The organism is Nocardioides sp. QY071 (assembly GCF_029961765.1).
Classification (GTDB): domain Bacteria; phylum Actinomycetota; class Actinomycetes; order Propionibacteriales; family Nocardioidaceae; genus Nocardioides.
The window spans coordinates 1306249-1361142 of the sequence record NZ_CP124681.1; the positions used below are offsets into that span (position 1 = coordinate 1306249).

General features: G+C 71.9%; 56 protein-coding genes and 1 pseudogene (2 of these 57 cut by a window edge). 29 read left to right on the forward strand and 28 right to left on the reverse strand.

Annotated features, from left to right (window positions below; translation table 11 throughout):
• The 6 genes from QI633_RS06175 to QI633_RS06200 form a co-directional block, all read left to right on the forward strand.
• Positions 1–776 carry the 3' portion of an XdhC/CoxI family protein gene (locus tag QI633_RS06175; RefSeq protein WP_282428432.1) on the forward strand. 343 nt of this gene lie to the left of the window's left edge, so 776 of the gene's 1119 nt are visible here — the last part of the coding sequence; its start codon lies off the left edge, out of view; the stop codon is at positions 774–776.
• A 113-nt stretch (positions 777–889) separates the two neighbouring features.
• The gene (locus QI633_RS06180) at positions 890–1363 is read left to right on the forward strand and encodes a hypothetical protein (protein WP_141799948.1); all 474 of its coding nucleotides are present in this window, start codon (positions 890–892) and stop codon (positions 1361–1363) included.
• 60 nt (positions 1364–1423) lie between these two features.
• A complete protein-coding gene (locus QI633_RS06185; RefSeq protein WP_160158321.1) occupies positions 1424–2101 on the forward strand; it encodes an ATP-binding cassette domain-containing protein in 678 nt (225 codons plus the stop codon).
• Positions 2098–3369, forward strand: a complete 1272-nt coding sequence (locus QI633_RS06190) for a hypothetical protein (protein ID WP_141799946.1) — start codon at positions 2098–2100, stop codon at positions 3367–3369. Before QI633_RS06185 ends, QI633_RS06190 begins: the two co-directional genes overlap by 4 nt.
• Before the next feature lie 42 nt (positions 3370–3411).
• Entirely contained in the window at positions 3412–3891 is a 480-nt protein-coding gene (locus tag QI633_RS06195) for a hypothetical protein (RefSeq protein ID WP_141799945.1), read from the forward strand.
• A 32-nt stretch (positions 3892–3923) separates the two neighbouring features.
• Entirely contained in the window at positions 3924–5159 is a 1236-nt protein-coding gene (locus QI633_RS06200; protein ID WP_282428433.1) for a transcriptional regulator, read from the forward strand.
• A gap of 280 nt (positions 5160–5439) precedes the next feature.
• On the opposite strand, the gene QI633_RS06205 is transcribed toward QI633_RS06200, so the two are convergent.
• Entirely contained in the window at positions 5440–6606 is a 1167-nt protein-coding gene (locus tag QI633_RS06205; protein ID WP_141799943.1) for a CoA transferase, read from the reverse strand.
• A 65-nt stretch (positions 6607–6671) separates the two neighbouring features.
• Complete coding sequence (locus QI633_RS06210; protein WP_141799942.1) at positions 6672–7124, reverse strand: MaoC family dehydratase; 453 nt, start codon at positions 7122–7124, stop codon at positions 6672–6674.
• Between the two features lie 45 nt (positions 7125–7169).
• Between QI633_RS06210 and QI633_RS06215 the strand changes: the two genes are divergently transcribed.
• Positions 7170–8270 carry an adenosine deaminase gene (locus QI633_RS06215; protein ID WP_141799941.1) on the forward strand — a complete coding sequence of 367 codons (1101 nt, stop codon included), beginning with the start codon at positions 7170–7172 and terminating at the stop codon, positions 8268–8270.
• Here the strand turns inward: QI633_RS06215 and QI633_RS06220 are convergent.
• Both QI633_RS06220 and QI633_RS06225 read right to left on the reverse strand, forming a co-directional pair.
• Positions 8249–8767 (reverse strand): hypothetical protein, encoded by a 519-nt coding sequence (locus QI633_RS06220; RefSeq protein WP_282428434.1) that lies wholly within the window; start codon positions 8765–8767, stop codon positions 8249–8251. The two genes, QI633_RS06215 and QI633_RS06220, sit on opposite strands and share 22 nt — an antisense overlap.
• Positions 8751–9401 carry an ATP-binding protein gene (locus tag QI633_RS06225; RefSeq protein WP_282428435.1) on the reverse strand — a complete coding sequence of 217 codons (651 nt, stop codon included), beginning with the start codon at positions 9399–9401 and terminating at the stop codon, positions 8751–8753. Before QI633_RS06225 ends, QI633_RS06220 begins: the two co-directional genes overlap by 17 nt.
• 61 nt (positions 9402–9462) lie before the next feature.
• Between QI633_RS06225 and QI633_RS06230 the strand changes: the two genes are divergently transcribed.
• Positions 9463–10656 (forward strand): dipeptidase, encoded by a 1194-nt coding sequence (locus QI633_RS06230; protein WP_282428436.1) that lies wholly within the window; start codon positions 9463–9465, stop codon positions 10654–10656.
• On the opposite strand, the gene QI633_RS06235 is transcribed toward QI633_RS06230, so the two are convergent.
• The 4 genes from QI633_RS06235 to deoC form a co-directional block, all read right to left on the reverse strand.
• Positions 10610–11947, reverse strand: a complete 1338-nt coding sequence (locus QI633_RS06235; protein WP_282428437.1) for an HNH endonuclease signature motif containing protein — start codon at positions 11945–11947, stop codon at positions 10610–10612. The two genes, QI633_RS06230 and QI633_RS06235, sit on opposite strands and share 47 nt — an antisense overlap.
• Before the next feature lie 241 nt (positions 11948–12188).
• Positions 12189–13067, reverse strand: a complete 879-nt coding sequence (locus QI633_RS06240; protein ID WP_282428438.1) for an aldehyde dehydrogenase family protein — start codon at positions 13065–13067, stop codon at positions 12189–12191.
• Positions 13067–14503 carry an aldehyde dehydrogenase family protein gene (locus QI633_RS06245; protein WP_282428439.1) on the reverse strand — a complete coding sequence of 479 codons (1437 nt, stop codon included), beginning with the start codon at positions 14501–14503 and terminating at the stop codon, positions 13067–13069. The genes QI633_RS06240 and QI633_RS06245 overlap by 1 nt, the downstream gene beginning before the upstream one ends.
• 15 nt (positions 14504–14518) lie before the next feature.
• The gene (gene deoC, locus QI633_RS06250; protein WP_141799927.1) at positions 14519–15481 is read right to left on the reverse strand and encodes a deoxyribose-phosphate aldolase; all 963 of its coding nucleotides are present in this window, start codon (positions 15479–15481) and stop codon (positions 14519–14521) included.
• A gap of 23 nt (positions 15482–15504) precedes the next feature.
• On the opposite strand from deoC, the gene QI633_RS06255 reads away from it, so the two are divergent.
• Together QI633_RS06255 and QI633_RS06260 are read left to right on the forward strand one after the other, a co-directional pair.
• The gene (locus QI633_RS06255; RefSeq protein ID WP_282428440.1) at positions 15505–16077 is read left to right on the forward strand and encodes a hypothetical protein; all 573 of its coding nucleotides are present in this window, start codon (positions 15505–15507) and stop codon (positions 16075–16077) included.
• 30 nt (positions 16078–16107) lie between these two features.
• Entirely contained in the window at positions 16108–16665 is a 558-nt protein-coding gene (locus tag QI633_RS06260; RefSeq protein WP_141799925.1) for an FKBP-type peptidyl-prolyl cis-trans isomerase, read from the forward strand.
• Positions 16666–16677: 12 nt separating this feature from the next.
• Here the strand turns inward: QI633_RS06260 and QI633_RS06265 are convergent, their stop codons facing one another.
• Entirely contained in the window at positions 16678–18348 is a 1671-nt protein-coding gene (locus QI633_RS06265; RefSeq protein ID WP_260806117.1) for a phospho-sugar mutase, read from the reverse strand.
• A gap of 51 nt (positions 18349–18399) precedes the next feature.
• Between QI633_RS06265 and QI633_RS06270 the strand changes: the two genes are divergently transcribed.
• Positions 18400–20664, forward strand: coding sequence for an FdhF/YdeP family oxidoreductase (locus QI633_RS06270; protein WP_282428441.1), 2265 nt, complete (start codon positions 18400–18402; stop codon positions 20662–20664).
• A gap of 16 nt (positions 20665–20680) precedes the next feature.
• Here the strand turns inward: QI633_RS06270 and QI633_RS06275 are convergent, their stop codons facing one another.
• Together QI633_RS06275 and QI633_RS06280 are read right to left on the reverse strand one after the other, a co-directional pair.
• Entirely contained in the window at positions 20681–21670 is a 990-nt protein-coding gene (locus QI633_RS06275) for an aldo/keto reductase (protein WP_282428442.1), read from the reverse strand.
• A 34-nt stretch (positions 21671–21704) separates the two neighbouring features.
• Positions 21705–22094, reverse strand: coding sequence for a MerR family transcriptional regulator (locus tag QI633_RS06280; RefSeq protein ID WP_282428443.1), 390 nt, complete (start codon positions 22092–22094; stop codon positions 21705–21707).
• Between the two features lie 50 nt (positions 22095–22144).
• Between QI633_RS06280 and QI633_RS06285 the strand changes: the two are divergent.
• Positions 22145–22516: pseudogene (locus tag QI633_RS06285) on the forward strand (SRPBCC family protein); the annotation flags it as partial.
• 42 nt (positions 22517–22558) lie between these two features.
• Here QI633_RS06285 and QI633_RS06290 read toward each other — a convergent pair.
• Genes QI633_RS06290 through QI633_RS06300 form a run of 3 tightly spaced genes read right to left on the reverse strand, consistent with a single transcriptional unit; the run spans position 22559 to position 24722 of the window.
• Positions 22559–23140 carry a VanZ family protein gene (locus QI633_RS06290; RefSeq protein WP_282428444.1) on the reverse strand — a complete coding sequence of 194 codons (582 nt, stop codon included), beginning with the start codon at positions 23138–23140 and terminating at the stop codon, positions 22559–22561.
• 53 nt (positions 23141–23193) lie between these two features.
• Complete coding sequence (locus QI633_RS06295; RefSeq protein WP_282428445.1) at positions 23194–23997, reverse strand: SDR family oxidoreductase; 804 nt, start codon at positions 23995–23997, stop codon at positions 23194–23196.
• Complete coding sequence (locus QI633_RS06300) at positions 23994–24722, reverse strand: SDR family oxidoreductase (RefSeq protein ID WP_282428446.1); 729 nt, start codon at positions 24720–24722, stop codon at positions 23994–23996. Before QI633_RS06300 ends, QI633_RS06295 begins: the two co-directional genes overlap by 4 nt.
• A gap of 98 nt (positions 24723–24820) precedes the next feature.
• Here QI633_RS06300 and QI633_RS06305 point away from each other — a divergent pair, with 98 nt between their 5' ends.
• From QI633_RS06305 to QI633_RS06315, 3 genes are read left to right on the forward strand one after another with little or no spacing between them, the layout of a single operon-like run.
• The gene (locus QI633_RS06305) at positions 24821–26146 is read left to right on the forward strand and encodes an NAD(P)-binding domain-containing protein (RefSeq protein ID WP_282428447.1); all 1326 of its coding nucleotides are present in this window, start codon (positions 24821–24823) and stop codon (positions 26144–26146) included.
• Positions 26143–26772 (forward strand): TetR/AcrR family transcriptional regulator, encoded by a 630-nt coding sequence (locus tag QI633_RS06310; RefSeq protein ID WP_141799916.1) that lies wholly within the window; start codon positions 26143–26145, stop codon positions 26770–26772. The genes QI633_RS06305 and QI633_RS06310 overlap by 4 nt, the downstream gene beginning before the upstream one ends.
• The gene (locus QI633_RS06315; protein WP_282428448.1) at positions 26769–27701 is read left to right on the forward strand and encodes an alpha/beta fold hydrolase; all 933 of its coding nucleotides are present in this window, start codon (positions 26769–26771) and stop codon (positions 27699–27701) included. Before QI633_RS06310 ends, QI633_RS06315 begins: the two co-directional genes overlap by 4 nt.
• Here the strand turns inward: QI633_RS06315 and QI633_RS06320 are convergent.
• Positions 27686–28351 carry a biliverdin-producing heme oxygenase gene (locus tag QI633_RS06320; protein ID WP_282428449.1) on the reverse strand — a complete coding sequence of 222 codons (666 nt, stop codon included), beginning with the start codon at positions 28349–28351 and terminating at the stop codon, positions 27686–27688. The genes QI633_RS06315 and QI633_RS06320 overlap by 16 nt on opposite strands.
• A 145-nt stretch (positions 28352–28496) precedes the next feature.
• Here QI633_RS06320 and QI633_RS06325 point away from each other — a divergent pair, with 145 nt between their 5' ends.
• From QI633_RS06325 to QI633_RS06350, 6 genes are read left to right on the forward strand one after another with little or no spacing between them, the layout of a single operon-like run.
• Positions 28497–29609, forward strand: a complete 1113-nt coding sequence (locus QI633_RS06325; RefSeq protein WP_282428450.1) for an ABC transporter substrate-binding protein — start codon at positions 28497–28499, stop codon at positions 29607–29609.
• Positions 29606–30631, forward strand: coding sequence for an iron ABC transporter permease (locus QI633_RS06330; protein ID WP_260806116.1), 1026 nt, complete (start codon positions 29606–29608; stop codon positions 30629–30631). Before QI633_RS06325 ends, QI633_RS06330 begins: the two co-directional genes overlap by 4 nt.
• Positions 30628–31404 carry a heme ABC transporter ATP-binding protein gene (locus tag QI633_RS06335; protein WP_282428451.1) on the forward strand — a complete coding sequence of 259 codons (777 nt, stop codon included), beginning with the start codon at positions 30628–30630 and terminating at the stop codon, positions 31402–31404. Before QI633_RS06330 ends, QI633_RS06335 begins: the two co-directional genes overlap by 4 nt.
• Positions 31398–32489 (forward strand): hypothetical protein, encoded by a 1092-nt coding sequence (locus tag QI633_RS06340; protein ID WP_282428452.1) that lies wholly within the window; start codon positions 31398–31400, stop codon positions 32487–32489. Before QI633_RS06335 ends, QI633_RS06340 begins: the two co-directional genes overlap by 7 nt.
• A complete protein-coding gene (locus QI633_RS06345) occupies positions 32482–33711 on the forward strand; it encodes a hypothetical protein (RefSeq protein ID WP_282428453.1) in 1230 nt (409 codons plus the stop codon). The genes QI633_RS06340 and QI633_RS06345 overlap by 8 nt, the downstream gene beginning before the upstream one ends.
• A 47-nt stretch (positions 33712–33758) precedes the next feature.
• Positions 33759–35159, forward strand: a complete 1401-nt coding sequence (locus tag QI633_RS06350; protein WP_282428454.1) for an HtaA domain-containing protein — start codon at positions 33759–33761, stop codon at positions 35157–35159.
• A 32-nt stretch (positions 35160–35191) separates the two neighbouring features.
• Here the strand turns inward: QI633_RS06350 and QI633_RS06355 are convergent, their stop codons facing one another.
• The 3 genes from QI633_RS06355 to QI633_RS06365 form a co-directional block, all read right to left on the reverse strand.
• Positions 35192–36628, reverse strand: a complete 1437-nt coding sequence (locus QI633_RS06355; protein WP_282428455.1) for a hypothetical protein — start codon at positions 36626–36628, stop codon at positions 35192–35194.
• A gap of 119 nt (positions 36629–36747) precedes the next feature.
• A complete protein-coding gene (locus QI633_RS06360; RefSeq protein ID WP_282428456.1) occupies positions 36748–37314 on the reverse strand; it encodes a TetR/AcrR family transcriptional regulator in 567 nt (188 codons plus the stop codon).
• A 10-nt stretch (positions 37315–37324) separates the two neighbouring features.
• Entirely contained in the window at positions 37325–38266 is a 942-nt protein-coding gene (locus tag QI633_RS06365; RefSeq protein ID WP_222117895.1) for a YafY family protein, read from the reverse strand.
• A 62-nt stretch (positions 38267–38328) separates the two neighbouring features.
• Here QI633_RS06365 and QI633_RS06370 point away from each other — a divergent pair, with 62 nt between their 5' ends.
• Positions 38329–39348: an ATP-binding cassette domain-containing protein gene (locus QI633_RS06370; RefSeq protein WP_282428457.1), complete on the forward strand. Its 1020-nt coding sequence runs from the start codon at positions 38329–38331 to the stop codon at positions 39346–39348.
• A complete protein-coding gene (locus tag QI633_RS06375; protein ID WP_282428458.1) occupies positions 39345–40160 on the forward strand; it encodes an ABC transporter permease in 816 nt (271 codons plus the stop codon). Before QI633_RS06370 ends, QI633_RS06375 begins: the two co-directional genes overlap by 4 nt.
• Here the strand turns inward: QI633_RS06375 and QI633_RS06380 are convergent, their stop codons facing one another.
• The 5 genes from QI633_RS06380 to QI633_RS06400 form a co-directional block, all read right to left on the reverse strand.
• Complete coding sequence (locus tag QI633_RS06380; protein WP_141799905.1) at positions 40161–40736, reverse strand: Uma2 family endonuclease; 576 nt, start codon at positions 40734–40736, stop codon at positions 40161–40163.
• Between the two features lie 80 nt (positions 40737–40816).
• Positions 40817–41791, reverse strand: coding sequence for a DUF2332 domain-containing protein (locus tag QI633_RS06385; protein WP_282428459.1), 975 nt, complete (start codon positions 41789–41791; stop codon positions 40817–40819).
• Positions 41792–41802: 11 nt separating this feature from the next.
• Positions 41803–42624 (reverse strand): purine-nucleoside phosphorylase, encoded by an 822-nt coding sequence (locus QI633_RS06390; RefSeq protein WP_141799903.1) that lies wholly within the window; start codon positions 42622–42624, stop codon positions 41803–41805.
• A 16-nt stretch (positions 42625–42640) separates the two neighbouring features.
• On the reverse strand, positions 42641–44071 hold the full coding sequence (locus QI633_RS06395) for a serine/threonine protein kinase (RefSeq protein WP_282428460.1): 1431 nt from the start codon (positions 44069–44071) through the stop codon (positions 42641–42643).
• Between the two features lie 19 nt (positions 44072–44090).
• The gene (locus QI633_RS06400) at positions 44091–45107 is read right to left on the reverse strand and encodes a hypothetical protein (RefSeq protein WP_282428461.1); all 1017 of its coding nucleotides are present in this window, start codon (positions 45105–45107) and stop codon (positions 44091–44093) included.
• Between the two features lie 187 nt (positions 45108–45294).
• Here QI633_RS06400 and QI633_RS06405 point away from each other — a divergent pair, with 187 nt between their 5' ends.
• Complete coding sequence (locus QI633_RS06405) at positions 45295–45462, forward strand: hypothetical protein (RefSeq protein WP_282428462.1); 168 nt, start codon at positions 45295–45297, stop codon at positions 45460–45462.
• A 24-nt stretch (positions 45463–45486) separates the two neighbouring features.
• Here QI633_RS06405 and QI633_RS06410 read toward each other — a convergent pair whose 3' ends face one another.
• Together QI633_RS06410 and QI633_RS06415 are read right to left on the reverse strand one after the other, a co-directional pair.
• Positions 45487–45939 (reverse strand): gamma-glutamylcyclotransferase, encoded by a 453-nt coding sequence (locus QI633_RS06410; RefSeq protein WP_141799902.1) that lies wholly within the window; start codon positions 45937–45939, stop codon positions 45487–45489.
• A gap of 36 nt (positions 45940–45975) precedes the next feature.
• Positions 45976–47154: a S8 family peptidase gene (locus tag QI633_RS06415; RefSeq protein WP_282428463.1), complete on the reverse strand. Its 1179-nt coding sequence runs from the start codon at positions 47152–47154 to the stop codon at positions 45976–45978.
• Positions 47155–47271: 117 nt separating this feature from the next.
• On the opposite strand from QI633_RS06415, the gene lpdA reads away from it, so the two are divergent.
• Positions 47272–48672, forward strand: a complete 1401-nt coding sequence (lpdA, locus tag QI633_RS06420; RefSeq protein ID WP_282428464.1) for a dihydrolipoyl dehydrogenase — start codon at positions 47272–47274, stop codon at positions 48670–48672.
• Positions 48673–48737: 65 nt separating this feature from the next.
• Here the strand turns inward: lpdA and QI633_RS06425 are convergent, their stop codons facing one another.
• Genes QI633_RS06425 through QI633_RS06435 form a run of 3 tightly spaced genes read right to left on the reverse strand, consistent with a single transcriptional unit; the run spans position 48738 to position 51234 of the window.
• Entirely contained in the window at positions 48738–49496 is a 759-nt protein-coding gene (locus QI633_RS06425) for an amino acid ABC transporter ATP-binding protein (RefSeq protein ID WP_174245234.1), read from the reverse strand.
• On the reverse strand, positions 49496–50356 hold the full coding sequence (locus QI633_RS06430; RefSeq protein WP_282428465.1) for an amino acid ABC transporter permease: 861 nt from the start codon (positions 50354–50356) through the stop codon (positions 49496–49498). The genes QI633_RS06425 and QI633_RS06430 overlap by 1 nt, the downstream gene beginning before the upstream one ends.
• Entirely contained in the window at positions 50353–51234 is an 882-nt protein-coding gene (locus QI633_RS06435; protein ID WP_282428466.1) for an ABC transporter substrate-binding protein, read from the reverse strand. Before QI633_RS06435 ends, QI633_RS06430 begins: the two co-directional genes overlap by 4 nt.
• A gap of 44 nt (positions 51235–51278) precedes the next feature.
• On the opposite strand from QI633_RS06435, the gene QI633_RS06440 reads away from it, so the two are divergent.
• The 4 genes in view from QI633_RS06440 to QI633_RS06455 are tightly spaced (at most 20 nt apart) and all read left to right on the forward strand, a layout consistent with a single transcriptional unit that may run on beyond the window.
• Positions 51279–52646: an NAD(P)H-quinone dehydrogenase gene (locus tag QI633_RS06440; RefSeq protein ID WP_141799897.1), complete on the forward strand. Its 1368-nt coding sequence runs from the start codon at positions 51279–51281 to the stop codon at positions 52644–52646.
• Positions 52647–52666: 20 nt separating this feature from the next.
• Complete coding sequence (locus QI633_RS06445) at positions 52667–53170, forward strand: ribose-5-phosphate isomerase (RefSeq protein WP_141799896.1); 504 nt, start codon at positions 52667–52669, stop codon at positions 53168–53170.
• Complete coding sequence (locus QI633_RS06450; protein WP_282428467.1) at positions 53170–54006, forward strand: DNA-formamidopyrimidine glycosylase family protein; 837 nt, start codon at positions 53170–53172, stop codon at positions 54004–54006. Before QI633_RS06445 ends, QI633_RS06450 begins: the two co-directional genes overlap by 1 nt.
• A protein-coding gene (locus QI633_RS06455; RefSeq protein WP_141799894.1) for a PP2C family protein-serine/threonine phosphatase crosses the window boundary here: on the forward strand, positions 53961–54894 show its 5' portion. Its footprint extends 155 nt past the window's final position; 934 of the gene's 1089 nt are visible here — the first part of the coding sequence; it begins with the start codon at positions 53961–53963; its stop codon lies off the right edge, out of view. Before QI633_RS06450 ends, QI633_RS06455 begins: the two co-directional genes overlap by 46 nt.

The window sequence follows — 54894 nt, forward strand, 5'->3', positions numbered from 1 at the left end:
CCGACATCGAGGCCGGCCGCCCGGTCGCGGTGGCCACCGTCGTCGACCACCCCGACCCGGCGTACCTCGGCCGGCGGGTGGTCATCCGTCCCGACGAGCCGGCCACCGGCTCCCTGGGCAGTCCGCGCATCGACGACGCCGTGCGCGACGACGCCCTCGGCCTGCTCGCCGCCGGCCACAACGGCACCCTGTCCTACGGCCCCGACGGCGAGCGGCGCGGCGAGGGGATGAGGGTGTTCGTGTGGGCCTTCGCCCCGGCGCCGCGGATGCTGGTCTTCGGCGCCATCGACTTCGCCGCCGCGGTCGCCCGGGTCGGCGGCTTCCTCGGCTACCACGTGACGGTGTGCGACGCGCGGCCCGTGTTCGCGACGACCAGCCGGTTCCCCGGCGCCGACGAGGTGGTCGTCGAGTGGCCGCACCGCTACCTCGCCGCCGAGCAGGAGGCCGGACGGGTCGATGCCCGCACGGTCATCGCGGTCCTGACGCACGACCCGAAGTTCGACGTACCGCTCCTCGAGGTCGCACTGCGCCTGCCGGAGGTCGGGTACGTCGGTGCGATGGGCTCACGCCGTACCCACGACGACCGGATGGACCGGCTGCGCGAGGCAGGCCTGGGCGACGACGAGCTCGGCCGGCTGCGCAGCCCGATCGGCCTCGACCTCGGCGCCCGCACGCCCGAGGAGACCGCGATCAGCATCGCCGCCGAGATCGTCGCCGGTCGCTGGGGCGGCTCGGGGGAGCCGCTGGGTGTGCTCAGCGGCCGCATCCACGCCTGAGCAGCGCTTCTCCACAGGTCCGCCGGACTTCCTTGACTTCCGCGGGGACGTGGTGTCAGATGTGTCTGCCCATACGAAGATGGGCAGACACAGATGATCTCGGGAGTCCAGTCATGCACATTCATTCCTCGGCACTGACCCGCTGGATCGGCGCTCCGGCGGTGACGGCGGCACTGGTGGTCGTCGGCACGGCAGTGCCGGCGCTCGCGTCCACCTACTACTCGGCGGCCAACCCGCTCCAGGCGATCCAGGACGGGAAGTCGCAGGCCGAGTCGTTCGGCGCCTTCTCGATCAAGAACCTGTCCTACGCCCACAACGGCTACAGCTACCGCGACCCGCGCGCGGGAGGCGACGCGGTCTACGTCGAGACGTTCTACGACTGGTACCAAGGCTCGACGCTCAAGTCGCAGGTCGGGACCGACACCAGCCCGAAATACGCCCAGTCGGCCTGGACCGCCAGTGCCGATCAGCAGGTCCTCTACATCGGGGGCAACGGGGTGCGCATCTCCACGAACGTGTGCGAGGACCACGGCGCACTGGTCAAGGACCCGTGCAGCATCAAGCCGACCAAGTTCTTCAACTACTGAGGCCGGGTCGGGTTGTCGCTCTCGGTGGCCTGCAGTCATCACTACGGCCTGGGAGAGCCCGTGCTCGTCGACGTCGACCTCGTGTCGCGTCCTGGGGTCACCGGGCTGCTCGGCGTCAACGGGGCGGGGAAGACCACCCTTCTTCGCGTGATGGCGGGGAGCCTGCGGCCGAGCTCGGGGGACGCGCTGGTCGACGGGACGTCGCTCTACGGGCGTCGCCGCCGGCAGGCATTGTCCCGCGTCGGCTACATGCCCCAGCACTTCGACGCACCCCCACGCGCGAGCGTCAGCGACGTGCTGCGCTACCTCGGCTGGATGAGAGGGCTCGATGCGCGGCAGGCCCGGACCGCCGCGGCCCGGCTGCTCGAGGTGGTCGGCCTGGCCGACCGGGCCGGCGCGCCGATGGGCTCGTTGTCGGGCGGCATGAAGCGGCGCGTCGGATTCGCGCAGAGCCTGATGGCCGATCCCGACGTGCTGCTGCTCGACGAGCCCACCACGGGCCTCGACCCCGAGCAGCGGGTGGCGATGCGCGAGGTCATCGCAGCGCAGGAGCGCCAGGGAGTGACCGTGGTCAGCAGTCACCTGATCGAGGACATCTCGACCCTCGCCGACCATCTGGTGGTCCTGGAGCAGGGGCAGGTGCTGTTCGACGACAGCATGGCCGCGTTCCGGGCGACGTCCGAGGGCACCGACGAGGAGCGCTTCCTGCGGCTCATCACCACCGGGCGGCGCGGATGAGGCGCGGTTGGCTGTGGTGGTCCCGCCGCGACGGCGTGGTCCTCGCCGGCCTCTGCCTGGCAGCGGGTGTCGGCTTCATGATGCTGTCCGGTGCGCCATGGCTGGGATCGTGGAAGATGGCGCTCGACTGGGCGAGCGGGACCGCCATCCTCATCGGTCCGGTGGCCGCCGGGCTGACCGCGTGGCGCTACTCCCGGGTCGCCGGGCTCGGCCTCGCCGGGCTCGCCGCCCAGACTTCGCGGGGGAGTCGTGGGTGGCTGGAGCCGGCGCTGGCCACCTGGCTGGTCGCCTGCGCGGTGATGCTGGTCATCGCCGTGGCGGCCACGACACTGGCCCTGTTCCACGGGTCGGTGGCTGCTCCATCCCAGGGGGTCATCCTCCTCCTGGGATGGAGCACGCTCGCCGCTCAGGTGCTCGTCGGGGCCTACGTCGGCGCCCGGTTCCCCGGCCCGTGGGCGCCACCGGTGTCGGCCGTGCTGGTGTTCTGTCTCAGCACCTTCTCCTCCAGCGCGTTGATCCCCGAGACGTTCCGCACCGGCGGGATCACGGGGCCGATGATCGGGGAGCTCTACGTGGTGCCAGTGGTCCTCGCGCAGGCGGCGATCGGCCTCGGGCTGGCCATGCTCCTGCTCCTCGGCGTCCGGTCCAGGGCGGCGCCGGTCGGGAGCCGTGTGCTCGCGGTGCTGGTCGTGCTGGCCGTCGGGGTGGGCGCGTGGTGCTGGATCGGCGGTACGGCGGACGCGAGCCGGCTGCGCGCCGTACCGGTGCCGTTGGTCTGCGACGACGACGGCGTGCCCGAGGTGTGCGTGGCGCGGGAGACGAGCCGCCCGCTGCACGCCGTGGCCGATGCCCTGCGCGCGGCGGCGGAGCCGTTGCGGGCGGCCGGGGTCACGCTGCCGGCGCGCTGGGAGCCGGAGGTCGGTCCTCGGCCCCACCCCGCTCACACCGGTGTCCTCACCTTCGTCGACGTGGGCGAGACGAGTGCCGGTGCGAACCGTCAGGCCGTCTTGTTCTCCTTGGCGTCGCCGGCGCCCTGCGCGTCCTTCCGCAGCAACCATGCCGACCAGACGGCGCTCCAGGCGCAGTCGGTCCTGATCCGGTGGCTCGACCTCGCGACCCGGCCGAGCCGCTCCGACGGAGGCACGCTCGACACCTGGTTGCTCACCGACGAGGCCACGACCTGGGCCGCCCAGACCTATCCCGCCCTGGCGTCGTGCACCCTGGCGGACATCGTCCTCCCCGCCGCCGCTCCCCAGTGGGGGGAGTGAGCGATCGCCGTCTTCCTGCGCGCCAACGGCTTCCACGTCACGATGCCGCTCGCACTGGTGCTCGGGTTCTGCCTCAACCTCGTGCCGACCGTCCGGGTGTCCTTCCCGGCCCTGCCCAGCGCGGTCCTCGTGGGCCTGCTGGTCCCCGGCACGGTCACCCTGCTCCTCGGCTGGACCCTGGTCGACCGGTGGCCGACGACCGAGCTAGCGCTCTCCCGTCAGGGGCCCGGGATCGTCGCGGTGCGGGTGGGGGCGACGATCGTGGCGTGCCTGGTCGCCGCCGCGGTCGCCAGCCTGGCCGAGGACCACCACGCGGTCGCCGGCACCTGCTGGCTGCTGACACTCGCCCTGGGCGTCGAGCTGGTGCTTCCCGGCTACTGGTGGACCGCGGTGCTCGTCGGTCAGGGCGCGCTGCTCCACGCCGACTACCACCACGTCGTCTGGGCCGGTGTTCTCACCTCGACGTTCCCGGCAGGCATCGCCCTCGTCGTGGCGGCGGGTGCCGCGGTGGCGAGGGGGTGATCGCGGTCACAGCCACGGAGTAGGGTTCGATCATGGACGAGCTCGACCAGCGTCGGCGGCGCGCGCTCGCCGCCTGGACCACGTGGGTCGAGGAGGGCGGCGCCCTGAACCAGGTGCGTCCCGAGATCCTCGACAGCTGGACCCGCTCGGGAGCCTCGGTCGCGCGCGACGTGATCCAGGCGCCGCTCGCCGACGAGTCGGAGACCCGCTCGTTCTGGCAGGGATCGCCGCTGCAGATCGCCGTCGAGCGGGTCGAGGACGAGCTGCGTCGCACCGCCGAGGACGGCGACCTCGTGCTCGCGGTCACCGACCCCGACACCCGGGTGCTCTGGACGTACGGCGGCCGCGTGATGCGGCGCAAGGCCGAGACCGTGAACTTCGTGCCGGGCGGGCGCTGGGACGACCGCTCGGTGGGCACCAACGCGCTCGACCTCGCCAACCGGCTGGACCGCCCCTCGATGGTGTTCAGCGCCGAGCACTACGCCCCGATCGTGCACAACTGGGTGTGCTGGGCCGCGCCGCTGCACGACCCGGTCAGCGGCGCCAAGCTCGGCGTCCTCGACATCTCGACCACCTGGGAGCGCACCCACCCGATCGGCCTGGCCACCGCGCGCGTGCTCGCGCGACTGGTCGAGCAGGCGCTGCCACGCACCCACCTCTACGAGGAGGCCGCACCGGCCGAGGAGACCAACGAGCCGGGCCTGGTGCTCAGCCTGCTCGGCACCGCCGAGGCGCGGGTCGACGGGCAGCGGCTGCTGCTCAACCGGCGCCAGACCGAGATCCTCTCGCTGCTCGCGCTGCACCCCGACGGGCTCTCGCTCGACCAGCTCCACGCGATGCTGTACGGCGACCACGCGGTCACCTTCTCCACGCTCAAGGCCGAGGTCTCCCACCTGCGTGCCGCGCTGGCCGGCCAGCTCGCCTCCCGGCCCTACCGGCTGCTGATGCCGATCGCCACCGATGTCGACCACGTGCTCGCGCTGCTGCGGCGCGGCGACGTCGCCGCCGCGGTCGAGGCCTACGGCGGCGACCTGCTGCCCGGCACCGAGAGCCCGGCGCTGGTCGAGATGGGGGAGTACGTCGCCGTCGCGGTCCGCGAGGCCCTGCTTGCCGACCCGCAGCCCGACGCGGTGCTGCACTACAGCGAGCTGGCGCCCTACGACACCGCTGTGCTGGAGGCCTGTCTCGCCGAGCTCGGCCGCGAGGGCCGGCTGCGGCACCCCGCGATCCCGCTGCTCAAGGCGCGGCTGGCGGTCGCCGACGCCTGAGCGGCCCGGAGGTCGAGGAGGTCGCGCAGCGACCGTCACGAGACCCCCGGCCCGCTCTCGCAACTGTCGAGGCACGGTCCCGGCAGACCTCACGGGGTCTCGTGACGGCCGCGGGCGGCCTCCTCGACCTCCGGGGCCACGGCCTTGCTTCGCCAACTGCCTGCGGCCAGTCCCGGCAGCACCTCACCTGGTCTCGTGACGCGCCACGACCTCGCTTGCTTCGCGGCGCGAGCTCGCCGGCGCTCCTCGACCTTCGGCCGCTGACGACGGCTTCGCAAGCTCAGCCGTCGGCGGCCTCCAGCCACTCCCGGATCTCGTCGTTGTGCTGCCCGAGCGTGGGCGGCGCGACGTGCTGCTCGCGACCGCCGGCGTACGCGTTGTCGTCGAAGCGCAGCGCCGGGCCCGGCAGCTGGATGTCGCCGAGGGTGGAGTGCTCGACATCGATGAGCAGGCCCTGGGAACGGGTCTGCTCCCACGCGTAGACGTCGTCGAGGGAGCGCACCTTGCCGGCGGGCACGCCGGCCCTGTCGAGCCGCTCGAGGACCTCGTCGGCAGACACGTCGGCGAGCAGGGCCTCGATCAGGGCGATCACCGCGTCGCGGTTCTCGACCCGCTCGGGGTTGGTCGCCATGCTCTCGCGCTCGGGGTCGATGCCGAGCTCGGCGCACAGCGCCTGCCACAGCTTCTCCGAGCCGCACGCGATCTGCACGGGGGCGGTGGCGGTCGCGAACATGCCGTACGGCGCGATCGAAGGGTGGTGGCCGCCGGCAAGGCCGGGGACCTCCTTGGCGACGGTCCACTTCGTGCCCTGGAAGGCGTGCACCCCGACCATGCCCGCGAGCAGCGAGGTGCGCACGACCCGGCCGCGGCCGGTGCGCTCGCGCTCGTAGAGGGCCGAGACCACGCCGTACGCACCGTTCATGCCGGCCAGCAGGTCGGCGATCGGTACGCCCACCTTGGTCGGCTCGGTGAGGCCGGTCAGCGACATCAGGCCGCCCTCGCCCTGGGCGATCTGGTCGAAGCCGGAGCGCTTCGCCTCCGGCCCGTCGTGGCCGAAGCCGGTGATCTGCAGGACGACCAGGCGCGGGTTGAGCTCGTGGAGGCGGGAGACCGGGAAGCCGAGGCGGTCCAGGACGCCGACCCGGAAGTTCTCCATCAGCACGTCGGCGCGCTCGACCAGCCGGGCCAGGACCTCCTGGTCGGCCGGGTCCTTGAGGTCGAGGGTGATCGACTCCTTGTTGCGGTTCGCCGAGAGGAAGTACGTCGACTCGCGCTCCCCCTCCGCGGGGTCCACGAACGGCGGACCCCATGTGCGGGTGTCGTCACCCGCGGGGCTCTCGACCTTGATCACGCGGGCCCCCAGGTCTCCCAGCATCATCGCCGCATGGGGCCCGGCGAGGGCGCGAGTGAGGTCGAGGACCAGAACGTCGTCGAGAGGCGCGGACATGGCTCGACCCTAGTGACGACGGCAACCGCTGAGCATGGCAGGTGTTGCCAACAGATCCGCGCCGATCAGGGCAGGAGCAGCACCACGGTCTCGGCGACCGCGGCCGGCTTGTCCTCGCCCTCGATGTCGATGACGTGCTTGAGGGTGATCTGGTAGCCGCTGGCGAGCTCGGTGACGTCGGCCAGGGTGATCGTCGACCGGATCCGCTTGCCGACCAGCACCGGGTTCGGGAAACGCACCTTGTTGATCCCGTAGTTGAGCTTCGCCCCGGGCGTGTCCAGCTCGAAGATGCCGTGACCCAGCCACGGGATCAGCGAGAGGGTGAGGTAGCCGTGGGCGATGGTGCCGCCGAACGGTCCCTGCTTGGCCCGCTCCACGTCGACGTGGATCCACTGGTGGTCACCGGTCGCCTCGGCGAACTGGTTCACCCGCTCCTGGGTGATCTCGACCCAGTCACTGGTGCCGAGGACCTCGCCGTTGGCGGCGACCAGCTCGTCGAAGGTGGTGAAGACCCGCATGCTTCTTGCTCCTGGCTCTTGGTGTCTCGTCACTAGGATTCGGTCATGGAACCTACACGCGGCCTTCCCGAGGACCTGCTGCGGGCGGCACCCAAGGTGCTGCTCCACGACCACCTCGACGGGGGACTGCGACCGGCGACGATCATCGAGCTCGCCGCGGGCGTGGGCCACGCCCTCCCGGAGACCGACACCGACGCGCTGGCGCGGTGGTTCGCGGAGGCCGCCGACTCCGGCTCGCTCGAGCGCTACCTCGAGACCTTCGCCCACACCGTCGGGGTGATGCAGACCGCCGACGCGCTGACCCGGGTCGCGCGGGAGTGCGTCGAGGACCTGGCCGCCGACGGTGTCGTGTACGCCGAGATCCGCTACGCCCCCGAGCTCCACGTCGAGTCCGGGCTCGACCTCGAGGAGGTCGTCGCCGCCGTCCAGCAGGGCTTCGAGGAGGGCATGGCCGCGGTGGCCGCCGACGGTGGCCGGATCATCGTGCGGCACCTGCTCACCGCGATGCGCCAGGCCGCCCGCGCCATGGAGATCGCCGAGCTCGCCATCGCCTGGCGCGACCGCGGCGTCGTCGGGTTCGACATCGCCGGCCCCGAGGCGGGCTACCCGCCCACCCGGTTCATCGACGCGTTCGAGTACCTCCAGCGCGAGAACTCCCACTTCACCATCCACGCCGGCGAGGGCTTCGGCCTGCCGTCGATCTGGGAGGCCGTCCAGTGGTGTGGGGCCGACCGGCTCGGCCACGGCGTGCGGATCGTCGACGACATCAGGGTCGACGACGCCGGCGTCGCCCAGCTGGGCCGGCTGGCGTCCTACATCAGGGACAAGCGGATCCCGCTCGAGATGTGTCCGTCCTCGAATGTCCAGACAGGAGCCGCGCCCTCACTCGAGGAGCACCCGCTCCGGCTGCTCGCGTCGCTGCGGTTCCGGGTCACCGTCAACACCGACAACCGGCTGATGAGCCGCACCACGCTGAGCCGGGAGTTCGGGCTGCTCTCCGAGACCTTCGGCTACGGCTGGGCCGAGATGGAGTGGCTGACGGTCAACGCGATGAAGTCCGCGTTCGTCCCGTACGACGAGCGGTACCGCCTGATCACCGAGACCATCAAGCCCTGGTACGCGGCTCAGACGACGAACCAGAAGTAGTCCCAGCCGGCCACGTCGACCCGGTGGGTGGACCAGCGCTCGGCGGGGACCTCGACCAGGCGCCCGCTGGCCGGGTCGAACACCTCGACCCCGCTCCCGGTCGCCCGGACGGCGAGCACGACGTGGCGGGGCAGGCAGCGGCTGCCGAGGTAGACACCGACCGGGCGGCTGTGCACCTGCTCGCGCAGGACGTCGTACCCGATCACGGGGCGGGGGCGCACGAACACCGTCGCGACGTGCTCGCCGGTGAGCGCCCGGAGTGCGCCCGCGACCGCCCAGGGCGGGGTGCCGAGCGCGCGTGGCCACGGCACCTGGAACCGGTCGCGCGGACTGCGCGAGGAGGTCAGCAGCCGGTGCTCCTCGGTGATGTCGCTCGCCGGGTCCTCCGGGCGCCACGAGGTCAGCAGGGCGCGGGCGCCCAGGACACTGGCCGCGCCGCAGGTGCGGGAGTCCGGCTGGCGCAGCGCGCTGGGCGCGAGGTCAGCCGGCCACCGCATGGTCGCCCTCCTGGTCGTGGCGCTCGTGGCTCTGGCGCAGCTCCGCGAAGGCCCGGTCGCCGGTGGCGACCCGACAGCCGACCCCAGTCGCCCGGCGCACGATCTGCCGCTGTGCCCGGGCCAGGGCGAGGCCGCGGCGTACCAGTACCGGCGGGGGCTTGCGGTGCTCGCGCAGGTCGCGGGTGAGCCGGCGCCAGAAGGTCACGACCGGGTGCTGGGTGATGCAGTACGCCGCCGCCAGGATCCCGGCGCGACGGCACTCCTCGACGATCTCGGTCGCGAAGATCCCCTCGGCGCAGAACCGCTGCGCGCCGGCCAGGTCGAGACGCTGGGAGCCGGTGCGGCGGCTCTGCGAGATCGAGTACGTCGGCACCTCGGTCGCGCCCGTCGTGCACAGCTCCTCCAGGGCAGCGAAGGCGTCCTCGTGGCTCCAGGTGCCCGGGTGGTCCCAGTCGACGAGGCCGGCGTTGGCGCCCTCGGTGATCAGGGGGAGGCCCGGCTCGTCGCCGTCGCGGTAGAAGTCGTCGAGGCGCAGGGTCGGCCACCCGTAGGCCTTCGCGAGCCGCCCGGCCAGCCGGGACTTCCCGGACCCCGAGGGGCCGGCGAGCACGATCACGCGGGCAGGGGCGGTCATGGGGGTCGAGTCTGCCGTACTGCCGGTGGGGGAGCGAGCCGGCACAGTAGGTTTTCGCCCCATGGGAGAGGGAGTTCGGCGCAAGCGCCGATGGATCAAGAGGACGCTGCTGGGGTTGCTGGCGCTGGTGGTGCTGGCCGCGATCGGGTTCTTCACGTTCGCGCCCGGCATCGTCGAGAACGGGATGAACAAGGTCGATCCCGCCGACCTGCCGGAGGTCAGCCCGCAGACGCAGAAGCTGCACGACTCGCTGCAGGTCGTCGACATGCACTCCGACACGTTGATGTGGGACCGCGACATCCTGGACCGGTCGGACCGTGGGCACCTGGACCTGCCGCGGCTCGAGGACGGCAATGTCGCGCTGCAGGTGTTCTCGTCGGTGTCGAAGTCCCCGAAGGGCCAGAACTACGACAGCAACTCGGCCGACAGCGACAACATCACGCTGCTCACCTTCGCCCAGCTGCAGCCGCCGCGGACCTGGACCTCGCTGCTGCAGCGCTCGCTCTACCACGCCGAGAAGCTGGAGGAGGCGGCCCGGAAGTCGAACGGGGCGCTGCGCCTGATCCGCTCGCGCCGCGACCTCGACCGGCTGATCGCCGACCGCGAGGACGGCAAGCAGGTCACCGGGGCACTGTTCTCGGTGGAGGGCCTGCAGAACCTCGAGGGCGACTTCGACAACCTCGACAAGCTCTACGACGCCGGCATGCGGATGGCCGGCTTCACTCACTTCTTCGACAACGAGGTCGCGGGCTCGATGCACGGTGAGGAGAAGGGCGGGCTGACCGACCTGGGGCGTCGCGTGTTCGCGGAGATGGAGCGCCGCGGCATCATCGTCGACATCGCCCACGCCAGCCACGACGCCGTCGCCGAGATGTTGGCCCTGGCCACCAAGCCGGTCGTCCTGAGCCACGGTGGCGTCCAGGCCACCTGCGACGTGAACCGCAACCTCACCGACGCCGAGATCCGCGGCGTCGCGGCCACGGGTGGCGTCGTCGGCGTCGGCTACTGGAACGCGGCCGTGTGTGCCCGCACCACCAAGGCCGTCGTCGACGCCATCGACCACGTCGTCCAGGTCGCCGGCGTCGAGACCGCCGCCCTCGGCAGCGACTACGACGGCGCCACCACCGTCGGCTGGGACACCACCCACCTGGCCGCGATCACCCAGGAGCTGGTGAACCGTGGCTACGACCGGACCCAGATCGCCGCAATCATGGGCGGGAACACGCTGCGGGTGATGCGGGCGACGCTGCCGTAGTGCGCCCCGAGCGGTCCGGTGCAGGGAGGGGGTGGGTGCCGCGGTGGTCGACGCGGAACCGGAACCCGTTGGGGCTGGTCCACACATAGGTCGCCGGCATCGGGGTCTCGTAACGCCACCGTGAGTGGGTCTTCGCACGGTGGTGGCGCCGACACAGTGGCACTTCGTTGCACGGACAGGTCGGACCACCCTGGCCGTGGGGCTTGGTGTGGTCGATGTCGCACCTGGTCGCAGGGCGGGTGCAGTGGGGGAAGCGGCAGGTGTGGTCGCGCAGTGCGACCTGGGTCTTGTGGCGGTCCGGGGTCTCGTACGCCGTGACCGGGACGTGGTCGGCGAGGTCGATCACCGGCCGCACGATCACGGTGGTGTGCCGAGCGCGGAGCCATTCCTGGATCTGGGCGGTGGTGATCGGGCAACGTCCCTCGTCCCAGCGGCCGACCGGGTTCTGCCCGGTCAGGGTGGTGTTGGTGACGTGCACGTTGAGCACGACCTTGCGGCCCGGGACGGTCGCGACGACCTCGCCGGTGTCCGGGTCGGGAATGAGCAGGTCGAGGGCCAGGTCCTGGCGGGCGAGCTCGGCAGCCGCCTTGGAACGCCGCACGTCGAGGCACGAGTCGTCACCGAGCCGTCCGAGGACCTCGGCTCGTCGGGCGACCGCTTGGTCGAGGTCGCGCCCGTCGGCGGCGTCCAGCAGTCCGTCGAGGTGGACCAGGCCGTGGTCATCGACCTCGCTGATGTCGAAATGCCGGTGATCGCTCGCCTTCTGACGCTCGGCCTCGGCGCGTTCGGGGTCGAGCCGAAGGACCGCTTCGGTGACGAGGCGTTCGAGCTGGGCCCAGCCGACCCCGGAGGCGTTGAACAGCTGCCGGTCCACGAACCCAGCCGCATCGGCCGAGAGGCCGTGGGTGAGGTCGGCGATCCGTTCGGCCCGCCACGGCGCGAGCTTCCCGGCAACGACAGCGGCGTAGACGTTCGGCAGCCGCCACGCGCACTCGACCACGCGCCCGACATACGCCCTGCCCCCGTCCGGCGTGCGGCCGAGGACCGCTACGAGCTCCATCAACGCGAACTCAGAGACCAACGGGGCACCGGGCCCGGCGATCGGGACACCGGTGTCGAGGTACCCCTCGGTAATCCTCGCCGCACCCTCAGGTGAGGTGACGATGTGGTCGCCGGCCCAGGCGGTGATGTCCTCCCACTCCTCGATGATGAGGGCGTTGCGGGACCGGATCCGGTCGCCGACCCGTGACAGCAGGGCTGCTGTCGTGCGGGGCCGGGTTCCGAGATCCATGACTGGATTCTCCCACCCACCTCCGACACAATCACGCGTCGGAAGCCCGCCTGTGGACAGGGAAAACTCATTCGGCGGGGTGTGGACACTCGACGTCTCGCCAGCGCCTCTCCGAACGCAACCACCACGCAGCCGAAGCCCGCGCAGAGTTCCGGCAGCACGGCCAGGGGTCTCGAGACGGTCGCTGCGCGACCTCCTCGACCACCGGGGGCGCTGCGCGACCTCCTCGACCACCCACGCTTCAGATCCCGATCGGGTGCCACACCGTCTTCTGCTCGACGAACGCCGTCATGGGGCTCAGGCCCGGCTCGGCGGTCCAGTCGGGTTCGGCGTCCGGCGCTCGGCGTACCCGCTTGAGGTTGTCGGCCGCCGCCACCTCCAGCGAGGTCGCCAGCTCGGCGGCGTTGTCGAGGCCCGCGACGCCGCACAGGTCGATCGCGTTGACGTCCATGTGGGCGGCCAGCCAGGGGCCGAGCGCCGAGGCGTCGCCGGTGAGGATGTTGACCACGCCACCGGGGACGTCGGAGGTCGCGAGCACCTCGGAGAAGGTGACGGCCGGCAACGGACGTGAGTACGACGACACGACGACCGCCACGTTGCCGGTCACGATGACGGGCGCGACGACCGACACCAGGCCCAGCAGCGAGGACTCCTGCGGGGCGAGGACGCCGACGACACCGGTCGGCTCGGGGGCGGTGTGGTTGAAGAACGGGCCGGCGACCGGGTTGGCGTTGCCGATCACCTGGGCGAGCTTGTCGGCCCATCCGGCGTACCAGACGAGGCGGTCGACCGCGGCGTCGACCTGGCCCCGCGCGGCGGCGGCGGAGACACCCTCGGACTGGCGGACGGCGTCCTCGAACTGCGGGCGACGGTCCTCCATCACCTCGGCGATCCGGTAGACGATCTGGCCGCGGTTGTAGGCCGTCCGCGACGACCAGGGGCCGAAGGCCTTGCGGGCCGCGACGACCGCGTCGCGCACGTCCTTGCGCGAGGCGAGGGAGGCGTTGGCCACGAACTTCCCCTTGCTGTCGGTGACCTCGTAGGAGTGGCCCGACTCCGAGCGGGGGAACGCGCCGCCGATGTAGAGCTTGTAGGTCTTGCGCACGTCGATGCGAGCCATCAGGCGTCTGCCTCCTTCAGGTAGGCGGCGAGACCCTGGCGCCCGCCCTCGCGGCCGTAGCCGGACTCCTTGTAGCCGCCGAACGGGCTGGCCGGGTCGAACTTGTTGAACGTGTTGGCCCACACCACGCCGGCCCGCAGCTGGGAGGCCATGTGTAGGATCCGCGAGCCCTTCTCGGTCCACACGCCGGCGGAGAGGCCGTACGGCGTGTTGTTGGCCTTCTCGATCGCCTCGGCGGGAGTGCGGAAGGTCAGCACCGACAGCACCGGGCCGAACACCTCGTCGCGGGCGATCCGGTGGGCCTGGGTGACGCCGGTGAAGATCGTCGGCGGGAACCAGAAGCCGGAGGAGGGCAGCTCGCACGCCGGCGCCCAGCGCTCGGCACCCTCCGCCTCGCCGATGTCGGAGAGCTCGCGGATCCGCTCGAGCTGCTCGCGGGAGTTGATCGCACCGATGTCGGTGTTCTTGTCGAGCGGGTCGCCGACACGCAATGTGCCCATCCGGCGCTTCAGCCGGCCGAGCACCTCGTCGGTCACCGACTCCTGGACCAGCAGCCGTGAGCCCGCGCAGCAGACGTGACCCTGGTTGAAGAAGATGCCGCCGACGATGCCCTCGACCGCCTGGTCGATGGGGGCGTCGTCGAACACGATGTTGGCGGCCTTGCCGCCCAGCTCGAGGGTGGCCAACTTGTCGGTGCCGGCGATGGCACGCGCGATGGCCTTGCCGACGGCGGTCGAGCCGGTGAACGCGACCTTGTCGACGTCGGGGTGGGAGACCACGGCCTGGCCGGTCGAGCCGGCGCCGGTGACGATGTTGACGACACCCGGCGGCAGGTCGGCCTGCTGGCAGATCTCCGCGAACAGCAGCGCCGTCAGCGGCGTGGTCTCGGCCGGCTTGAGCACGACCGTGTTGCCGCACGCCAGCGCGGGCGCGACCTTCCACGCCAGCATGAGCAGCGGGAAGTTCCACGGGATGACCTGGCCCGCGACGCCCAGCGGCTGCGGGTTCGGCCCGAGTCCGGCGTGGTCGAGCTTGTCGGCCCAGCCGGCGTAGTAGAAGAAGTGCGCGGCGACGACGGGTACGTCGACGTCGCGGCTCTCCTTGATCGGCTTGCCGTTGTCGATCGACTCCAGCACCGCCAGCTCACGCGCGCGCTCCTGGATGATCCGGGCGATCCGGAACAGGTACTTGGCCCGCTCCTTGCCCGACATCCGTGACCAGCCTCGGAACGCGCGCCGGGCCGCCCGGACGGCCAGGTCGACGTCGGCGTCCGACGCCTCGGCGATCTCCGCGAGAGTCTCCTCGGTGGCCGGGTTGACGGTCTTGAACGACGACCCGCGGCCGTCGACGAACTCGCCGTCGATGAACAGGCCGTAGGAGGGCCTGATGTCGACGATGCTCCGCGACTCCGGAGCCGGTGCGTACTCGAATGCCATGTTCAGATCCCTCGGTCAGTCCAGGGTGAAGTAGTCGGGACCGCTGTAGCGGCCGGTGGTCATCTTCGTGCGCTGCATGAGCAGGTCGTTGAGCAGCGTCGAGGCACCGAAGCGGAACCAGTCCGGGTCGAGCCAGTCGTCGCCGGCGATCTCGTTGACCATCACGAGGTACTTGATCGCGTCCTTGGCGGTGCGGATGCCGCCCGCCGGCTTCACGCCGATCTGGACGCCGGTCGCCTCGCGGAAGTCGCGGACCGCCTCCAGCATCACCAGGGTGACCGGCAGGGTGGCGGCCGGCTGCACCTTGCCGGTGGAGGTCTTGATGAAGTCGGTGCCGGCCAGCATCGCCAGCCACGACGCGCGTCGTACGTTGTCGTAGGTCTGCAGCTCACCGGTCTCGAAGATCACCTTGAGGTGGGCGTGCGAGCCGTCGGGGCGCACGCACGCCTCGCGGGTCGCGACGATCTCCTCGAAGACCTGCAGGTAGCGACCGGCCAGGAACGCCCCACGGTCGATCACCATGTCGATCTCGTCGGCGCCGTTGGCCACTGCGTCGCGGGTGTCGGCGAGCTTGACGTCCATCGACGCCCGGCCGCTGGGGAACGCCGTGGCGACCGCGGCCACGTTGACCTGCGAGCCGACGATCGCCTTCACCTCGCCCACCAGGTCGCCGTAGACGCACACGGCCGCCACGGACGGGCAGGTCGGGTCGGCGGGGTCCGGGCGCAGCGCCTTGTTGGCGAGCGCGCGCACCTTGCCGGGGGTGTCCTGGCCCTCGAGCGTGGTCAGGTCGACCATCCGGATCGCCAGGTCGAGGGCCCAGGCCTTCGCCGTGGTCTTGATCGAGCGGGTCCCGAGCCCCGCGGCCCTCGCCTCGGCACCGACCTGGTCGACGCCGGGCAGTCCGTGTAGGAACCGGCGCAGCGAGGCGTCGCTCGCCGTCACTTCGGAGTACGCCGCGAGGGCGGAGGTGGGCATGCCGTCAGCATAGGGTTGTAGACGTGCAGAACGAAGGTGTCGAGAAGGTCGAGCGCTACAGCTCCGGCGGCCTGGTCATGGGCGTGACCGGACTTGTCCTGGTGGCCGCCGTGCTGATCTACGGACTGGTCGACGACGAAGCCGGCTTCGCGCCGTGGGCGTTCCCTTTCTGCCTGCTGCTCGGTGCGCTGATCTGGCTGGTCATGGTCCGGCCCGCGGTGCGGCTGCACCACGACGAGCTCGAGCTGCGCAACGTGCTGCACTCGCGCTGGGTGCCCTTCGCCGAGATCACCGGCGTGGAGATCACCCAGGTGACCGTGGTCAGCGTCGGCGAGCAGCGGTACGTCGGCAGCGGGTTCGGCCGCACCCGCGGGACCATCCGCAAGGACCGCCACGCCTCCCACGACACCCCGCTCGAGAAGCGGTCCACCGCCTGGCTGATCCAGGACAAGATCGAGCGCAAGGTCGCCACCGCCCGCGAGCGCCGTACGACGGCCGAGGGTGTCGCGGAGGTGCGCCACGCCTGGGCGTGGCCCGAGATCGTGGTGGTCGGCGTGCTCGCGGTGGCGACCGTCGTCCTGGCCCTCGTCGGCTGACGGTTTCGCACCGTTCGTAGGCTGCACCCCATGCAGACCCGTGTCCGGCTGGCCGCCGCCGCCCTCCTGTCGCTGTCCGTGCTCGCCACCAGTGCCTGTGGCGACGATGGGGAGGAGAAGGCCGCCGACACCTCGTCGTCCGCCCCGACCGGCTCGTCCGCCCCGACCACCCCGACCGCGGAGTGCACGGCCGACGACATCACGGTCGAGGGCGACTTCGGCAGCACGCCGACGATCACCATCCCCGACGACTGCGCGCCCCCGACCACCCTGCTGAGCAAGGACCTGGTCACCGGCAGCGGTCCGGCCGCGAAGACGGGCGACACCGTCGAGACGAACTACCACCTGGTCACGTGGTCGGACAAGCAGGTGCTCGACAGCTCCTTCGAGCGCGGCGAGACCTTCCCGCTGGAGAACCTCGGCAACGCGCCGGTCATCGACGGCTGGAACCAGGGCCTGATCGGCGTCCAGAAGGGCACCCGCCGGCTGCTGGTCGTCCCGCCGGACCTGGGCTACGGCCAGGGCGGCAACGGCGTCGCGCCGAACGAGACCCTCGTCTTCGTCGTCGACGCGGTCTCGATCAGCTGACGCCTCTGACCGTCAGATCCCCGCTGCGGCGGCGATGTCGGCCCGCAACGCGGTGAGCCGCGTCGCCGCCTCGGCCCGGGCCGAGGCGACGTCGCCGTCGACCACGGGGACCACGACCTCGAGGTAGCACTTGAGCTTGGGCTCGGTGCCGCTGGGACGTACGACGACCCGGCTGCCGTCCGCGGTGCGGTAGCGCAGCCCGTCGGTCGGCGGCAGCTGCGCCGACCCGGCGGCGAGGTCGTCGGCGGCGGTGACCGCCGAGCCACCGAGGGTGGCCGGCGGTGCCTCGCGCAGGCGAGCCATGGCGGTCGCGATCTCGCCGAGGTCGGTGACCCGCACCGAGAGCTGGTCGGTCGCGTGCAGGCCGTGGGTGACGGCGATGTCGTCGAGCAGGTCGAGCAGGCTCCGCCCCGCGGCCTTGGCCTCGGCGGCGATCTCGCACAGCAGCAGGGCCGCGGACACGCCGTCCTTGTCGGAGACGTGGGTCGGGTCGACGCAGTAGCCCAGCGCCTCCTCGTAGCCGAACACCAGCTCCGGCAGGCGGCCGATCCACTTGAAGCCGGTGAGCGTCTCGGCGTACCGCTGCCCGTGGGCCTTCGCCATCGTGCCGAGCAGCGACGACGACACGATCGAGGTGGCGTAGACGCCGGTGCGGCCGGCCCGCAGCAGGTGGTCGGCGAGCAGCGCCCCCACCTCGTCGCCGCGCAGCATCCGCCACCCGTCCGGGCCGGGTACGGCGGCCGCGCACCTGTCGGCGTCGGGGTCGTTGGCGATGACGATGTCGGCCCCGGTCTGCTCCGCCAGCGCGACTGCGCGGTCGATGGCGCCGGGCTCCTCCGGGTTGGGGAAGGCGACGGTCGGGAAGTCCGGGTCGGGCGCCTCCTGCTCGGCGACGACCTGCGGCGCCGCGAAGCCCGCGGTCTCCAGCACGCTCGGCAGCGCGCCGCCGCCGACGCCGTGCAGCGGCGTGTAGACGATCGTCAGGTCGCGCGGCCCGTCGGCGGCGATCGCGGCGACCGTGTCGAGGTAGGCGTCGACGATCCCGTCGTCGAGCACCCGGCCGCCGGTCGTGCCCAGCGGCACCCGCGCGACCGACTCCAGGTTGCCGACGGCCGCGATCCGCGCTGCGATCTCGGTGTCGGCCGGCGGCACGATCTGGCTGCCGTCGCCGAGATAGACCTTGTAGCCGTTGTCCTGCGGCGGGTTGTGGCTCGCGGTCACCATCACGCCGGCCGCGCAGCCGAGCTCGCGGATCGCGAAGGCCAGCAAGGGGGTCGGCAGCGGCCGGGGGAGCAGCAGCGGCTTGAGGCCGGCGCCGGCCATCACCTCGGCGGTGTCGTGGGCGAAGACGTCGGAGTTGTGGCGGGCGTCGTACCCGATCACGACGGGGGTGCCCGGGGCGGTGCCGGTGTCGAGGAGGTACGCCGCCAGGCCGGCCGCCGCGCGCAGCACGACGACCCGGTTCATCCGGTTGGGGCCGGCGCCGAGTGCGCCGCGCAGGCCCGCGGTACCGAACTCGAGGGTGCCGCGGAAGCGGTCGGCGAGATCGGCGCGGGCGGCGGCGTCGCCGGCCTCGACGGCCGCGATCACCCGGACCAGCTCGTCGCGGGTCTGGACGTCGGGGTCCTCGGCGAGCCAGGACTGGGCCCGGGTGAGCAGGACGTCGGTGTCAGGCGTGGTCACCGGCCCACCGTAGCCCTGTCGCAGACGGCGGCGCGGGGTTAGGTTCGCTGCATGGCGGATCAAAGCTGGTCGCAGAAGGACTACCACCATCCGGCAGCCGGCTGGGGGGCCGCGATCTCGGTCAACAAGGTGCTCGCGAAGGAGCACGCGTTCGGGCGCGGCCGTGCCGCGATGTTCCGGATGAACCACGAGAACGACGGCTTCGACTGCCCGGGTTGTGCGTGGCCCGACGACCTCAAGGGCCTCAAGCTCGACATCTGCGAGAACGGCATCAAGCACGTCGTGTGGGAGATGACCTCGAAGCGGGTGGACCGCGAGTTCTTCGCCGCCCACACGGTGACCGAGCTGGAGGGCTGGTCGGAGTTCGAGCTCGAGGACCAGGGCCGGCTGACCGAGCCGATGGTGTACGACGCCGCGTCCGACAAGTACGTCCCGATCAGCTGGTCCGACGCGTTCGCGCTCGTCGGCGCCGAGCTGCGCGCGCTCGACGACCCGGACCAGGCCTCCTTCTACACCTCGGGCCGGCTCGGCAACGAGGCCACCTTCCTCTACCAGCTCATGGCACGCGAGTACGGCACCAACAACCTGCCCGACTGCTCGAACATGTGCCACGAGGCGTCCGGGCGGGCGCTGCAGGCCTCGCTCGGCACCGGCAAGGGCACCGCGGACCTCAAGGACTGGGAGACGGCGGACGCGCTGTTCATCATGGGCGTCAACGCGGCGTCCAACGCGCCTCGGATGCTGACCGCGCTGACCGAGGCCTTCGACCGCGGCGCCCAGATAGTGCACGTGAACCCGCTCATCGAGGCCGCGTCGCGCAAGGCGATCATCCCGCACGAGATGGTCGACATGGCGCTGATGAAGGCCACTCGCACTGGCACGCTCAACCTGCAGGTTCGCCCCGGTGGCGACATGGCGCTGATGCGGGGGATGGCGAAGGCGCTGCTCGAGGAGTTCCGCAGCGACCCGAGGGCGCTCGACGTCGAGTTCATCGAGCGCTACACGCACGGCTTCGAGGACTACCGGGACCTGGTCGAGGCGACGCCGTGGTCCACGCTCGTGGAGCAGTCGGGGCTGAAGGAGAAGGAGATCCGCAAGGCCGCCCGGATCTACTCGGAGGCCGACCGGACCCTGATCAGCTGGTGCCTGGGCGTCACCCAGCACGAGCACGGGCCTGACGCGATTCGCGAGATCGTCAACGTGCTGCTGCTGCGCGGCAACCTCGGCCGCGAGGGCGCCGGCCCGTCGCCGGTGCGCGGGCACAGCAACGTCCAGGGCAACCGCACCTGCGGCATCGACCACCGCCCGTCCGCCGACTTCCTCGACCGTCTCGATGCGGCGTGCGGGATCGAGGCGCCGCGCGAGCACGGCCGCGACACGGTCTCGACCATCGCCGGCATGCACGACGGCACCATCAAGGTGTTCGTCGGGATGGGTGGCAACTTCGTGCTGGCGGCCCCGGACACGCCGTACACCGCCGAGGGGCTGCGCAACTGCGAGCTGACGGTGCAGGTCAGCACCAAGCTCAACCGCAGCCATCTGGTTCACGGCCGCAAGGCGCTGATCCTGCCGTGCCTGGGCCGCACCGAGAAGGACGAGCAGAAGCACGGGCTGATGGAGACCTCGGTCGAGGACTCGATGAGCATGGTCCACCTGTCCCGTGGCAAGCGGAGGCCCGCATCGCCGCACCTCCTCTCGGAGCCGGCGATCATCGCCGGGATGGCGCGCGCGACGCTGCCGGACAGTGCGACGCCGTGGGACTGGTACGTCGACGACTACGACCGGATCCGCGACACCATGGCCAAGGCGCTGATCGGGTTCGAGGACTTCAACCGCCGGGTCCGGCTCCCGCTCGGGTTCCGGCTCAAGCAGCCCGCTCGGGAGCTGGTGTTCGGGACCCCGTCGGGGCGGGCGGAGTTCTCCTCCGCGCCGCTGCCCGACGTGATCCCGGCCGACGCCGACGTGCTGGTGCTGCAGACGATGCGCTCCCACGACCAGTGGAACACCACCATCTACTCCGACGACGACCGCTACCGCGGCGTCAAGAACCTGCGGACGCTGGTCTTCCTGCACAAGGACGACATGAGGGCGCGGGGCATCGAGCAGGGCGGCCAGGTCGACATCGTCGCCACCTGCAAGGACGGCACGACCCGCGAGCTGCGCGGCTACACGGCGCTCAGGTACGACCTGCCGCGGGGGAGCGCGGCCGGCTACATGCCGGAGATGAACGTGCTGATCGGTGCCGCCGACTACAGCGAGCAGAGCGACCAGCCGCTGATGAAGAACGTGAAGGTGCGGATCACCCCTGCTCGCTGAGTCGCGGCGGCCGGGCTCAGGCGTCGATGGTGCTCATGTCGCCGTACCTGTCACCGGCGACGGCGTCGCGCGGCACGGCCGCGTCGAGAGCCGCGAGGTCGTCGGCGGTGAGCACGACGTCGAGCGCACCGGCGTTCTCCTCGAGGTAGGCGACCCGCTTGGTGCCCGGGATCGGCACCACGTCCTCGCCCTGGGCCAGCACCCACGCGAGTGCGAGCTGGCCGGGGGTGCAGCCGTGCTCGGTCGCCAGCTCGCGGACCTTGTCGACCAGGACGAGGTTGGTGGCGAGGTTCTCGCCCTGGAAGCGCGGGAAGTACCCCGTCGCGCGGCTGTCGCCGTCGGCCGGGGTGCCGGTGATCGCGCCGGTCAGGATGCCGCGGCCCAGCGGGGAGTAGGGGACCAGGCCGATCCCGAGCTCACGCAGCGTCGGCAGGATCGCGTCCTCGAGGTCGCGCGTGAACAGCGAGTACTCCGTCTGCAGCGCGGTGACCGGGTGCACCGCGTGCGCGCGCCGGATGGTCTCGGGGGAGGCCTCCGACAGTCCGAGGTGGCGGACCTTGCCCGCCTCGACGAGCTCCTTCATCGCCCCGACCGTGTCCTCGATCGGGACCGTCGGGTCGACACGGTGCTGGTAGTAGAGGTCGATGTGGTCGACGCCCAGGCGCTGCAGGCTGGCGTCGCAGGCGGCTCGGACGTAGTCGGGCGTCCCGTTGATCCGGAGCCGGGTGCCGTCGGGCGCCCGCTCGTTGCCGAACTTCGTCGCGAGCTGCACCTCGTCGCGCCGGCCGGCGATCGCCTTGCCCACGAGCTGCTCGTTGGTGAAGGGGCCGTACATGTCGGCGGTGTCGAGGAAGGTGATCCCCAGGTCCAGGGCGCGGTGGATGGTCGCGATGCCGGCCGCCTCGTCGGGGGCTCCGTAGAACTCCGACATGCCCATGCAGCCGAGGCCGAGGGACGAGACGGTCAGCGGGGACGTCGTACCGAGGGTGCGGGTCGAGTTCGTCATGTCGACCATCGAACCCCTTGGAGCGCGCTCCAGGTCAAGCGCTGCGCTCGAGCTGGACGAGCCGCTCCTCGTAGAGCGCGATCTTGAGGTCGATGGCGCCCAGGTGCGCGGTGACCTCGGCGAGCTGGCGGCATACCTCGTCGCGGTGGGCCTGCAGCAGCGCCAGTCGCTCCTCCTCGTTGCCGTCGCCCGCCCGCACGAGGTCGGCGTAGCGCCGCACGTCACGGATCGGCATCCCCGTCGAACGCAGCCTGGTCACCAGCTCGATCCAGCGCAGGTCCGGCTCGTCGTAGCGCCGGTGCCCGCTGTTGTCGCGGGGCACCGGGCGCAGCAGCAGCCCGTCCTTCTCGTAGTAGCGCAGGGTGTCCGCGGTCAGGCCCAGGAGCTCAGCGGCCTCGGCGATGGTGGGTCCGGTGCTCGGCATGGTCCCAGTGTCGCTCAGGTCCGGGCATCCGCGCCCGCCATGATGGACCCGTGCGCCGCTCCTTCACCTTCACCGACACCTGGCTCGTCGCCGCGCCGGTGGACGACGTGGCGGCGGCCCTGGTCGATCTCGAGCACTACCCGCGCTGGTGGCCGCAGGTCCGCGCGGTCGCCAAGCTCGGCCCGGACACCGCGTGGGTGCGCTGCCGCTCCGCCCTGCCCTACACGCTCGACCTGGTCCTCGACGCCGTCTCCCGCACGCCCCCGGTGGTGGAGGTGGCGATCGGGGGCGACCTCGACGGGTTCGCCCGGTTCACGCTCACCGCGGAGGGCGGCCGGACCCGGCTGGACTTCGCCCAGGAGGTCACGGTCGGCGGGCTGCTCGCGCTGGCGTCGTACGGCGGCCGGTGGCTGCTGGAGTGGAACCACCGGCGGATGATGGCGGGGTGCCGAGAGGGACTTCCCTCAGCGATACGCCGAGCGCCGGCGCACCTTCGCCTGCCGGTGCCGCCAGGGTCGCAGCACCACCACGGCCACCAGCCCGATCACCGCGCCGAACACCGCACCGGTGGCGTTGTCGATGATGTCGGTGACGTCGCAGGCCCGGTCGATGCGGGCCAGCTCCAGCTGGGTCTTCTCGATGAGGGCGGAGTACGCGGCCAGGCCGAGGAGCCCGGCGGGGGCGAGCAGCCAGCCGCTGCGCCATCGGGCGACCGCCAGCACGAGCAGGGCGCCGGCGGGCACGAAGAGCACGGTGTTGAGGGTGCGCTGCCCGGACTGGAAGATCCAGAAGCCGTCGGGTGCGGGACCGCCGATGTCCCACGAGCAGGTCGTCATCCGGGTCTCGGCGGGGACGAAGCCGGTGTCGGGGGAGGTGGGGACCAGGGTGACCAGCGCGATCACCGCGACGGACCACAGGAAGCCCGCGATCGCGATCGCGGAGACCCAGCCGAGGGGGCGGGCGAGGGCGAGGCCGAGGAGGGCGCAGAGCACTCCCGCGACGCCGATGCCGAGCAGCATGACACCGGTCCCCCCGAACGTGACCATGGGCCAAGACGTTAGCCGCCCGACCCTGCCGCGCCCCAGCCGGCGGCGCTGGTTCAGGAGGCCTGCGCGCGCTGCTTCGCGATGAACCTCGTCGCCATCCGGTTGACGAACATCGGCGCGAGCCGGCCGACCCGCCACGCGATCCTTGCCTGGCGGGGCTCGATCACGATCGCCTCGTTCGCCGCGACGGCGGCGAGGACCCGGCGGGCCAGCACGTCCGGGTCGACGGGCCGCTTGACACCCTGCCCCTCGAGGTAGAAGTCGCGGCCCCGGAACGGCCCGATCTCGCCCTTGTCGAGGATCGGGGTGTCGACGGCGGCCGGGCACACGACGGTCACGCCGACGTCGTGCGCGGCGCCCTCGGTGCGCAGCGCGAGGGAGAGCCCGACCACGGCGTGCTTGGTGGTGACGTACGACGTCATCAACCCCGCCGCCATCAGTCCGCCCATCGAGGCGGTGTTGACGATGTGACCTCCACCCTGGGCGATCATCCGCGGGTACGCCGCGTGCACGCCGTGCACCACACCGCGGATGTTGACGTCGATGATCGCGTTCCACTGCGCCAGGCTCAGCGACTCGGTCGCGCCGAGCCAGGTGATCCCGGCGTTGTTGAACATCAGGTCGATCCGGCCGTGCTCGGTGACCACGGCCGCCACTGCCTCCTCGACCGCCGCGGACGAGGTGACGTCGACCTGCCGCGCCACCGCGGTCCCGGGCCCCGACGCGGAGGAGGCCACGGCCGAGGCCGCGTCGAGGTCCAGGTCGGCGCACACGACGTACGCACCGTCGGCGACCAGCGCCCGCACCAGCGCGGCGCCGATGCCGGAGCCGCCGCCGGTGACGACAGCCGTCCTCACGCGAACGCCTTCTCGACCAGGGCGACGAGGTCCGGGTAGCGGCGCAGGTGCGCGCCGCCGTTGATGTCGAGGGTCTCGCCGGTGATCCACGTCGACTCGTCGGAGAGCAGGAACCGGATGGCGGCGGCGATCTCCACCGGCTCGCCGGAGCGGCCGAGGGCGGTGTTCTCGAGGTAGTCCTCGCGCACGCCGGGGATGTCCATCGCAGGCGCGGTCAGCGGGGTGACGACCAGGCCGGGCGCGACCGCGTTGACGCGTACGCCGCGCGCGCCGAGCTCGAGCGCGGCCACCTCGGTGAGGGCGACCAGGCCCGCCTTCGCGGCGCAGTACGCCGCCAGGCCGGTCCCGGGCTGGCGTGCGTTGAGCGAGGAGAGCGAGACCAGGGAGCCGCCGTCCGCGACCCGGCGCCCGGCGTGCTTGAGGACCAGGAAGGCGCCGTTGAGGCAGACGTCGACGACCCGGCGCCACTCGGTCGCATCGTGGTCGACGACGCGCGACAGCGTGCTCACGCCGGCGCAGTTGACCACGCCGTGGGGAGCGCCGTGCTCGGCGACGACCAGGTCGAAGAGGGCCTCGACGGAGGTCTCGTCCGTGACGTCGACGAACGCGTCGGCCGCCCTACCGGGCAGGTCCGCGACCACGACCTCGTGTCCGGCCGCGCGCAACACCTGGGCGGTGGCCGCCCCGATCCCGGATGCGCCGCCGATGACGACCGATACCTGCATCTGCGTTCTCCTGACGTTCGTCTGAATCTGTTGACACGTGTCAAATAGCAGGCCTAACGTGACGCCCGTCACGCTGATCTGTCAAGGAGGAAGTCGGAATGTCCCGACCCACCGTCGCTGTCATCGGAGCCGGCATCAGCGGCCTCACGATGAGCAAGATGCTGGCCGACTACGGCCTGGAGTTCACGACCTTCGAGGCCTCGGACCGGGTCGGCGGCAACTGGGCGTTCGGCAACCCCAACGGCCACAGCAGCGCCTACCGGTCACTGCACATCGACACCTCGAAGCACCAGCTGTCCTTCAGGGACTTCCCGATGCCCGACGAGTACCCGGACTTCCCGCACCACACCCAGATCAAGGACTACCTCGACGCGTACGCCGACGCCTTCGACATCCGCCGGCGCATCGAGTTCGAGAACGGCGTGGTCAGCGCCGAGCGCCGAACCGAAGGCGGCTGGGACATCACCGACCAGGCGGGCCGGACCCGCGGCTTCGACGTGCTCGTGGTGGCGAACGGCCACCACTGGGACCCCCGCTTCGCCGAGTTTTCCGGCGAGTTCACCGGCGAGACGATCCACTCACACGCGTACATCGACCCGTGGACGCCGTTGCACCTGATGGACAAGCGGATCCTCGTGGTCGGGATCGGCAACAGCGCGGCGGACATCACCGTGGAGCTGTCGCAGAAGGCGATGCGCAACCAGGTCACCCTGTCGACCCGGAGCAGCGCGTGGATCGTGCCCAAGCTGCTCTACGGCAAGGCCGCCGACATGAACTACCGCACCAACCCGCACCTGCCGTTGAGCTGGCAGCGCAAGGTGGCGCAGTGGGGCCAGCGATTCACCGCTTCCGACCCGACGCTCTACGGCCTGCCCACGCCCAACCACAAGTTCTTCGAGGCCCACCCCACCCAGTCCGGCGAGCTGCCGCTGCGACTGAAGTCCGGCGACGTCACCCCCAAGGGCAACGTCGCCCGGCTCGACGGCCAGACCGTCCACTTCGAGGACGGCACGAGCGCGGACTTCGACGTGATCATCTACGCGACGGGCTACAACATCACCTTCCCGTTCTTCGATCCCGAGCTCATCAGCGCCCCCGACAACGAGATCCGGCTCTACAAGCGGGTCTTCAAGCCCGGCTTCGACGACCTCGCCTTCATCGGCTTCGCCCAGTCGACGCCGACGCTGTTCCCGTTCGTCGAGTGCCAGACCCGGATGGTGGCAGCCTGGCTGGTCGGTCGCTATGCGACGCCGTCGATCGCCGAGATGGAGCGGGTGATCGACGAGGACACGCAGAAGTACACCGGTCACATGGTCCCGAGTGCCCGGCACACCCAGCAGCTCGACTACTTCGTCTACGAGCACGACCTTCGGACGAGGGAGATCCCCGCCGGCCGGGCGCGCGCGGCGGCGGTGGCGCGATGAACGACGAGCGCCTCTGGGCGCGCATGGTCGACCGTCGCAGCGTCAACCGTGGCGACCAGCGCCGCGCCGCGCTGCTGGCCGCGCTCGACGACCTGCTCCGTGAGCAGACGCTCGAGGAGATCAACGTCGCCGAGATCTCGCGGCGCGCGGGCGTCACCCGCTCGGCCTTCTACTTCTACTTCGAGAGCAAGGCGACCGCCGTCCTGGCCCTGATGGCGGAGCTGTACGACGACGCGTCGGACGCCACCGACCTGCTGGTCAAGGCCGAGGGCGACCCGCGGGCCCGGATCCGCACGGTCGTCGCGACCCTCTTCGACTCGGTCGACAAGACGCCGCACACCTACCGGGCGCTCCTCGAGGCCCGCGCCACCAGCCCGGCCGTCCGCGAGCTGTGGGAGGCGGGACGCGCCGAGTTCGCCGAGATGACCGCCGAGATGATCGAGCGAGAGCGGGCTCACGGGCACGCGCCGCAGGGCGTCGACGCCCACGTCCTCGCCGCCGTCCTCCTCGACCTCAACGACCACGCTGTCGAGCGGCACGCGCTGGGTGTCGGTCCTGATCGCGAGGGCCACATCGACGCGATCACCCACATCTGGATCCAGAGCATCTACGGGAGCCCCGCATGACCGGCACGACCTTCGACCTCACCTCCGGCGGCGTGCGCTGCGCCGCCACCCACGTCGCCGGGGAGGACGGCGCCCCGGTCGTCGTCCTCGCGCACGGCCTCGCCGGCACCCAGGACGCCGGCACGTTCCCGTTCGCCGAGGCCTTCGCCGCGGCCGGTCTGCACGCGGTCACCTTCGACTACCGCGGCTTCGGCGCCTCCGACGCCGCCGAGGGCGAGCCGCGCCAGGTCGTCTCGCTCGCCGGGCAGGTCGCCGACCTGCACGCCGCCGTCGACGCCGCGAAGCAGCTCCCCGGTGTCGACGCGACCCGGGTCGTGCTCTGGGGCGTCTCGCTCGGGGGTGGGCACGTCGTGTCCGTCGCCGCCGAGCGCACCGACATCACCGCGGTCGTCTCGGTGGTCCCGATGGTCGACGGCCTCGCCGCCGCGCGGCTGGCCACCCGGCATCACAGCGCCGGACAGCTGCTCGCCTCGACCGGGCGCGGCCTCGCGAGCGCCGTACGACGCAGGGCGGGTCGCGGCCCCGCGATGATCCCGGTCGTGGCGCAGCCCGGCGAGACCGGTGCGCTGACCCTGTCCGGCGCCTACGAGGACTACCTCGCGATCGCCGGCCCCACCTGGCGCAACGAGATCGCAGCCGACGTCGTGATGGAGCTCGGCACCCGCGCGCCGGCGAAGGCCGCGGCGGCGCTCGCCGACATCCCCTGGCTGGTCCAGGTCGCCGACTTCGACCGCAGCGCTCCGCTGCACGCCGCGATGAAGGCAGCCTTCGCGGGCAGGGCCGAGGTCCGCCACTACCCGGGCGACCACTTCGACCTGTTCGCAGGCAAGCCGTTCCACGAGCCCGCCGTCGAGCACGCCCTCCACTTCCTGCGGCGCCACGTCGGGAGCGTCGCCTCGGCCGAGGCGGTCGGTCAGGCCGCCCGGTAGCGCTCGATCTGCCCGCCGAGCTCCTCGAACACCGCCTGGTTGAGGCTGAACACGGCCCGCACCTCGTCGACGACCCGCTCGACCTCGCCGGGGGTGAGGTCGAGCGCGTCGAGCCGAGCGCGGTAGTCGTCCTTGTAGGGCTTCGGCTTCGCGATCTGCGCGAAGTCGTAGAAGCGCACGCCCGCGCCCTCGGGCAGGTCGAAGGTGCGCTGCAGCACGCGGCCGATCACCTGGCCGCCGGAGAGGTCGCCGAGGTAGCGCGTGTAGTGGTGCGCGACGAGGAGGCCGCCCCAGGCGGCGCCGGCGCGGATCCGGTCGACGTACGCCGTCGCGGCGGGGGAGTCGACGCTGGCGGGGTCGATGCCCGGAGCCCAGTGGGCGAGGTCGGCGTCGATCGCGGCGAGCCGCTCGAGCGCGGGGTCGTGGACCGCGGCGACGATCGGGTCTGCCCGGTGCTCGGCGACGACCTCCTCGAGCGCGGCGTAGACACGGCGCAGCCGGAGCAGCAGGTCGGCGTACGCCTGCGCGGTGAGCCGGCCGTCGAGCAGCTCGGCCATGAACGTCGAGCCCTCGGCCGCCTCGTGCTCGGCGCGCGAGCCCTCGCGCATGGCCGTCGACAGCGGGACGAGGCCGGTCTCGGTCGGGGTCATGGGGGGTGCTCCTTGGGGATCGAGTGAAGTTCTCGACAGATTGTCGACAAGATTCTGACAACTTGTCAAGACGTCTCAATCAAGATTAGCCTAGCCTAAATAAGGTTGACCTAACATCTTGATCCGAGAGTGAGCACCCGCCGTGATGTCCCACCCCGTCCGATCGCCGCGGCGCCTGCTGGCCGCCGCGTCCGCCACGCTCCTCCTCGCGGGCTGCGGGCTCTCCTCGCCCGCTGCGTCGGAGCGCAGCGGGGGAGCGGACCGCGGTACGGCGGCCCCGCGGCTCGCGGACGTCACGCCGCTCGCCGACGCGCGGGACTGGACCGGTGCGACCAGCGCGGTCGTCGCAGACGGCACGGTCGACCCGGTCGCGACGCCGGAGCCCGCGCTGCCGGTGACGGTGACCGATGCGCAGGACACGTCGGTGACGGTGAAGGACGCCAGCCGGGTGCTGGCCCTCGACGTCTACGGCACCCTGGCCCGCACGGTCTTCGAGCTGGGGCTCGGCGACCGCGTCGTCGGGCGCGACATCTCCACGCAGTTCGACGAGGCCGCCGGCCTGCCGCTGGTGACGCAGAACGGCCACGACCTGGCGGCCGAGGCCATCCTCGAGCTGGACCCCACGGTCATCCTCACCGACACCTCGCTCGGGCCGTGGAACGTGATCCTGCAGATGCGCGACGCCGGCATCCCCGTCGTCGTGGTCGACAGCCACCGCGGCCTCGACAACGTCGCCGAGCTGACCACGCAGGTCGCCACGGCGCTCGGCGTACCGGAGGCGGGCGCGGCCCTCGTCGAGCGCACCGCCGCCGAGGTCGACGACGTGCGTACGGCGATCGCCGCCGTCGCGCCGAAGGCGGAGACCGACCGGCTGCGCACCCTGTTCCTCTACGTCCGCGGTCAGTCCGGCGTCTACTACCTCTTCGGCGAGGAGTCCGGCGCCGACGGCCTGATCGACGCGCTCGGGCTCTACGACGTCGCCGAGGAGATCGGCTGGGACGGCATGAAGCCGGTCACCGACGAGGCGATCGTCGCCGCCCAGCCCGACCTGGTGCTGATGATGAGCGGCGGCCTCGACTCGGTCGACGGCGTCGCCGGCCTGCTCGAGCGGCTGCCCGCACTGGCGAACACGCCGGCCGGCGAGCACGAGCGGTTCGTCGACATGGAGGACTCGCAGATCCTCGGCTTCGGACCGCAGACCGCTGACGTCCTCAACGCCCTCGCTGTCGCCGTCTACGCCCCCGAGGCCGTCTCGTGAAGGTGGGCCTGCTGGGCGGGCTGACCGGCCTGCTCCTCGTCGCGCTCGTCGTCGGCGCCGGGCAGGGCCAGATGCACGTGCCGCCGCTGGAGGTGCTCGGCTCGGTACTGCACCGGATCGGGCTCGACCTCGGGCCACTGCCGACGCACCCGCGCGCCGAGGACACCCTGTGGGACGTGCGCTTCCCGCGGGTCGTGCTCGCCGCACTGGTGGGCGCCGCGCTCGCGACCGCCGGTGCGGTGATGCAGGGCATCTTCGGCAACCCGCTCGCCGAGCCCGCCGTGGTCGGCGTGTCCTCGGGCGCTGCGGTCGCCGCAGGCTGCGTGATCGTCCTCGACGTCGCGGTGCTCGGCTCGTGGACGATCGCCGCGGCCGCCTTCCTCGGTGGCCTCGCGGCCACCCTGCTCGTCTACCTGCTCTCCCGCGACGGCGGCCGCACCGAGGTCGTCACCCTCGTCCTCACTGGCATCGCGCTCAACGCGATGACCAGCGCTGCCCTGGCGTTCCTGATGTTCCTCGGAGACCAGCAGGCCCGCGAGGAGATCGTGTTCTGGACCCTCGGCAGCCTCAACGGCACCCGCTGGGCCGCGGTCGCCGTGGTCGCCCCGCTCGCCGCCGTCGGCATCGCCGCCGCGCTCGTCCTCGCGCGCCGCCTCGACCTGCTCGCTCTCGGCGACCGGGCCGCGTTCCACGTCGGCGTCGACGTGGAGCGGCTGCGGCTCGCGGCCATCGTGGTCGTCGCGCTGCTCACCGCCGCCGCCGTCTCCTTCTGCGGCATCATCGCGTTCGTCGGACTGGTCGTGCCCCACCTGGTGCGGATGATCGCCGGTCCCGGGCACCTGCTCCTCGTCCCCGCCAGCGCGCTGGGTGGCGCGGTGCTGCTGACCTTCGCCGACCTGTGGGCGCGCACCGCCGTCGACAACGCCGACCTCCCCATCGGCATGCTCACCTCCCTCGTCGGCGGCCCCTTCTTCTTCTGGCTGATCCGCCGGTCCCGTCGCACCGCAGGAGGCTGGGCATGATCGAGGCCCGCGGCATCCACGTCACCCTCGGCGACAAGGCCGTCCTCGACGGCGTCGACCTCACCGTCCGGCCGGGCGAGCTGGTCGCACTCGTCGGCCCCAACGGCGCCGGCAAGTCCACCCTCCTCGGCGTCCTGGCCGGCGACGTCCGGCCCGGAACGGGAGCAGTCCACCTCGCGGGGCGGCCGCTGGCGTCGTACGCCGCCCGCGAGGCCGCGCAGCAGCGCGCGGTCCAGCTCCAGCAGCAGGGCCTGGCCTTCGGCTTCCGGGTCCACGACGTCGTGGCCATGGGCCGCTCGCCGTGGCACCGCACCCCACGGTCGGTGGCCGACGAGGAGGTCGTGGCCGCGGCGATGGTGCGCACCGACGTCGAACGTCTCGCCGAGCGCACCTTCCCGACCCTGTCCGGCGGGGAGCAGGCGCGCACCTCCTTCGCCCGAGCCCTCGCCCAGGAGACGCCGGTGCTGCTGCTCGACGAGCCCACCGCGGCCCTCGACATCCGCCACCAGGAGGCGGTCCTCGGGGTCGCCCGGTCCGTTGCGGCCGAGGGCTGTGCCGTGGTCGTGGTGCTGCACGACCTGTCCCTGGCGGCCGCGTACGCCGACCGGATCTGCATCCTCGCCGAGGGCCGGGTACGGGCGGTCGGCGCGCCGCGCGAGGTGCTCACCGAGGACCTGCTCGGCGAGGTCTACCAGCACCCGGTGCGGGTGCTCGACCACGACGGCACACCGGTCGTCGTACCCGTTCGAGCTGCGCAGGAGGCGCGATGCTGACCCGGACCGTGCTCGTGCTGCTCGGCGTGCTCGCCTCGCTGGTGGCGCCCGTCCCCGCAGCCCACGCGCAGGCCCGGGTCTCGATCAGCAGCGACCGCGGCGGCGCGGTGGTCGACCCGACGTACGCCACCACCCTGGAGGTCGGCGGCACCGGCTTCCAGTCGGTCCGCGGCGGTCACGGCGGCATCTACGTCTTCTTCGGCACCGTGTCCGGGAACTGGCGGCCCAGCAAGGGCGGCGTCACGGGCGAGGACTACTTCTACGTCCCCGACAGCGAGAGCCAGGCCAACGCCGGCCACCAGAAGTACGTCGCCTTCCCCGGCTCCGACACCGCCGCCTCCGCCAACGGCGGCACCGTCTCCGCGGCCGGCCGCTGGTCCACCACGATCACCGTGCCCGGCGCGACCTTCCAGGCCGTCGACCGCGACGGCGGCACCCGCACCGTCGACTGCCGCAAGGTCCGCTGCGGCATCATCACCGTCGGCGCGCACGGCGTCACGAATGCCGCCAACGAGACCTTCACGCCGGTCACGGTCAAGGACCTGTACGGCGGCAAGGCACCTGACCCGGCCGGGTCTCCCGCTGCCGGGGCTCCCGCTGCGGAGGAGGCGGCGGCTCCCGAGGTCGTCGTACCTGACGTTCCGGCTGCTCCTCAGGCAGCCGCCGCACCGGTGCTGAGCGTGGACCGGGCCTCCGCTGTCGCCGGCCGGGCCCTGTCGTTCACCGCCCGCGGCCTGACACCGGGCGCCCAGGTCTCGGCCGTCCTCGACGACGGTGTCGCCGCAGCCGGGCCGTTCCTCGTCGGTGCCCAGGGCCAGGTGACCGGTGTCCTCACTCTCCCCGTCGCCGCGTCCGGAGGCACCCACGAGCTGCGCCTGTACGGGCTCGACGGCGACCAGCCGCCCGTCGTCCGGTTCGCGATCGCGGCCGGCGACGAGCCGGTGGCTGCGACCGTCGCGCCGGCCGACCACGGGCGCGCCACCGACCGCTGGGGGATCGGTTTCTTCGTCGCCGCCGGGGTCGTGCTCGCCGGCGCCCTCGCCCGCCTGGTCCTCGCCCGCCGCAGAGGTGTCTCCGGTGCGTAGGCCGCTCGCCGCCATCCTCGCCGCCGCCGGGCTGGTCGCCTGGCTGGTTGCGCTCGTCACCCTCGCCGTCACGCCCGCCCGGGCGGACGAGCCGACCGACCCGCCGACGACCGAACCGACGACCGAGACCCTCACCGACGCCGTGCTCCGCTGGGGGGTCAACACCGAGTCGAACACGGCGGCGTACAACCCCGGCACCTACAACTTCCTCGTCGCCGGCCGGATACCCGATCCCGGCCGGGGCGGCCAGCAGGTGCCGGAGGCCCAGTGGCAGCAGCGCTCGGGCGACGTCGAGATCGAGAAGTGGGATGCGGCCGCAGGCGCGTGGAAGGACGCCACCTGGGCCGGGCTGCGCACCGACAGCACCGGCGCCGCGCTGCGGATCGGCAGCTCGAGCAACCACCAGCTCGTCTTCGGGAAGGGCACCGGAACCCTCGACCGGACCGCCGGCACCGCGCGGATCGCGTGGCAGGGGAGCGCGACGGTCGTCTTCTACTCGGGGTTCTCGTTCTTCTACCTCAGCGATCCGGTGCTCGAGGTGGCCGAGGGCCGCGGCACGGTCACCGCGACCCTGAGCGGCTTCGGTTCCGACCAGGCCGATCCGACCCGGTGGGTGGCGGTCCCGGCCGCGCAGGTCACGATCGCGACCCTGCCGCAGGTGACACTCGGCGCCGACGGGTTCACCGCCGACCCGACGTACCGCGGTGTGACCGTCGACCTCGCCGCCGGCGCGCAGGTGCGGTCCGGCCAGGACTGGGGCGCGTTCCCGCAGTCGTGGGTCGCGTTCATGGAGCCGCTCGGGACGGCCGCGTTCTGGTACTCCAGCGGCGGCAGCGCCGATCCCAACAAGGTCGCCGCCCCGCTCACCGTCGCGTTCGACGCCGGCCGGGTCGTCGTACCGACCCCGACGGTCGCGACCAGCACGCCGCCGGAGATCCACAACAGCGCGCCCCCGCCGCCCGCCACGACCGCGGCCGCTGCCGAGCCCCCCGCGGCAGCACCTGCCGCCCCCGTCGTCGTGCCGCCGCCGGCCGTCGCGGCGCCGTCACCCGAGCAGCCGCTGCTCGCGCGCCCGGCCACCGACCTGCGCCCCGTGTCGACGAGCACCCCGGCGCCGGCCGCACCCGCGGCCCGCTCCTGGCCCTGGTGGGGCGGCGGCGCGCTGCTGCTCGTCGCGGCGGCCGCCCTCGTCGTACCTCCGCCCGTGCGCGGCCTGCGCTAGCAGCCGCCTGCCTGTCCGTCTCGGGACCACCACAGAAGGGAACACCCATGTCCATCCGACCGACCCGGCGCCGCTCCTTCGCCGCGCTCACGGCCGTCGGCGTCGCCGCTGCCGGCCTCGCCCTCGTCCCGGGGGCACCCGCTTCGGCCACCCCGGCTCCGTTGAGCCTGCAGTGGGAGATCTCGCAGCAGTTCGACGACCACCTCTCCACCCATGTCCTCGGCGGCGGTGCCAGCGAGGACGCCGACGGCGTGATCACCTTCCCCGGAGGCGAGGGAAGCTACGACGCCGCCACCGGTGTCGCGAGCGTCGCGTACGACGGGTCCGTCGAGGGCGCCTTCGTCATGGCGACGACGACCTACTACAAGGTCACCGTGGCCGACCCGGTCGTGTCGGTCGACGCCGCTGGCAACGGCTCGATCTCGGCCATCGTGTCGGCCTGGAACGCGGCAGGGATGGGCAGCGAGGAGGCGTCCACCGCGCCGACGCGTGTGGTCGTGACGACCTTCGACGCCGAGGCCTCCGACTGGACCCAGGCCGAGGGCGTGGCCACCCTGAGCGACACCCCGGACTGGGCCGGTGTGCTGCCGGCAGACAGCGCACCGGCGACCGAGCTCGGTATCGGCGCCGGCAAGCCGGTCGGCGGCGGCTCCTTCGCGCCGTCCTTCCTCGGCCAGCTCACGCCGGGCGTCCGCGCCCACTTCTATGCGAGCGCCGACAACCAGCCGAAGAAGGTCGCCGCCTCCTTCACGGCCAGCGCCCCGATCGCCGACGCTCCGGCCGTCACGGCGTCGCCCGTCACCACCGCGGCCGGCGTCGAGATCGCGGTGAGCGGCGAGAACTTCGTCAACTCGGACATCAGCGGTGGCGCCGGGGTCTATGTCGGGCTCGCCCCGGCCGGCGGCATGCCGACCGCGAGCTCCGCAGCCGAGGGCATGGCCAAGTTCGCCGCTGCGACGTACCTGCCGACGGCGGCACTGGCCGAGGGGTCCTTCGCGGTGAGCCTGAGTGCCGCCGCGGACAGGCTCGACCCGCGCCAGAAGTACGCCGTCTACACCTGGCAGGCACACGCGCACGCCAGCAGGCACCTCGACACCGAGACCCCGGTGAGCATCGACTGGACCAAGCTGGGCTACCCGGTCGCGACCACCGCCACCGCCACGGTCACCAAGAAGCCGACCAGCAAGAAGAAGGGAACGGTCATCGTCGCCGTCCCCGGCGGCAAGTACGCCGCCACCGGCCAGGTCTCGGTCGTCTACAAGGGCGGCAAGCTCAAGGGCAAGAAGGTCAAGCTCGTCCGGACCCTCGCCCTGGGCGCCGACGGCACCGTGACGGTGAGGCTGCCGAAGTCCGCCAAGGGCAAGCGCACCCTCAAGGTCACCTATCTCGGTGACCCGGTGCACCGGGCCTCGGCCACCACGACCGTGAAGGTCAAGGTCAAGAAGTAGCGACGCGCACCTGCGACCTCGCCGCCGTACTGTCAGGCGGCGAGGTCGCCGGCGAGCGTGACGGCCTGGTGGGCGTGCACCTGGTACTCGGCTCGAGTGATGGGTCGGGTGCCGCCGCCGGTGACGAGGCGGTAGAGGCCGTGGGGTGTGCCCCAGATCCACCTGTCGGGGCCGAGCTGCATCACCGTGTAGCCGAGGTGGGTCTTGGCTCGGTGGTGGTGCCGGGTGAGTGGGGTGTCGTTGTGGTCGCCTGTCTGGCCGGGTGGTCCGTGCTTGTCGTAGGCGACGGTGTGGTCGTGGTCCGGTGGGCGGCCGTTGCTTGTGAAGAGGCTGGTGGCGTGGGGGAACACGTCGCCGACCGTGCGGAGCTGGGTGCGCTGTTTGATGTCGGTGGGGTGCTCGTAGCCGTTGACCGAGCGTCCGGTGTGCAGGTCGATCACGGGCTGCACTCTGATGGTCGCGTGGCGACCCAGGAGGTCGCTCACCTGGGTGAGGAGCCGAGGTCCGAGGCCCTCGACGCGGGCGAGGGGACCGAGGGCGCCGGTGTCGGTGAGGGAGATGTGGACGATGAGCTCGGCGGTCGGGTTGCGGGGGTCTCGTGACGGTTGCTGCGCAACCTCCTCGACCTCCGAGGTGTCGTTGATGCCGTTCAGGAAGGCGAGGACGGCAGCGGGGTCGGCGAGCATCGCGAACGCCTCGGCCCGCCAGTGATCCATGCCCAGCGGCTCCGCACCCTCAGGGACCTCGGCGTGCTCAGCGAGGGCAGCGGCGAGGTCGTCGACCGTGTGCTGGTGGGCGAGGGCGTCGGCTTCGTCGAGCCTGGCGAACACCGTCCCCACACCAGCCGTGTTGTCGGCGTTGTCGGCGCTGTCGCTCTCGTCGACCTGGGAGCCGGGACGCGGCTTGGGGTACCAGACACCCTTTTGGTTCTGGTTCTTCTCGATCCGGCCCTGGTGAGCAACGGGGTCGGCCTCGATCACCTTGGCTTCGGCGATGGCGAGGATCCGGGATGGTGCCTGGTCCAACGCGGCGGCGACGGCGGTGTCGACGATGTGGATCTGGTGGCGGTCGAGGGTGCGGGACATCCGTGCGACCCGCCGCACCACCCACACCTCGCAACGTCCTTCGCGGACCCCGGCCCACACGGCGGGGAGGCGGTGGCGCAGGTCGAACGCGTCGGCCAGGGCGCCGCGGGTCGAGAGCACGTGCTCGTGCCGGGCGATCGCCATCTCGACCAGTGCGAGGTCGGCGACCTCCGGGGTGCCGTCCCCGCCCAGGGTGATGAGCCGCGGCCCGCCGTACCGGACCGGGACCGCGTCGGGCTCGGTCTGCGGGTCACCGGAGTGGAGGTCGGCCCAGGCGAGCAGCAGCTCAAGCTTGTCGATCTCGACCTGGCGGGCCATCCGGACGCGCTCTTCGGCCGCGTGGAGCAGCTGCTCCGGTGTGGCATCCGAGAGGTCCGAGATCATGCACCCATTCTACTCGCACATATGTTCGAATCCTATGGTCTGCGAGGAGTTTCTCCTTGTTTCTAGGGGTTTTCGACCCCGCGTGGACCGCAGCCCGCGGGCGGCGAATGACCAGGTACTCAAGCCTCGACCCCCACCGCCCGCAGCACGAACGACTCGATCGCGGCGGACGGCAGGTGCCGGGGGCTGAGGCACGCGTGGACCAGGGAGAGTGTGGCGTCGGCGTCGTCGTACCTGAAGGTGCCGTCGGCCCGGCCGCGCTCCAGGATGGCGCGCAGCACGTCCTCGACCGCGACGACGTGCTCGCGTATCTCGAGCCGGGCGGCCGGGGACAGGACGCCGTACAGCGACGGGCCCAGGCCCATGTGGAACTTCTCGCCCGCGGCGAGGTGGTGGCGGACGTAGGTCCGCAGCTGGTCGGCCGGCTCCGCGTCGGCGTCGAGCGCGGACCGCAGGTCGGTCGTGTAGGCGTCGGTCTCGTGGGTCGCGAAGGCGACCAGCACGGCTTCCTTGTCGTGGAAGTGGTGGTAGATCGAGGTCCGCCCGATCCCCGCGCGCTCGGCGATCGCCGCCATCGTGACGGCGTCGAAGCTGCCCTCGCCCATCAGCTCCGCAAAGGCGTCGAACACGCGGCGCTGGACCAGCTCGCGGTGGTCGCTCAGCGACTCTCCGAGGATGCGAGGCACGCCCGGAAGACTAGTGGACCCGTGCTGCCAGCCGCGTGATCAGTGCGTTGAGCTCGGCCGGCTCCTCGACCTCGAAGTCGTGGTCGAGGTTGGCCAGCACGAGCACCGGCCAGTCCAGGGTGTCGGTGTTCATCGTCATCCGGCAGGTGGCCGCGCCCAGCGGCTCGACCTCGCCCCAGCGCCCCATCACCGCGTCGACCTCGGCGGCCGGCGCCTGGACGACGATCCGCACGTGGTGGCGCTGCGGCCGGTTGCGCAGGCCGCGGCTGACGTACTGCGCCGCGTCGCCGCCGGGGATCTCGCGAGGGCGGAACCGCTGTCCGGTCGTCGCCGGTACATCGGCCAGCCGGTCGACGCGGAACGAGCGCCAGTCCTGTCGCTCGCGGTCGTGGGCGACCAGGTACCAGCGGCGGCCGAGGTTGACCAGCCGGTGAGGCTCGACGCGGCGGGTGGTGCTCGTGCCGTCGTACGCGGTGTAGGCGAAGGTGACCACCTCGTCGTCGCGGCAGGCCTGGGCCAGCGTCGTCAGCACCGTCGGGTCGAGCGGCGGGCCGCCCGACCACGGCAGGCCCTCGGTCTGGGTCTGCAGCGCGCCCATCCGGCGGCGCAGCCGCGGCGGCATCAGCGCGATCACCTTGGTCAATGCCTGCAGGGTGGTGTCCTCGAACCCCGGGACGCCGCCGTTGGCCGCAGCCCGCAGCCCGACCGCGACGGCGACCGCCTCGTCGTCGTCGAGCAGCAGCGGGGCCATCGCCCCGCCGGCACGCAGCTGGTAGCCGCCGGCCGCCCCGCGGACCGCGTCGACGTCGTACCCCAGGTCGCGCAGCCGCTCGACGTCGCGGCGCAGGGTCCGGTCGCTGACCTCGAGGCGCTCGGCGAGGTCGCCGCCGGACCAGAACCGGTGGGTCTGCAGCAGGGAGAGGAGGCGCAGCATCCGGGCTGAGGTGGACATGTTTCCAAGATAGTCAGTAATCAGGACAGAACCTGACAGGAATGCTCCCTAGCGTGGTGGTCATGGAGAAGAACACGACCCACCAGGCCAGCGGGCCGGTGATCCGCACCGCCGGACTCACCCGCCACTTCACGCGCAACAAGCAGACGATCGAGGCCGTCCGCGGGCTCGACCTGGAGGTGGCGGCCGGCGAGCTGGTCGCCTTCCTCGGCCCCAACGGCGCCGGCAAGTCCACCACCCTGCGGATGCTCACGACGCTGATCGCGCCGACCTCGGGGACCGCCACGGTCGCGGGGCACGACGTGGTCCGCGACCGCGCCGCCGTACGCCGATCGATCGGGTACGTCGGCCAGGGCAATGCCGCCGGCCACCAGTACCGCGGCCGCGACGAGATCATGTGCCAGGCCCGCGCGCACGGCCTGTCGCGGCGCGACGCGCGGATCCGGACCGAGGAGCTGCTCGAGGCGTTCGACCTCACCGAGCACGCCGACCGCCCGGTCGCCCAGCTCTCCGGCGGCCAGCGGCGTCGCCTCGACGTCGCGATCGGCCTGGTCCAGGAGCCGCCGATCCTGTTCCTCGACGAGCCGTCGACCGGCCTCGACCCGCAGAACCGGGTCAACCTGCAGAAGCAGGTCCGCCGGCTCAACACCGAGCTCGGCACCACGATCGTGCTCACCACGCACTACCTCGAGGAGGCCGACGCCCTCGCCGGTCGCGTGATCGTCATCGACCACGGCCAGGTCATCGCCGACGACCGCGCCGCCGCCCTCAAGTCCGCCCTCGGCGACCTGGTCGCCATGGACTTCGCCACCGCCGACGACGCCCGTGCCGCGGCCACCCGCGCCGACCGGATCGACGGCGCCCAGGTCACCGTCACCGGCAGCCACGTCGCGGTCCGCGCCGCCTTCGGCCGCGACGCCGCTCCCGGCCTGGTCGCCGACCTCGCCGCCGCCGGCACCCCGGTCGCCCGGATCGAGGTGGTCGGCCCGACCCTCGACGACGTCTTCCTCGACCTCACCGGGCGCAGCCTGCGCGAGACCTCCCAGACCACCTCCACCTCCACCGAAGGAGCAGCAGCATGAGCATCGACCACGCCCCCACGGTCGCGCCGGCACCGGCCGTCCGTCGTACCCGCGTCGAGTCGCGCTCGGTCGGGATCCTCGCCGACATCGTCAACGTGCTGGTCCGCGAGCTGCAGCCGGTGCTGCGCCAGCCGGCGTCGGTGCTGTTCGCGATGGTGCAGCCGCTGGTCTTCCTCGGCCTGTTCGCGCCGCTGCTGCCCGACACCCCCACCGGGTCTGCGCTGCAGTGGTTCGTCCCGGGCATCGTGTCGATGACGGCCCTGATGAGCGCCTCCTTCACCGGCGCCAACCTCTCGGAGGAGATCATCAGCGGCTCCTTCGAGCGGCTCCTCGTCTCGCCCGTGCGCCGCTCGTCGCTGCTCATCGGCAAGGCGCTGCGCGAGATGGTCCCGCTCCTGCTGCAGACGCTGATCATCGTCGCGGTCGTGACGCCGTTCAGCTTCGACCTGCACCTCGGCGGTGTCGTCGTCGGCGTGCTCGTCCTGGTCCCGTTCAGCGTGGGGCTCGGCGCCCTCAGCCTCGCCCTCGCGGTCGCCGCGAAGGAGCAGGCCTGGGTGTTCTGGACTGTCCAGCAGACCGTGATCTTCCCGCTCCTGCTGCTTGCCGGCGTCCTGCTCCCGCTCGACGGCGCCCCCGCTTGGCTGCGCACCGCCTCCGACCTCAACCCGCTCAGCTACATCGTCGACGCGGAGCGAGCCCTGTTCGCCGGGTCGTTCCCCGCAGACACCGTCCTCGCCGGGTTCGCCGCGTCGCTGGTCGTCGCCGCGTTCGGGCTGTGGGTCGGCGTCCGGCGGATGAACCGCGCGAGCTGATCAGAGGTCGAGCAGGTCGACCGGTGTGATCGTCACCGCGAACGGCTCGCTGGCCGTCCAGGTCTCCTGGGCGGCCACGCGGGCCGTCTCGGCGTATCTGCCGTCGCGCAGCGACCACACGGTCAGCTCGGGCTCCTTCGGGTCGATGGTCCAGTAGCTCGGGCAGCCCGCAGCCGCGAGGATCTCCATCTTGGGGCCGAGGTCGTAGGCCTTCGTCGACGGGGAGTGCACCTCGACCGCGAGGAGAGGCGGCACGTGGATGCCGGACTCGGTGAGGTCGGAGCGCCGGGTCACCAGCACGTCGGGCTCGAGCACCGACCGGTCACCCAGGCGCACGTCGATCGGTGCGCCGAACACCTTCAGGTCTCGAGGCGCCGCTGCTCGGAGCAGGACGAACAGCTCACCGACGATGACCTGGTGTCGCGGGCGCGGGGACGGGGACATCAGCAGGACCCCGTCGAGCAGCTCATGCCGGTAGCCGTTGTCGGGGATCGCGTCGCGCTCCGCGACCGTGATCGGCCCCTCGCGCACGATCACGTCGCCGAGCTTCGTGGTCGGCGGCCGGACGATGGTCATGGCTCCCATGGTGCCTCCTTGTCTCCATGCCGACCAGCGTGCAGGAGACCTACGACGAACCGGGCCGGTCATCCACAGGGTCACGCCGTCCAGCGCAGCGCTCGCCCGTGACCGTGTGTCTGCGCGACCATCCGCCCGTCGATCCCGAGCACGAACGTGGGGTGCCCGTCCGGGATCGGCGGGCCGGTGGCGGTCACGGAGGGCAGCACCTGCTTGCCCTCGTTGCTCACCCAGTGGCACGCGCCGGAGCCGACGAGGTCGCGCATCAGCGCGTCGAACTCGAGTCGGCGCGGCGGCGGCAGGTAGACGATGACGGCGCTGTGGAACACCACGACGGTCCCGTACGCCGACGCGCGCTCCACCATCGCCGGCAGCTCCTCGACCAGGTCACCCGCGACCACCCTCGGCGGGTCGGTCCGGGCGACCTGGATCGCCCGCTCCAGCCGCGCCCGCCGCTCGTCCTGCTCGGGCCAGACCAGGGTCTCCAGCCAGGCCATGTCGTCGCGGTCGGTGACGTCGAGCGGGTGGAGGTCGATGCCGCCGCGCCAGGCGATCTCGGGCGGCACGGCCGGCAGGGGAGCGGCTCCCTTCACCCGGCAGGGCAGTCGCGGTTCGTCACCCAGCAGCACCGGACCGTCGTCCGTCGACCAGGCGTAGCCCCAGCGGTCCGGGTACAGGCACAGCCCCGCGGACGCGCCCACCTCGAGCAGCGCCAGCGGTCCGGCGAAGGAGCCGAACGCGGGCACCAGCGTCGCCAGCCGGCCGACCTCGTTGGTCTGCGTCGCCCGGGCCAGGATGGTGGCGCGGAGCGGACCGGTGTCGTCGAGCAGCGCGGCCCGCAGGCCGGCGTAGGGCCCCGGCGCGGGCACGCCGTGGTGCCGGGCGGCGGCGAACACCAGGTTGGGCTGCTGCTTCACCGCGGGCAGGGTCCGGATCCAGGCGACGACCTCCGGATCGTCGGCGACCGCGGCCGCCCACGCAGCGAAGGTAGGTGAGTCCGTCGCCTCGGCGGCGAAGGCGCGGTAGGACTCCTCGACCTCGGCGTACGGCTCCACGGCCGCGGACCTCAGATGCGCGGGACGATGTCGCCGAGCAGCGCGCCCATCCGGGTGGCTGCGTTGCGGCCGGCCTCGAGCACCTCGGCGTGGTCGAGCGGCTCGCCGCTGAGTCCGGCGGCCAGGTTGGTGACCAGGCTGATGCCGAGGATCTCCATGCCGGCCTCGCGGGCGGCGATCGCCTCGAGCGTGGTGCTCATGCCGACCAGGTGGCCGCCGAGGATCCCGGCCATCCGCACCTCGGCCGGCGTCTCGTAGTGGGGCCCGGTGAACTGGACGTAGACGCCCTCGTCGAGGCTCGGCTCGACCGAGCGGCACAGCTCGCGCAGCCGCGTGGAGTAGAGGTCGGTGAGGTCGACGAAGTTGGCGCCGACGATCGGCGACTGCCCGGTCAGGTTGATGTGGTCGCTGATCAGCACCGGGGTGCCGGGCGTCCAGGTCTCCTTGAGCCCGCCGCACCCGTTGGTGAGCACGATCGCGCGGCAGCCGGCGGCGGCCGCCGTACGCACGCCGTGGACGACGGCGGCGACGCCCTTGCCCTCGTAGTAGTGGGTGCGACTGAGGAAGGCGAGCAGGTGGCGGTCGCCATCGGCGCCGGGGAGCCGGATCGAGCGGATCTTGCCCGAGTGGCCGGCGACCGCGGAGGCGCCGAAGCCCGGCAGGTCCGTCACGGAGATCTCGGTGGTGTTCTCTCCGGTCGGGTCGAGCGCCTCGGCGGCCGGCAGCCAGCCGGAGCCGAGCACGAGCGCGACGTCGTGACGGGCCACGCCCGTGAGCTCGGCGAGACGGGCGGCGGCCTCTTCGGCCAGGGCGTACGGTGTGGACTCGGTCACGGCGCGAGCCTACTCATCACCAGGTCGCGACGAGACCTTCCGGGACGTACCCGTGACGCACCCGCTGCGGGTGGTCGCCGACCTCCCGGTAGGCGAGCTCCTGTCCGGTGTTCGTGTCGATGACCGCGACGGCGTCGCTGCCCGACAGCGAGATCCAGCAGGTGTCGTCGAGGCCCTCGGTGGTCCAGTACGGCTTGAGGTAGGTGTGGCCGGTGGTCGTCTCGTCGAAGATCGTGTACCTGCCCGACGTCCGGTCGACCAGCGCGGCGTAGTCGTCCATGGTGCCGGCGACGCAGAGCGTGTCGCCGTCCGCGTTGATCGACAGGCCGTGGTGGGCCGAGTCGTTGACGTACTGCTCGCGCAGCATGTTCGGCACCCGGTTGGGCAGCGGGATCAATCGGGTGACCGCGCCGGCTCGTGGCTCGGGGACGCCGCCGAGCGTGTAGTCGACCTTGCCGTTGAGGTCGGGCGCCTGGGTGTCGAACTCGACGAAGCCGTGGAAGAAGGACACCTGGAAGTAGACGTAGCGCTCGTCGGGGGAGACAGCCATCGGGCGTACGGCGCTGCTCATGTTCGGGTACCCGGCCTCCGCGAGCTCGCGGCCGATGCCCCAGCGCTGGAGGACCGAGAAGTCGGAGTTGCGCACGACCTGGAACCACCGATCGCCCTTGAGGGCGTCGAGCAGCGGGATGTCCCCGGGCGTGTAGACCAGGCCGATCGAGGCATGGAAGATCCGCTGCCCGTCCCGGGTGTAGTTGCTCTCGTGCGGGGTCTCCCCGGACGGGAAGGTCCGCATCCGGTCGCCCATCCTCACGACGGTGCCGTCGGTGAGCGTCTCGTCGACCATCGAGTACTCGATCACCTGGCGCTTGGTCGAGTCCGAGACCAGCAGCCGCCGCCCGTCGCGCGAGAGCGCCATGTGGTCGCTGCGGTTGCCGTCCATCGACTGCTCACGCACGATCGAGTCCGGCTCGCCGGCGGTGGCCTTGGCGATGTCGATCCACACGACGTCGGCGAAGCTGGGCCGCGACACCGCGAGGTAGCGCCCGTCGAGCGTGGTGAACATGTCGTCGACGAACTGGTCGTGGCCCTCGCCGGGGCCGTACCGGATGAGCAGGAAGTACGCCAGGTCCACCGGGTTGGTGCGGATGTCGGCAAGCTCCTGCGCCTTGTCGGGGACCAGGTCCACGCCGCGCTTGAGCACCGTGAAGTCGTGCGCGTCGACGACGCTCGCCGTTCCGGCCCAGTTGTTGCCGACCCACATCACGTCGCGCAGGCCGGGCGCCCGCTGCGGGAGCGAGGTCGGAGCGGCCGGGAGGGCGGCGACCGCCGCCGACCGCCCGGGCTCGGCCGGCGCGGCGTCGGGGAAGGCCAGCGAGAGGGTGGCGACACCGACGGCGGTGACGGCGAGGGACAGGTGACGGAGAGCACGGGAGGACGTCCGCATAACCTGACAACGGGTCAGGTTATGGAGAGGTCACGCCTCCGAGGTATGTCGTCGCGGCGGCGTCCCAGGCGGTCGGCGGGCCCCCCGCGTCGGCGTCGGCTCCCACCGCCACCGAGACCAGGCGGTCCAGGTCCGGCAGTCCGGTGCCGCCCGGTTGCGGCACCTCGTTGCCGAGCTCGTAGGCCGAGCCCGGTGGGAGCTTCCCGACGACGTCGAGCTGGGGACGGATCATCGGCCAGAGCCGATCGCCCCACGTCTCGGGAGTCACGGTCCCGGGCTGGGTGACACCGGGCAGGACGAGGCCGACGCTCACGCGGACGGGGGGCTCGTCGTCGTGGTCGCGCCCCTCCCGCAGGCGGATCCACGGAGCGGAGTCGGCCGGCGCCGAAGCCAGCGTCGTCCGCAGCCGGCGCCAGCGGTCGAGCGTCACCGGCGTCATCGGCTCGTCGCTGCGCACCGCCGAGGCGTCGCCCGGCTGGTGCTCCCCGGTCCGGATGCCGAGGTGGGGTGTCCGCCGCAGGACCGGGTCCGCGATCGTCGCCTCGAGGGCGGTGGTGAGGTCGTCGGGGCCGCCGTCGTCGAGGACCACCTCGGTCCCGCCCGAGGAGAGCGTCACGGAGCCGTCGTACGTCCGTGCCGATGCCAGGAACTGCTCGGCGCGGTCGGATGTGGGCGGATCCAACGCGCTGTAGGCGCCGTCGACCAGGTCGCGGTCGCCGAGGTCGTCGGGGACGCTCTTCGGCAGCTCACCCCACGCCAGGGACAGGGTGTAGAGGTCGGGCTCGGCCTGCGCCAGGGCATCGAGGACGGCGGTCAGCTGCTGAGGGGTGATGTCCTCGTCGAGGTCGGCCTCGACCACGAGGCCGCGGACGCCGTCCTCGACCTCCTGCAGTCCGGACCAGGTGTCCCGGACCCCGTCGAGCCCGGCCAGCACGCCTGAGCCGCCGTTCGGACTCGGCGTCTCGGGGTCCGACGTGCACGAGGTGAGGCCCGCTGCCGCGAGGAGCAGCGCCACGGTCGTCCGGCGCCGGTGCATGGCCCCTGCATACCCCATCACCACGGAGCCATGTCCCGTGGAGTTTGGTCGGCGCCAGCCAGGGAACGACGGCTCGGCACGGTCGTGCGAGGAACGAGGGCGAGATGACGGACCCGGAGGTGCTCTTCCGGCGCCTGGTGTCAGGCCGGCCGAACCGCTTGCGTGAGATCGGCGCGGACCTCGGCGGGTGACGGTCGACACCGTGCTGGCGTCGGCGCTCAGCGACCTGGACAAGCTGGTGCCGACCGTCGACCGGATGGGATCCGAGCTCAAGGCGACATCGACCGACTACGAATCGACGGATATCGCCAGCGGGGCACTCCTCGCGGTCCTGCTCACCCTGATGGACGGCTGAGAGCCGGGTACGGGACGGGCCCCGTCACAACCCCGTCGACCGGCAGGCCCGGCCCCGCAGGCCGGTGACGTAGTCGGCGGGTGCGTCGGCGGCCTCGGCCGCGTCCGCCAGCACCCCGAGGTACGACGCCGAGGGCAGCCCGCCCTCGTAGGCGTCGAGCACGTAGGTCCACGCCACGACCTCGCCGGCCATGGTCGAGATCCGCACCTTGGTCTTGCGGTACAGCCCCGAGTCGGCCGACTCCCATTGGTCCAGGCTCGGCTCGTCGAGCGGGCTGACGTCGTAGACGGCGACGAAGACCGCGCTCATCGGGTCGGGCGCGATGGTCGCCAGCGCGCCGTCCCAGCCGTGCTCCTCGCCGCCGAAGGTCAGCCGCCACCCGGTGAGCCAGCCGGTGGTCTGCAGCGGCGAGTGGGGGCACCGCTCGCCCATCCGCTGGGGGTCGAGGTTGGTGCCGTAGGCGGCGTACGACGTCACGGGGGTCAGGCTAGTCCGTCGTACGCCGCCGACCCGTCAGGCGCCGGTGTAGAGCAGGTGGTTGTTGGGGGTGGCGGGCGAGCAGATGATCAACAGCACGCAGGTCTTCTGGGTGCCGGTGATCTTGTTCTTGGTGGTCGCGCCGAGCACCCCGGTGGCGACCTGGGCAGGCGTGGCCGTGGGGTGCGCGGACAGGTACAGCGCGGCAGCGCCCGTCACGTGCGGGGTCGCCATCGACGTACCGCTGATCGTGTTGGTGCCGCTGGCGAGCCAGTCCGAGGTGATGTCGACGCCGGGCGCGAAAAGGTCGACGCAGGTGCCGCGGTTGGAGAAGCCGGCGCGGGCGTCGGCGCGGTCGCTGGCGGCGACGGTCAGTGCCTCCGGAACCCGGGCGGGCGACTTGGTGCAGGAGTCGGAGTTCTCGTTGCCCGCCGCGACGGCCATGGTGACGCCGTCGGCGACGACCCGCTTGACCGCGGAGTCGAGCGCGGTGGACGCACCGCCGCCGAGGCTCATGTTGGCGACGGCCGGGCGGCCGGGCTGGTGGTTGGCGACGACCCAGTCGAGGCCGGCGATCACACCGGAGGTCGCGCCGGATCCGCCGCAGTCGAGCACGCGTACGGCGACCAGGCGGGCCTGCTTCGCGAGCCCCTTGCTGGTGCCGCCGATGGTGCCGGCGACGTGGGTGCCGTGGCCGTTGCAGTCGCTCGCGTCGGCGTCCCCGTCGACGGTGTCGGTGCCGGACACGGCCCGGCCGCCGAGGTCCGGGTGGTCGAGCTGGATGCCCGTGTCGACGACGTACGCGTCGACGCCGGAGCCGCTGCTGGTCCACGAGTAGGCGTTGTCGAGCGGCAGGTTGCGCTGGTCGACCCGGTCCTGGCCCCAGCTGGGCGCCGGGCTCTGGGTGTCGCTGGCCCGCACGGTGCGGTCCATCTCCACCGAGAGCACCCGGTTGTCGCCGCGCAGCAGCGAGACGAGGGCGTCGGTCAGGGTGGCGGCGAAGCCGTTCAGCGCGTGCTCGTAGACGTGCGTCACGGTGCCGCCCTTGCGGGTGACCAGCGCGTTCGCGGTGGCGTCGGCATCGGCACCCGGCTCGAGCACGACGATGACGTCGAGCAGGCCCGCCGACGTGGCCTGGGCCTGGGGTAGCGGTACGGCGGCGAGGCCGGCGAGCGCGAGCGCGCAGGACGTGATGAATCCGAGAATCCGAGACATGGAGGGAGCAGCTTCCTCTTCGCGTACGGCGGCCCCATGCCGCCGTACTCATGAGTAGGAGCACTCTGCCCTGAGCGTGATGTCCGACACAAGGAGGGCCCCTACTACGCTGGCTCCGTGACCCACTTCGATGTCCTCGTCCTCGGTGCCGGCCCCGGTGGTTACGTCGCCGCGATCCGCGCCGCTCAGCTCGGCAAGTCCGTTGCCGTGATCGAGAAGAAGTACTGGGGCGGCGTCTGTCTCAACGTCGGCTGCATCCCCTCCAAGGCGCTGCTCAAGAACGCCGAGCTGGCCCACACGCTGACCCAGGAGAAGGCCAAGTTCGGCATCGAGGGTGACGCGACCATGGCCTTCGGCCCGACGCACGCGCGCTCGCGCCAGGTGAGCGCCGGCATCGTCAAGGGCGTCCACTTCCTGATGAAGAAGAACAAGATCACCGAGATCGACGGCTGGGGGACCCTGACCGGCCCGAAGTCGGTCTCCGTCGCGCTCAACGACGGCTCCACCGCCGACTACACCTGCGACAACCTGATCATCGCCACCGGTGCGACCGTCCGCACCGTCCCCGGCGTCGAGGTCAACGGCAAGAACATCGTGTCGTACGAGGAGCAGATCCTCGACGAGAACCTGCCCTCCTCGATCATCATCGGCGGCTCCGGTGCGATCGGCGTCGAGTTCGCCTACGTGCTGAAGAACTTCGGTGTCGACGTCACCATCGTCGAGTTCCTCGACCGGATGGTCCCGACCGAGGACGCCGACGTCTCCAAGGAGCTCGCGCGCCACTACAAGAAGCTCGGCGTGAAGGTGCTCACCTCCACCGCCGTCAAGGGAGTCGAGGACACCGGTTCCGGTGTCAAGGTCCGTATCGCCCCGGCCGCCGGGGGCGACGAGCAGGTGCTCGAGGCCGACAAGTTCCTCGCGGCCTTCGGCTTCGCCCCCCGCCTCGAGGGCTACGGCCTCGACGCCACCGGAGTCGCTCTCACCGACCGTGGCGCGATCCAGGTCGACGAGTTCTGCCGCACCAGCGTCGAGGGTGTCTACGCGATCGGCGACGTCACGGCCAAGATGATGCTGGCACACGTCGCCGACGCGATGGGCACCGTCGCCGCCGAGCACCTGGCGGGCGCCGAGACCATGCCGGTCGAGTACGACTTCATCCCGCGCGCGACCTACTGCCAGCCGCAGATCGGCTCCTTCGGCTACTCCGAGGCGCAGGCGAAGGAGAAGGGGTACGACGTCAAGACGGCCTCGTTCCCGTTCTCGGCCAACGGCAAGGCTCAGGGCCTCGGCGAGGCGGTCGGGTTCGTCAAGATCGTCGCCGACGCGGAGTTCAACGAGATCCTCGGCGCCCACATGATCGGCCCGGACGTCACCGAGCTGCTCCCCGCGCTGACCCTCGCGCAGAAGTGGGACCTGACCGCCGACGAGGTGGGCCGCAACGTGTTCGCCCACCCGACGCTGTCCGAGGCGGTCAAGGAGGCGATCCACGGGATCGCCGGCCACATGATCCATCTCTGATCCGGCATCGCCTCGGCCCCTGTCCCGCTGTTGCGGGGCGGGGGCCGTGTCGTTGCCGGACCCGATCAGGCCTGGGGCAGCACCCGGCGCAGGAACTCCCGGGTCCGTGCCTGCTCGGGAGCCCCCAGCACCTGCGCAGGCGGACCCTCCTCGACGATCCGGCCGCCGTCGAGGAAGCAGACGTGCGAGGCGACCTCGCGGGCGAAGCTCATCTCGTGGGTGGCCAGCACCATCGTCGTACCCGCTTCGGCGAGGCTGCGGACGATGTCGAGCACCTCGCCCACCAGCTCCGGGTCGAGCGCGGCGGTGATCTCGTCGAGCAGCAGCAGGGCCGGGTCCGTGCACAGCGCGCGGACCAGGGCGACCCGCTGCTGCTGGCCGCCGGAGAGGCGGTCGGGGTGCTTGTCGACGTGCTCGCTGAGTCCGAAGCGGTGCAGCAGCTCGCGGGCCTTGTCCTTCGCGGCCGCGGCGGGGATGCCGTGCACGCGGCGCGGTGCCAGGGTGCAGTTGTCGAGGACGCTGAGGTGCGGGAACAGGTTGTAGGCCTGGAAGACCATGCCGATGTCGCGCCGCACGACCCGCGGGTCGACCAGCGGGTCGGAGATCTCACGGCCCTGGAACTCGATCACGCCGTCGTCGATCGGCTCGAGCAGGTCGAGGCAGCGCAGCAGGGTCGACTTGCCCGAGCCGGACGACCCGATCAGGCAGACCACGTCGCCAGGGGAGACGGTGAGGGACAGGTCGTCGAGGACCACCCGCCGGCCCGGCTCGTCGTGGCGCGGGTAGGTCTTGCGGACATCGCGGACCTGCAGCAGTGCCGTCATCAGAGTGCTCCTGCCCGCTCGCGCCGGGCCAGTCGTCGCGCGAGCACGTCGCACAGTCGGGCCAGGGGCACGGTCATCGCGATGAAGAAGAGGGCCGCGACGACGTACGGCGTGAAGTTGAAGTTGAAGTTCCCGTAGTCCGCGGCGGCGAACAGGGCGTCGAACAGGCCGACCGAGGCGACCAGCGCGGTGTCCTTCTGCAGGGAGACGAAGTCGTTGAGCAGCGGGGGTACGACGCGGCGCACGGCCTGTGGGACGACCACGTGCCGCATCGTCTGGGCCCGGGACAGGGCCAGCGCCTCGGCGCTGGCGAGCTGCGAGGGGTGCACCGACTCGATGCCGGAGCGGAACACCTCGGCGACGTAGGCCGAGTAGGACACGACCAGCGCGACCGTGGCCCAGAAGAAGATGCTGTTGGGGATGCCGGCGAGTCCGAGCGCGGGCATGCCGAAGACGAAGAGGAAGACGAGCAGCAGCGTCGGGACGCCGCGCACCACGTCGGTGTAGAGCACCGCGAGGCCGCGCAGTGGCACCAGCCACGCCGACGTCGCCTGTCGGGCCAGGGCCAGCGCCAGGCCCAGGACCAGGATGATCGGCTCGGCGATGAGGAACATCCGCACGTTGAGCCAGAACCCGTCGAGGATCGACGGCAGCGACTCCTTGGCGTGGTGCAGGTCGAGGAAGGTCGCGCGCACCCGCGGCCACCCCGGCGACAGCACCAGCGCCGCACCGAGCGCGCCGATCACCACGACCGTCGCGATGCTGGCGACCACGACGCCGTGGCGCCGCTGACGGGAACGGGTACGACGCCGGGCGAGCTCGCGCTCGCTCGGCTGCCAGTCCGCGGTCGACCCGCTCACTGCAGCTCGGGCACGCTGACCACGTCGGACAGCCACTTCTGCTGCAGGTCGGCCAGGGTGCCGTTCTCCTTCAGCGACGCGATGGCGCCGTTGACGCAGGGGAGCAGCTCGTTGCCCTGCTCGAAGAGCAGGCCGAACTCTTCGGGCTCGCCGCCGTCGTACTGGAACTGGCCCAGCAGCACGCTGTTCTCGATCTCCGCCGCGCTGATGTAGAACGCGGTCGGCAGGTCCGCGACGATCGCGTCGACCTGGCCGTTGAGCATCGCCTGCTTGGCGTTGTTGGTGTTCTGGAAGACCAGCGGCTCCTGCTCGGGCTTGATCACGTCGCGCACGGCGGTCAGCGACGTGGTGCCGGTCTGGGCGCCGATCTTGAACTTCGCGAGGTCGGCAAGCGAGGTCGCCTCGGCGGCGGGGCTGTCCTTGAGCACGATCACGGCCTGCGCGGCGGAGTAGTAGCCGTCGGAGAAGTCGACCGCCTTCTCACGCTCGGGGTTGACCGAGATCTGGTTGATGTCGAAGTCGAAGTCCTTCTTGCCGGGCTTGTACGAGTTGTTGAACGGCACGGTCACCCAGCTGACCTGGTCCTTCGAGAAGCCGAGCTCGTCGGCCAGCGCGTAGGCCACGGCGGACTCGAAGCCCTTGCCGTTGGCCGGGTCGTCGTCGACGAACCAGGGCTCGTAGGCCGGCGAGTCGGTGCCGATCGTCAGCACGCCCTTCTTCACCAGCGGGAGGTCGGCGACGGCACACTCGTCGGCCGAGGCGCTCTTGCCGCTCTGCTCGGGCTCGTCCTCCGCCGGGGCGCACGCGGCGACCGCGGTGGCGAGCAGGACGGCGGCGACGGGGGCGGCGGCGCGGGACAGGCGCAGGGCAGGACGCATGGCAGGAATCGTAGGGCGAGCCCTGCGCTGCAAGAATGGCGGCCATGACGCGCGTCGTGATCGTCGGTGGGGGACCCGGTGGCTACGAGTCGGCCCTGGTGGCCGCCCAGCTCGGGGCGGAGGTCGTCGTCGTGGACTCCGACGGGGTCGGCGGGTCGGCGGTGCTGACCGACTGCGTGCCGAGCAAGACCCTGATCGCGACCGCCGAGGTGATGACCGACTTCCTCGAAGCCGGCGAGCTCGGCATCGACGTCGCCGCGCCGCGGGTCGACCTGGCCCGGGTCAACGACCGGGTCAAGGCGCTCGCGCTCGCGCAGTCCGCCGACATCGAGAGCCGGCTGGCCCGTGAGGGCGTCACCGTCGTCCACGGCCGGGGCCGCCTCGACGGCCCGTCGCGGGTGGTGGCGACGCTCGCCGACGGCACCGAGGCGACGTACGACGCCGACGCGGTGCTCGTCGCGACCGGCGCCACGCCGCGGGTGCTGGAGACCGCGCAGCCCGACGGCGAGCGGATCCTGACGTGGGAGCAGGTCTACGACCTCGCCGAGATGCCCGAGCACGTGATCGTGGTCGGCTCCGGTGTGACCGGTGCGGAGTTCGCCAGCGCCTACCAGTCGCTCGGCATCCCGGTCACCCTCGTGTCCTCGCGTGACCGCGTGCTGCCCGGCGAGGACCAGGACGCCGCGCAGGTGCTCGAGGACGTGCTGACCCGGCGCGGCATGACCGTTCTCGGGCGGTCCCGGATGCAGTCGGTGACCCGCTCCGGCGACGCGGTGACCGTGACCCTGCAGGACGGTCGCGAGGTGACCGGATCGCACTGCATCCTCGCCCTCGGCTCGGTCCCCAACACCGAGGGGATCGGCCTGGAGTCGGCCGGCGTCACGCTCGACGACGGCGGGTTCGTCAAGGTCGACCGGGTCTCGCGGACCTCCGCGCCCGGGGTGTACGCCGCCGGCGACTGCACCGGTGTGTTCATGCTGGCCTCGGTCGCCGCCATGCAGGGCCGGATCGCGATGGCCCACGTGCTCGGCGACGCGGTCCAGCCGCTCGACCTCGGCGTGGTCGCGTCCAACGTCTTCACGTCCCCGGAGATCGCCACCGTCGGCGTCACCCAGAAGCAGGTCGACGCGGGCGAGGTGCTCGCCGAGGTGGTCATGCAGCCGCTCGCCACGAACCCGCGCGCCAAGATGCAGGGCATCGTCGACGGCTTCGTGAAGCTGTTCGTCGCCCCCGGCTCGCGCAGCCTGCTCGGCGGTGTCGTCGTCGGGCCCCGCGCCTCCGAGCTGATCCACCCCGTCGCGCTCGCCGTGACCGAGCGGCTCACCGCCGACCAGCTCGCCCAGACGTTCACCGTCTACCCGTCGATCAGCGGCTCGATCGCCGAGGCCGCCCGCCGCCTGCACCAGGTCTGAGACCTGAGACAATCGCTGCCATGCGCGTTCATCTCGGCTGCGACCACGCCGGCCTCGAGCTCAAGTCCCACCTCACCGGCTGGCTGACCGAGCACGGCTACGAGCCGGTCGACCACGGCCCGTTCGTCTACGACGCGCTCGACGACTACCCGGTCTTCTGCCTGCGCGCTGCCGAGGGCGTGCGCGCCGACCGCGAGCAGGGCCTCGACAGCCTCGGCGTGGTCATCGGCGGCTCCGGCAACGGCGAGCAGATCGCCGCCAACAAGGTGAAGGGCATCCGGGCGGCCCTCGCCTGGTCGGAGGAGACCGCCACCCTGGCGCGCGAGCACAACGACGCCTGGGTGGTCGCCGTCGGCGGCCGGATGCACACCCTCGACGAGATGACCCGTCTCGTCGAGGTCTTCCTGACCACCCCGTTCCCCGGCGACGAGCGCCACGTGCGCCGCATCGGCCAGCTGTCGTCGTACGAGACCACCGGGGATCTCCCGCCGCTGCCCGAGTCGGCTCTCGGGCACCAGGACTGATGCCCGAGGGTCATACCCTCCATCGCCTCGCCGGCGAGCTGACCGCGGTCTTCGGGGGGAGCCGCGTCCAGGTCGGGAGCCCTCAGGGCCGCTTCGCCGAGTCCGCCGCGCAGCTCGACGGCGCCCTGCTCGTCGACGCCGACGCCTGGGGCAAGCAGCTGTTCATCCGGTTCGAGGGTGAGCGGTTCGTCCACGTCCACCTCGGGCTCTACGGCACCTTCGACGTGCACGCCGGCGTCGACGAGATCCCGGCGCCCGTCGGGCAGGTCCGCCTGCGGCTGACCCGCCCCGGTGCGTACGCCGACCTGCGGGGCGCGACGACCTGCGCGCTCGTCACGGCTGCCGAGCGCGCGGCGGTGGTCGCGAAGGCCGGCCCGGACCCGCTGCGCGACGACGCCGACCCCGAGCGGGCCTGGGCCCGGATCTCTCGGAGCAGCGCACCGATCGGCACCCTGCTGATGGACCAGACCGTGCTGGCCGGCGTCGGGAACGTCTACCGCGCCGAGGTGCTCTTCCGGCACCGCATCCACCCGTTGCGGCCCGGTCGCACGCTTCGTCGTACGCAATGGGGGGCGATCTGGGACGATCTGGTGGTGCTGATGGGGGAGGGAGTGCTCACCGGGCGGATCGACACCGTCCGTCCCGAGCACACCCCGGAGGCGATGGGTCGCCCGCCGCGGGTCGACGACCACGGCGGCGAGGTCTACGTCTACCGCCGCACCGGCCAGTCCTGCCACGTGTGCCAGGGCAAGGTCCGCACCGAGGTCCTGGGCGGCCGCAACCTGTTCTGGTGCCCGCGCTGCCAGCCGGTGTTCCGGTCCAGGGCGGGTCGATGATCCGCGGCCGGCGCTGGGCGGGCTCCGACGTCGGGCTGGCCTGCGTCCTGGCGCTGCTCACCTCGGCGGTCGTCGTCGGCATCGGGTGGAACCCGGACGACGTCCCCATCAACCTGGTCTTCCTGCCGCTGGTGCTCGGCATCCTGTTCCTCAGCAACCGGGTGCTGCGCTGGTTCGCGGCGTTCATCATGGTGGCCCTCAGCTCTGCGGCCGTGCTGCAGGACACCTACCCGGTGCGCATCGTCGTCGCGCTGGTCGTGATGTACGGGGTCTCGGTCCTCGTGATCGTGCTGTCCCTGCGGCGCGACCACGTCGGCGTCGGCCCCATGCGGGGGCAGTCGATGCTGGTCGACCTGCGCGACCGGATCCTGGCCCAGGGCGAGATCCCGCAGCTCCCCCGGGAGTGGCTGGTCCAGTCGGCGCTGTCGTCGGCCGGCGGCTCGCCGTTCGCCGGCGACTTCGTCGTCGCCACCGCGAGCGACCGCGGCCGGCGGATGGAGCTGGTCGTGGTCGACGTGTCCGGCAAGGGCGAGGCGGCCGGCACCCGGGCGCTCCAGCTGTCCGGTGCGATGGGCGGGCTGGTGGCCGCGCTGCCGCCCGACCGGTTCTTCCCGGCCGCCAACGACTACCTCCTCCAGCGCGCCTGGGAGGAGGGCTTCGCGACCGCCGTCCACGTCTCGGTCGACCTGCGCACCGGAGACTTCGAGCTGCGCTCGGCCGGGCACCCGCCGGCCGTGCAGCGCGAGGCCGGCTCGGGCCGCTGGAAGCTGCTCCGGCCCGAGGGGCCGGTCCTCGGCATCGTCGACGACGCCGACTTCAGCTGCCACCGCGGCCGGCTCGCGCCGGGCGACAGCCTGCTGCTCTACACCGACGGCATGGTCGAGGAGC

What these genes read in the sequence shown, in the direction of transcription:
- QI633_RS06335 (WP_282428451.1), top strand. Translation starts at nt 30,628, where the DNA reads ATGATCGAGGCCCGCGGCATCCACGTCACCCTCGGCGACAAGGCCGTC.
- QI633_RS06240 (WP_282428438.1), bottom strand. Translation starts at nt 13,067, where the DNA reads ATGGCTCGCATCGACGTGCGCAAGACCTACAAGCTCTACATCGGCGGC.
- QI633_RS06180 (WP_141799948.1), top strand. Translation starts at nt 890, where the DNA reads ATGCACATTCATTCCTCGGCACTGACCCGCTGGATCGGCGCTCCGGCG.
- QI633_RS06205 (WP_141799943.1), bottom strand. Translation starts at nt 6,606, where the DNA reads ATGTCCGCGCCTCTCGACGACGTTCTGGTCCTCGACCTCACTCGCGCC.
- QI633_RS06440 (WP_141799897.1), top strand. Translation starts at nt 51,279, where the DNA reads ATGACGCGCGTCGTGATCGTCGGTGGGGGACCCGGTGGCTACGAGTCG.
- QI633_RS06270 (WP_282428441.1), top strand. Translation starts at nt 18,400, where the DNA reads ATGGCGGATCAAAGCTGGTCGCAGAAGGACTACCACCATCCGGCAGCC.
- QI633_RS06320 (WP_282428449.1), bottom strand. Translation starts at nt 28,351, where the DNA reads ATGACCCCGACCGAGACCGGCCTCGTCCCGCTGTCGACGGCCATGCGC.
- deoC (WP_141799927.1), bottom strand. Translation starts at nt 15,481, where the DNA reads ATGCCCACCTCCGCCCTCGCGGCGTACTCCGAAGTGACGGCGAGCGAC.
- QI633_RS06375 (WP_282428458.1), top strand. Translation starts at nt 39,345, where the DNA reads ATGAGCATCGACCACGCCCCCACGGTCGCGCCGGCACCGGCCGTCCGT.
- QI633_RS06380 (WP_141799905.1), bottom strand. Translation starts at nt 40,736, where the DNA reads ATGACCATCGTCCGGCCGCCGACCACGAAGCTCGGCGACGTGATCGTG.
- QI633_RS06190 (WP_141799946.1), top strand. Translation starts at nt 2,098, where the DNA reads ATGAGGCGCGGTTGGCTGTGGTGGTCCCGCCGCGACGGCGTGGTCCTC.
- QI633_RS06280 (WP_282428443.1), bottom strand. Translation starts at nt 22,094, where the DNA reads ATGCCGAGCACCGGACCCACCATCGCCGAGGCCGCTGAGCTCCTGGGC.
- QI633_RS06350 (WP_282428454.1), top strand. Translation starts at nt 33,759, where the DNA reads ATGTCCATCCGACCGACCCGGCGCCGCTCCTTCGCCGCGCTCACGGCC.
- QI633_RS06225 (WP_282428435.1), bottom strand. Translation starts at nt 9,401, where the DNA reads ATGACCGCCCCTGCCCGCGTGATCGTGCTCGCCGGCCCCTCGGGGTCC.
- QI633_RS06400 (WP_282428461.1), bottom strand. Translation starts at nt 45,107, where the DNA reads ATGCACCGGCGCCGGACGACCGTGGCGCTGCTCCTCGCGGCAGCGGGC.
- QI633_RS06290 (WP_282428444.1), bottom strand. Translation starts at nt 23,140, where the DNA reads ATGGTCACGTTCGGGGGGACCGGTGTCATGCTGCTCGGCATCGGCGTC.
- QI633_RS06195 (WP_141799945.1), top strand. Translation starts at nt 3,412, where the DNA reads ATGCCGCTCGCACTGGTGCTCGGGTTCTGCCTCAACCTCGTGCCGACC.
- QI633_RS06315 (WP_282428448.1), top strand. Translation starts at nt 26,769, where the DNA reads ATGACCGGCACGACCTTCGACCTCACCTCCGGCGGCGTGCGCTGCGCC.
- QI633_RS06340 (WP_282428452.1), top strand. Translation starts at nt 31,398, where the DNA reads ATGCTGACCCGGACCGTGCTCGTGCTGCTCGGCGTGCTCGCCTCGCTG.
- QI633_RS06275 (WP_282428442.1), bottom strand. Translation starts at nt 21,670, where the DNA reads ATGACGAACTCGACCCGCACCCTCGGTACGACGTCCCCGCTGACCGTC.
- QI633_RS06425 (WP_174245234.1), bottom strand. Translation starts at nt 49,496, where the DNA reads ATGACGGCACTGCTGCAGGTCCGCGATGTCCGCAAGACCTACCCGCGC.
- QI633_RS06260 (WP_141799925.1), top strand. Translation starts at nt 16,108, where the DNA reads ATGCAGACCCGTGTCCGGCTGGCCGCCGCCGCCCTCCTGTCGCTGTCC.
- QI633_RS06355 (WP_282428455.1), bottom strand. Translation starts at nt 36,628, where the DNA reads ATGATCTCGGACCTCTCGGATGCCACACCGGAGCAGCTGCTCCACGCG.
- QI633_RS06325 (WP_282428450.1), top strand. Translation starts at nt 28,497, where the DNA reads ATGTCCCACCCCGTCCGATCGCCGCGGCGCCTGCTGGCCGCCGCGTCC.
- QI633_RS06230 (WP_282428436.1), top strand. Translation starts at nt 9,463, where the DNA reads ATGGGAGAGGGAGTTCGGCGCAAGCGCCGATGGATCAAGAGGACGCTG.
- QI633_RS06450 (WP_282428467.1), top strand. Translation starts at nt 53,170, where the DNA reads ATGCCCGAGGGTCATACCCTCCATCGCCTCGCCGGCGAGCTGACCGCG.
- QI633_RS06200 (WP_282428433.1), top strand. Translation starts at nt 3,924, where the DNA reads ATGGACGAGCTCGACCAGCGTCGGCGGCGCGCGCTCGCCGCCTGGACC.
- QI633_RS06365 (WP_222117895.1), bottom strand. Translation starts at nt 38,266, where the DNA reads ATGTCCACCTCAGCCCGGATGCTGCGCCTCCTCTCCCTGCTGCAGACC.
- QI633_RS06415 (WP_282428463.1), bottom strand. Translation starts at nt 47,154, where the DNA reads ATGTCTCGGATTCTCGGATTCATCACGTCCTGCGCGCTCGCGCTCGCC.
- QI633_RS06300 (WP_282428446.1), bottom strand. Translation starts at nt 24,722, where the DNA reads ATGCAGGTATCGGTCGTCATCGGCGGCGCATCCGGGATCGGGGCGGCC.
- QI633_RS06310 (WP_141799916.1), top strand. Translation starts at nt 26,143, where the DNA reads ATGAACGACGAGCGCCTCTGGGCGCGCATGGTCGACCGTCGCAGCGTC.
- QI633_RS06210 (WP_141799942.1), bottom strand. Translation starts at nt 7,124, where the DNA reads ATGCGGGTCTTCACCACCTTCGACGAGCTGGTCGCCGCCAACGGCGAG.
- QI633_RS06395 (WP_282428460.1), bottom strand. Translation starts at nt 44,071, where the DNA reads ATGCGGACGTCCTCCCGTGCTCTCCGTCACCTGTCCCTCGCCGTCACC.
- QI633_RS06215 (WP_141799941.1), top strand. Translation starts at nt 7,170, where the DNA reads ATGGAACCTACACGCGGCCTTCCCGAGGACCTGCTGCGGGCGGCACCC.
- QI633_RS06305 (WP_282428447.1), top strand. Translation starts at nt 24,821, where the DNA reads ATGTCCCGACCCACCGTCGCTGTCATCGGAGCCGGCATCAGCGGCCTC.
- QI633_RS06245 (WP_282428439.1), bottom strand. Translation starts at nt 14,503, where the DNA reads ATGGCATTCGAGTACGCACCGGCTCCGGAGTCGCGGAGCATCGTCGAC.
- QI633_RS06435 (WP_282428466.1), bottom strand. Translation starts at nt 51,234, where the DNA reads ATGCGTCCTGCCCTGCGCCTGTCCCGCGCCGCCGCCCCCGTCGCCGCC.
- QI633_RS06370 (WP_282428457.1), top strand. Translation starts at nt 38,329, where the DNA reads ATGGAGAAGAACACGACCCACCAGGCCAGCGGGCCGGTGATCCGCACC.
- QI633_RS06445 (WP_141799896.1), top strand. Translation starts at nt 52,667, where the DNA reads ATGCGCGTTCATCTCGGCTGCGACCACGCCGGCCTCGAGCTCAAGTCC.
- QI633_RS06220 (WP_282428434.1), bottom strand. Translation starts at nt 8,767, where the DNA reads ATGCGGTGGCCGGCTGACCTCGCGCCCAGCGCGCTGCGCCAGCCGGAC.
- QI633_RS06235 (WP_282428437.1), bottom strand. Translation starts at nt 11,947, where the DNA reads ATGGATCTCGGAACCCGGCCCCGCACGACAGCAGCCCTGCTGTCACGG.